Source organism: Frigoribacterium sp. MEB024 (assembly GCF_000878135.1).
GTDB lineage: Bacteria > Actinomycetota > Actinomycetes > Actinomycetales > Microbacteriaceae > Frigoribacterium.
In genome coordinates this window covers 1-55,706 of record NZ_JXQZ01000009.1, presented here as the reverse complement: position 1 = coordinate 55,706, position 55,706 = coordinate 1, and the positions used below count along the sequence as shown (strand labels likewise).

60 protein-coding genes (1 of these 60 running past the window's edge) are annotated in these 55,706 nt (G+C 70.3%); 52 read left to right on the top strand and 8 right to left on the bottom strand.

Features of this window, described 5'->3' with window-relative positions; all coding sequences use genetic code 11:
- The 25 genes from SZ60_RS02505 to map all read left to right on the top strand — a co-directional run.
- Positions 1-504, top strand: the 3' portion of a protein-coding gene (locus SZ60_RS02505) for a DNA topoisomerase IB (protein WP_043593371.1). Its footprint begins 489 nt before the window's first position; only the last 504 of its 993 coding nucleotides appear in the window; its start codon lies off the left edge, out of view; its stop codon occupies positions 502-504.
- A 101-nt stretch (positions 505-605) separates the two neighbouring features.
- Positions 606-1,445 carry a DarT ssDNA thymidine ADP-ribosyltransferase family protein gene (locus SZ60_RS02500; protein ID WP_052505103.1) on the top strand — a complete coding sequence of 280 codons (840 nt, stop codon included), beginning with the start codon at positions 606-608 and terminating at the stop codon, positions 1,443-1,445.
- Positions 1,446-1,842: 397 nt separating this feature from the next.
- On the top strand, positions 1,843-2,151 hold the full coding sequence (gene rpsJ / locus SZ60_RS02495) for a 30S ribosomal protein S10 (protein ID WP_043593369.1): 309 nt from the start codon (positions 1,843-1,845) through the stop codon (positions 2,149-2,151).
- Positions 2,152-2,170: 19 nt separating this feature from the next.
- Complete coding sequence (rplC, locus tag SZ60_RS02490; protein ID WP_167599061.1) at positions 2,171-2,821, top strand: 50S ribosomal protein L3; 651 nt, start codon at positions 2,171-2,173, stop codon at positions 2,819-2,821.
- A 3-nt stretch (positions 2,822-2,824) separates the two neighbouring features.
- Entirely contained in the window at positions 2,825-3,487 is a 663-nt protein-coding gene (gene rplD, locus SZ60_RS02485; RefSeq protein WP_043593365.1) for a 50S ribosomal protein L4, read from the top strand.
- Positions 3,484-3,783, top strand: coding sequence for a 50S ribosomal protein L23 (gene rplW / locus SZ60_RS02480; RefSeq protein WP_043593363.1), 300 nt, complete (start codon positions 3,484-3,486; stop codon positions 3,781-3,783). The genes rplD and rplW overlap by 4 nt, the downstream gene beginning before the upstream one ends.
- A gap of 18 nt (positions 3,784-3,801) precedes the next feature.
- A complete protein-coding gene (rplB, locus tag SZ60_RS02475; protein WP_043593362.1) occupies positions 3,802-4,641 on the top strand; it encodes a 50S ribosomal protein L2 in 840 nt (279 codons plus the stop codon).
- Between the two features lie 12 nt (positions 4,642-4,653).
- On the top strand, positions 4,654-4,935 hold the full coding sequence (gene rpsS, locus SZ60_RS02470; protein WP_043593360.1) for a 30S ribosomal protein S19: 282 nt from the start codon (positions 4,654-4,656) through the stop codon (positions 4,933-4,935).
- Between the two features lie 25 nt (positions 4,936-4,960).
- Positions 4,961-5,353: a 50S ribosomal protein L22 gene (rplV, locus tag SZ60_RS02465; protein WP_043593358.1), complete on the top strand. Its 393-nt coding sequence runs from the start codon at positions 4,961-4,963 to the stop codon at positions 5,351-5,353.
- Positions 5,353-6,132: a 30S ribosomal protein S3 gene (gene rpsC / locus SZ60_RS02460; RefSeq protein WP_043593357.1), complete on the top strand. Its 780-nt coding sequence runs from the start codon at positions 5,353-5,355 to the stop codon at positions 6,130-6,132. The genes rplV and rpsC overlap by 1 nt, the downstream gene beginning before the upstream one ends.
- A gap of 2 nt (positions 6,133-6,134) precedes the next feature.
- Complete coding sequence (rplP, locus tag SZ60_RS02455) at positions 6,135-6,554, top strand: 50S ribosomal protein L16 (protein WP_043593355.1); 420 nt, start codon at positions 6,135-6,137, stop codon at positions 6,552-6,554.
- Complete coding sequence (gene rpmC / locus SZ60_RS02450) at positions 6,554-6,877, top strand: 50S ribosomal protein L29 (protein ID WP_043593353.1); 324 nt, start codon at positions 6,554-6,556, stop codon at positions 6,875-6,877. Before rplP ends, rpmC begins: the two co-directional genes overlap by 1 nt.
- Complete coding sequence (gene rpsQ / locus SZ60_RS02445; protein WP_043593352.1) at positions 6,877-7,173, top strand: 30S ribosomal protein S17; 297 nt, start codon at positions 6,877-6,879, stop codon at positions 7,171-7,173. Before rpmC ends, rpsQ begins: the two co-directional genes overlap by 1 nt.
- Positions 7,174-7,207: 34 nt before the next feature.
- Positions 7,208-7,576: a 50S ribosomal protein L14 gene (rplN, locus tag SZ60_RS02440; RefSeq protein WP_043593350.1), complete on the top strand. Its 369-nt coding sequence runs from the start codon at positions 7,208-7,210 to the stop codon at positions 7,574-7,576.
- Between the two features lie 3 nt (positions 7,577-7,579).
- A complete protein-coding gene (gene rplX, locus SZ60_RS02435) occupies positions 7,580-7,939 on the top strand; it encodes a 50S ribosomal protein L24 (RefSeq protein WP_043593348.1) in 360 nt (119 codons plus the stop codon).
- Positions 7,939-8,526, top strand: a complete 588-nt coding sequence (gene rplE, locus SZ60_RS02430; RefSeq protein ID WP_043593346.1) for a 50S ribosomal protein L5 — start codon at positions 7,939-7,941, stop codon at positions 8,524-8,526. The genes rplX and rplE overlap by 1 nt, the downstream gene beginning before the upstream one ends.
- A 141-nt stretch (positions 8,527-8,667) precedes the next feature.
- Complete coding sequence (rpsH, locus tag SZ60_RS02425) at positions 8,668-9,066, top strand: 30S ribosomal protein S8 (protein WP_043593344.1); 399 nt, start codon at positions 8,668-8,670, stop codon at positions 9,064-9,066.
- Positions 9,067-9,072: 6 nt separating this feature from the next.
- The gene (gene rplF, locus SZ60_RS02420) at positions 9,073-9,609 is read left to right on the top strand and encodes a 50S ribosomal protein L6 (protein ID WP_043593343.1); all 537 of its coding nucleotides are present in this window, start codon (positions 9,073-9,075) and stop codon (positions 9,607-9,609) included.
- Positions 9,610-9,611: 2 nt separating this feature from the next.
- A complete protein-coding gene (gene rplR / locus SZ60_RS02415; protein ID WP_043593341.1) occupies positions 9,612-9,983 on the top strand; it encodes a 50S ribosomal protein L18 in 372 nt (123 codons plus the stop codon).
- Positions 9,980-10,720 (top strand): 30S ribosomal protein S5, encoded by a 741-nt coding sequence (gene rpsE, locus SZ60_RS02410; RefSeq protein WP_043593339.1) that lies wholly within the window; start codon positions 9,980-9,982, stop codon positions 10,718-10,720. The genes rplR and rpsE overlap by 4 nt, the downstream gene beginning before the upstream one ends.
- Positions 10,720-10,905: a 50S ribosomal protein L30 gene (rpmD, locus tag SZ60_RS02405; protein ID WP_043593338.1), complete on the top strand. Its 186-nt coding sequence runs from the start codon at positions 10,720-10,722 to the stop codon at positions 10,903-10,905. The genes rpsE and rpmD overlap by 1 nt, the downstream gene beginning before the upstream one ends.
- Complete coding sequence (rplO, locus tag SZ60_RS02400; RefSeq protein ID WP_082059801.1) at positions 10,905-11,540, top strand: 50S ribosomal protein L15; 636 nt, start codon at positions 10,905-10,907, stop codon at positions 11,538-11,540. Before rpmD ends, rplO begins: the two co-directional genes overlap by 1 nt.
- Before the next feature lie 72 nt (positions 11,541-11,612).
- Positions 11,613-12,935, top strand: a complete 1,323-nt coding sequence (gene secY / locus SZ60_RS02395) for a preprotein translocase subunit SecY (RefSeq protein ID WP_043593336.1) — start codon at positions 11,613-11,615, stop codon at positions 12,933-12,935.
- Positions 12,932-13,552, top strand: a complete 621-nt coding sequence (locus SZ60_RS02390; RefSeq protein ID WP_043593334.1) for an adenylate kinase — start codon at positions 12,932-12,934, stop codon at positions 13,550-13,552. The genes secY and SZ60_RS02390 overlap by 4 nt, the downstream gene beginning before the upstream one ends.
- Positions 13,553-13,556: 4 nt before the next feature.
- Positions 13,557-14,390, top strand: a complete 834-nt coding sequence (map, locus tag SZ60_RS02385; protein WP_043593332.1) for a type I methionyl aminopeptidase — start codon at positions 13,557-13,559, stop codon at positions 14,388-14,390.
- A gap of 50 nt (positions 14,391-14,440) precedes the next feature.
- Here the strand turns inward: map and SZ60_RS02380 are convergent, their stop codons facing one another.
- Complete coding sequence (locus SZ60_RS02380) at positions 14,441-15,637, bottom strand: LCP family protein (RefSeq protein WP_052505102.1); 1,197 nt, start codon at positions 15,635-15,637, stop codon at positions 14,441-14,443.
- Positions 15,638-15,936: 299 nt separating this feature from the next.
- Between SZ60_RS02380 and infA the strand changes: the two genes are divergently transcribed.
- The 13 genes from infA (at position 15,937) to glmM (ending at position 27,332) form a co-directional block, all read left to right on the top strand.
- Positions 15,937-16,158: a translation initiation factor IF-1 gene (infA, locus tag SZ60_RS02375; protein ID WP_043593329.1), complete on the top strand. Its 222-nt coding sequence runs from the start codon at positions 15,937-15,939 to the stop codon at positions 16,156-16,158.
- A gap of 68 nt (positions 16,159-16,226) precedes the next feature.
- The gene (gene rpmJ, locus SZ60_RS02370; protein ID WP_043593327.1) at positions 16,227-16,343 is read left to right on the top strand and encodes a 50S ribosomal protein L36; all 117 of its coding nucleotides are present in this window, start codon (positions 16,227-16,229) and stop codon (positions 16,341-16,343) included.
- Between the two features lie 190 nt (positions 16,344-16,533).
- Positions 16,534-16,908 (top strand): 30S ribosomal protein S13, encoded by a 375-nt coding sequence (rpsM, locus tag SZ60_RS02365; RefSeq protein ID WP_043593325.1) that lies wholly within the window; start codon positions 16,534-16,536, stop codon positions 16,906-16,908.
- Positions 16,909-16,953: 45 nt separating this feature from the next.
- The gene (gene rpsK, locus SZ60_RS02360; protein WP_043593323.1) at positions 16,954-17,352 is read left to right on the top strand and encodes a 30S ribosomal protein S11; all 399 of its coding nucleotides are present in this window, start codon (positions 16,954-16,956) and stop codon (positions 17,350-17,352) included.
- Between the two features lie 188 nt (positions 17,353-17,540).
- A complete protein-coding gene (locus tag SZ60_RS02355) occupies positions 17,541-18,536 on the top strand; it encodes a DNA-directed RNA polymerase subunit alpha (protein ID WP_043593322.1) in 996 nt (331 codons plus the stop codon).
- Positions 18,537-18,584: 48 nt separating this feature from the next.
- Entirely contained in the window at positions 18,585-19,151 is a 567-nt protein-coding gene (gene rplQ / locus SZ60_RS02350) for a 50S ribosomal protein L17 (protein ID WP_043593320.1), read from the top strand.
- Positions 19,152-19,409: 258 nt separating this feature from the next.
- Positions 19,410-22,130, top strand: a complete 2,721-nt coding sequence (locus SZ60_RS02345) for an ExeM/NucH family extracellular endonuclease (RefSeq protein ID WP_082059800.1) — start codon at positions 19,410-19,412, stop codon at positions 22,128-22,130.
- 120 nt (positions 22,131-22,250) lie between these two features.
- Positions 22,251-23,009 carry a PIG-L deacetylase family protein gene (locus SZ60_RS02340; RefSeq protein WP_043593318.1) on the top strand — a complete coding sequence of 253 codons (759 nt, stop codon included), beginning with the start codon at positions 22,251-22,253 and terminating at the stop codon, positions 23,007-23,009.
- Positions 23,002-23,844, top strand: a complete 843-nt coding sequence (locus tag SZ60_RS02335; RefSeq protein WP_052505100.1) for a formyltransferase family protein — start codon at positions 23,002-23,004, stop codon at positions 23,842-23,844. The genes SZ60_RS02340 and SZ60_RS02335 overlap by 8 nt, the downstream gene beginning before the upstream one ends.
- A 16-nt stretch (positions 23,845-23,860) precedes the next feature.
- A complete protein-coding gene (locus SZ60_RS02330; protein ID WP_043593316.1) occupies positions 23,861-24,769 on the top strand; it encodes a tRNA pseudouridine synthase A in 909 nt (302 codons plus the stop codon).
- A gap of 209 nt (positions 24,770-24,978) precedes the next feature.
- Positions 24,979-25,425, top strand: coding sequence for a 50S ribosomal protein L13 (gene rplM / locus SZ60_RS02325; RefSeq protein ID WP_043593314.1), 447 nt, complete (start codon positions 24,979-24,981; stop codon positions 25,423-25,425).
- Positions 25,426-25,457: 32 nt separating this feature from the next.
- Positions 25,458-25,943, top strand: coding sequence for a 30S ribosomal protein S9 (rpsI, locus tag SZ60_RS02320; RefSeq protein ID WP_082059799.1), 486 nt, complete (start codon positions 25,458-25,460; stop codon positions 25,941-25,943).
- A gap of 27 nt (positions 25,944-25,970) precedes the next feature.
- Complete coding sequence (gene glmM, locus SZ60_RS02315; protein WP_043593312.1) at positions 25,971-27,332, top strand: phosphoglucosamine mutase; 1,362 nt, start codon at positions 25,971-25,973, stop codon at positions 27,330-27,332.
- A gap of 96 nt (positions 27,333-27,428) precedes the next feature.
- Here glmM and coaA read toward each other — a convergent pair whose 3' ends face one another.
- Complete coding sequence (gene coaA / locus SZ60_RS02310; protein WP_043593310.1) at positions 27,429-28,385, bottom strand: type I pantothenate kinase; 957 nt, start codon at positions 28,383-28,385, stop codon at positions 27,429-27,431.
- 83 nt (positions 28,386-28,468) lie between these two features.
- On the opposite strand from coaA, the gene glmS reads away from it, so the two are divergent.
- From glmS to SZ60_RS16250, 10 genes are all read left to right on the top strand, one after another.
- The gene (glmS, locus tag SZ60_RS02305) at positions 28,469-30,322 is read left to right on the top strand and encodes a glutamine--fructose-6-phosphate transaminase (isomerizing) (RefSeq protein ID WP_043593308.1); all 1,854 of its coding nucleotides are present in this window, start codon (positions 28,469-28,471) and stop codon (positions 30,320-30,322) included.
- Positions 30,323-30,363: 41 nt separating this feature from the next.
- On the top strand, positions 30,364-30,786 hold the full coding sequence (locus tag SZ60_RS02300; protein WP_043593306.1) for a holo-ACP synthase: 423 nt from the start codon (positions 30,364-30,366) through the stop codon (positions 30,784-30,786).
- The gene (gene alr, locus SZ60_RS02295; protein WP_043593305.1) at positions 30,783-31,874 is read left to right on the top strand and encodes an alanine racemase; all 1,092 of its coding nucleotides are present in this window, start codon (positions 30,783-30,785) and stop codon (positions 31,872-31,874) included. The genes SZ60_RS02300 and alr (SZ60_RS02295) overlap by 4 nt, the downstream gene beginning before the upstream one ends.
- A complete protein-coding gene (alr, locus tag SZ60_RS02290) occupies positions 31,871-33,007 on the top strand; it encodes an alanine racemase (RefSeq protein WP_043593304.1) in 1,137 nt (378 codons plus the stop codon). The genes alr (SZ60_RS02295) and alr (SZ60_RS02290) overlap by 4 nt, the downstream gene beginning before the upstream one ends.
- Positions 33,004-33,537 (top strand): tRNA (adenosine(37)-N6)-threonylcarbamoyltransferase complex ATPase subunit type 1 TsaE, encoded by a 534-nt coding sequence (tsaE, locus tag SZ60_RS02285; protein WP_369700681.1) that lies wholly within the window; start codon positions 33,004-33,006, stop codon positions 33,535-33,537. The genes alr (SZ60_RS02290) and tsaE overlap by 4 nt, the downstream gene beginning before the upstream one ends.
- Positions 33,538-33,710: 173 nt before the next feature.
- Positions 33,711-35,096 carry a polysaccharide biosynthesis tyrosine autokinase gene (locus SZ60_RS02280; protein ID WP_197073481.1) on the top strand — a complete coding sequence of 462 codons (1,386 nt, stop codon included), beginning with the start codon at positions 33,711-33,713 and terminating at the stop codon, positions 35,094-35,096.
- Positions 35,093-36,208, top strand: coding sequence for a glycosyltransferase family 4 protein (locus tag SZ60_RS02275; protein WP_052505098.1), 1,116 nt, complete (start codon positions 35,093-35,095; stop codon positions 36,206-36,208). The genes SZ60_RS02280 and SZ60_RS02275 overlap by 4 nt, the downstream gene beginning before the upstream one ends.
- Before the next feature lie 47 nt (positions 36,209-36,255).
- The gene (locus SZ60_RS02270) at positions 36,256-37,758 is read left to right on the top strand and encodes a lipopolysaccharide biosynthesis protein (protein ID WP_197073480.1); all 1,503 of its coding nucleotides are present in this window, start codon (positions 36,256-36,258) and stop codon (positions 37,756-37,758) included.
- Positions 37,758-38,777, top strand: a complete 1,020-nt coding sequence (locus SZ60_RS02265; protein WP_043593303.1) for a glycosyltransferase family 4 protein — start codon at positions 37,758-37,760, stop codon at positions 38,775-38,777. The genes SZ60_RS02270 and SZ60_RS02265 overlap by 1 nt, the downstream gene beginning before the upstream one ends.
- A gap of 269 nt (positions 38,778-39,046) precedes the next feature.
- Positions 39,047-40,417 (top strand): low molecular weight phosphatase family protein, encoded by a 1,371-nt coding sequence (locus tag SZ60_RS16250; protein ID WP_197073479.1) that lies wholly within the window; start codon positions 39,047-39,049, stop codon positions 40,415-40,417.
- A 21-nt stretch (positions 40,418-40,438) separates the two neighbouring features.
- On the opposite strand, the gene SZ60_RS02255 is transcribed toward SZ60_RS16250, so the two are convergent.
- Entirely contained in the window at positions 40,439-41,671 is a 1,233-nt protein-coding gene (locus tag SZ60_RS02255; protein WP_043593302.1) for an ATP-binding protein, read from the bottom strand.
- A gap of 53 nt (positions 41,672-41,724) precedes the next feature.
- Complete coding sequence (locus tag SZ60_RS02250) at positions 41,725-42,657, bottom strand: glycosyltransferase family 2 protein (protein WP_156155453.1); 933 nt, start codon at positions 42,655-42,657, stop codon at positions 41,725-41,727.
- Positions 42,658-42,733: 76 nt separating this feature from the next.
- Here SZ60_RS02250 and SZ60_RS02245 point away from each other — a divergent pair, with 76 nt between their 5' ends.
- Complete coding sequence (locus SZ60_RS02245; RefSeq protein ID WP_231567032.1) at positions 42,734-43,735, top strand: glycosyltransferase family 2 protein; 1,002 nt, start codon at positions 42,734-42,736, stop codon at positions 43,733-43,735.
- Between the two features lie 2 nt (positions 43,736-43,737).
- Here SZ60_RS02245 and SZ60_RS02240 read toward each other — a convergent pair whose 3' ends face one another.
- The 4 genes from SZ60_RS02240 to SZ60_RS02225 form a co-directional block, all read right to left on the bottom strand.
- On the bottom strand, positions 43,738-44,802 hold the full coding sequence (locus SZ60_RS02240; protein ID WP_043593295.1) for a glycosyltransferase: 1,065 nt from the start codon (positions 44,800-44,802) through the stop codon (positions 43,738-43,740).
- The gene (locus tag SZ60_RS02235) at positions 44,799-49,514 is read right to left on the bottom strand and encodes a PKD domain-containing protein (RefSeq protein WP_043593293.1); all 4,716 of its coding nucleotides are present in this window, start codon (positions 49,512-49,514) and stop codon (positions 44,799-44,801) included. Before SZ60_RS02235 ends, SZ60_RS02240 begins: the two co-directional genes overlap by 4 nt.
- A gap of 114 nt (positions 49,515-49,628) precedes the next feature.
- Positions 49,629-50,291: a hypothetical protein gene (locus SZ60_RS02230; protein ID WP_043593291.1), complete on the bottom strand. Its 663-nt coding sequence runs from the start codon at positions 50,289-50,291 to the stop codon at positions 49,629-49,631.
- Positions 50,275-51,597, bottom strand: a complete 1,323-nt coding sequence (locus tag SZ60_RS02225) for a hypothetical protein (RefSeq protein ID WP_043593289.1) — start codon at positions 51,595-51,597, stop codon at positions 50,275-50,277. Before SZ60_RS02225 ends, SZ60_RS02230 begins: the two co-directional genes overlap by 17 nt.
- Positions 51,598-51,850: 253 nt before the next feature.
- Here SZ60_RS02225 and SZ60_RS02220 point away from each other — a divergent pair, with 253 nt between their 5' ends.
- From SZ60_RS02220 to rimI, 3 genes are all read left to right on the top strand, one after another.
- Complete coding sequence (locus SZ60_RS02220) at positions 51,851-54,337, top strand: right-handed parallel beta-helix repeat-containing protein (RefSeq protein WP_043593286.1); 2,487 nt, start codon at positions 51,851-51,853, stop codon at positions 54,335-54,337.
- Positions 54,338-54,425: 88 nt separating this feature from the next.
- Positions 54,426-55,100: a tRNA (adenosine(37)-N6)-threonylcarbamoyltransferase complex dimerization subunit type 1 TsaB gene (gene tsaB, locus SZ60_RS02215; protein ID WP_043593284.1), complete on the top strand. Its 675-nt coding sequence runs from the start codon at positions 54,426-54,428 to the stop codon at positions 55,098-55,100.
- The gene (gene rimI, locus SZ60_RS02210) at positions 55,097-55,636 is read left to right on the top strand and encodes a ribosomal protein S18-alanine N-acetyltransferase (RefSeq protein WP_043593283.1); all 540 of its coding nucleotides are present in this window, start codon (positions 55,097-55,099) and stop codon (positions 55,634-55,636) included. Before tsaB ends, rimI begins: the two co-directional genes overlap by 4 nt.
- Positions 55,637-55,706: the final 70 nt, after the last annotated feature.

The following is a 55,706-nucleotide window of genomic DNA, read 5'->3' as shown; positions in this document are numbered from 1 at the left end:
GGCGACACGGTGTCGCTGGCCTTCCCCGGCAAGAGCGGCCAGGACTGGGACTCCGAGATCCGCGACGTCGACCTCGCGGCCGTCGTCCGCAGCCTGAAACGGCGCGGCGGGCGGGCCCGGCTGCTCGCCTGGAAGGCCGACGGTGGGGGAGCGGGGGAGGCGCGCTCGGCATGGCACCCGCTGCGAGCGACCGAGATCAACGACTACGTCAAGGAGAGGGCCGGCGACGAGTTCACCGCGAAGGACTTCCGCACCCTTCACGGAACCGTCGCCGCCGCCGTCAGCCTGGCTCGCTCCGGGCCGCAGTCCTCGGCCTCCCGCCAGTCGAGGTGCCTCGCCCAGGCGATGCGGGACGCCGCCGCCGTGCTCGGCAACACCCCGGCCATCGCGAAGTCCTCGTACGTCGATCCCCGCCTGGTCGATGCGTACCGGCACGGGGAGACCATCGACCCTGCCCGCCTGCACGCCGCCGAATCGGAGGTCCGGGCGCTGCTGTTCCGCTGAGTCCCGGGCGACGTCGTCGACCACGGTCTGCGGACGGTCCCCGTCGTGACGTAACCTAGAGGGTCGCGTCCCGTTCGGGGCGCCCGAGAGGAACAACTGCAGTGACTGACGAGTGCATCCACGGATTCGAGCGAGAGTTGTGCGACATCTGTGCTCCCCGCAAGCGCGAGGGCGTCGCCGACGGCATGCCCTCGACCGCCGCACGGTCGGTCACCACCCGCCGCCGCCCCTCCAACCGCAAGCCCGAGTCGTTGCGCAGCACCCCCGCACTCGCCCGTGACTCGGCCGCCGTCGCCGTGGCCGCTCAGACGGCCGCCACCCCCGTCCCCGAGTTCTCGACCCAGCGCGCCTACCACTGGACGCACGTGTCCAACCTGCCCGGCATCCTCGAGGCCGGCGCGCTGCAGGCCGGCGCGACCCCCGTGCTCGACGTCAGCTCCGAGGCGACCCGGGCCCTCCGCGCGTCCGTCACGACCGCGTCGGGTCAGCCCGTCGCCGCGCACGTGCCGTTCTCGCTGTCGCCCCACGCGACCGCCTGGGACGCCGTCCGTACCGGAGCCGAGGGCTACGAGTGGTCCGATGCCGCACGTGAGGCCCGCGCCATCGACTTCGTCATGCTCGTCGTTCCCGTCGCGTCGCTCGGCGACGACTTCGTGGTGACCGAGGGCGATGCGGCCGTCGAGGGCGTCCGCGCGGCCGCGGGCCTCGACGACGCGTCGTCGATGGTCCGTCGTTTCAGCCTGAAGGACCCCGACCTGCTCGGGCCGGAGGTGCTCGTCCCCGGTTCGGTGCCCTTCTCCTCGGTGACGCTCGTGGGCGTCCCGAACGACAAGGTCCGTGACGCCGTGAAGGACACGCTCGCCGAGCTGGGCGCCGACGCACCGCGCGTCGCCGTCTACCCGCCGTGGTTCCGCCCGGCTCCGGTCGTCGACGCGGTCTGAGATCCGCGACACGCCCGGGTTGCAGCAAATGCAGGCGTGTGGCAAAATCGTCTAGTTCAACATTTCGAGCCTGGCCTCTGCGCCGGGTGTCGGATCACTGCCAGGCAGTGCACAGACGTGAGGCGTCTGGGCCGCGGGTAGCAGGACGCATCTCACAACGAAACCACCGCCGTGACCTTCGGTCGCGGTGCGCCGGGGCGAAGCCCCGGGTGCAGGTGGCGGTGGCGAAGATGGCCCTCCCCGGGTCCTTCCTCGCGGGCACCGGCCGGTTTCGGCAGATGGATTGACACAAGAACAGCGGTACGCGAGAGACACGTAGTGCCAACAGATGTTCGCCCAGCGAACAGCGTCAGGCGGCCCCCGAGGTGCGCGACGTCCGAACGAGAGAGAGTCACACATGGCGGGACAGAAGATCCGCATCCGACTTAAGTCGTACGACCACGAGGTCATCGACACTTCCGCGCGCAAGATCGTCGACACGGTCACCCGCGCGGGCGCTACGGTCGTCGGCCCCGTGCCGCTCCCGACCGAGAAGAACGTGGTCGTCGTGATCCGTTCGCCCCACAAGTACAAGGACTCGCGCGAGCACTTCGAGAAGCGCACGCACAAGCGCCTCATCGACATCGTCGACCCGACGCCGAAGGCCGTCGACTCGCTCATGCGTCTCGACCTGCCTGCCGACGTCAACATCGAGATCAAGCTGTAGGGGGGGGGCGACCATGACCATCAGCACCACCAAGAACGTCAAGGGCCTGCTCGGCAAGAAGCTCGGCATGACCCAGGTCTGGGACGAGAACAACAAGCTCGTCCCCGTCACCGTCGTCGAGATCGCCCCGAACGTCGTGACCCAGGTCCGCTCGCTCGAGAAGGACGGCTACACCGCCGTGCAGATCGCGGCCGGCCAGATCGACCCCCGCAAGTCGAACAAGCCCGCCACGGGTCACTTCGACGCCGCGGGCGTCACGCCCCGCCGCCACCTCACCGAGGTCCGCACCGCCGACGCCGCCGAGTACGCACTCGGCCAAGAGCTCACGGTCGACACCTTCGAAGCCGGCCAGAAGGTCGACGTCGTCGGAACGTCCAAGGGCAAGGGCTTCGCCGGTGTCATGAAGCGTCACAACTTCAAGGGCGTCAGCGCCTCGCACGGTGCGCACCGCAACCACCGCAAGCCCGGTTCGATCGGTGCCTCCTCGACCCCCAGCCGTGTCTTCAAGGGCATGCGCATGGCCGGTCGCATGGGTGGCGAGCGCGTCACCATCCTCAACCTCACGGTGCACGCCGTCGACGCCGAGAAGGGTCTGCTGCTCGTCAAGGGCGCCGTCCCCGGTGCTCGTGGCCGCATCGTTTTCGTCCGCACCGCCGTGAAGGGGAAGTAGCTCATGGCCACCACTACCGCATCGGCCGCTTCGGTCGACGTCGTCGACGCCAAGGGCCAGAAGACCAGCACGGTCGAGCTCCCCGTCGAGCTGTTCGACGTCGTCACGAACGTCCCGCTCATCCACCAGGTCGTCGTCGCCCAGCAGGCCGCCGCACGTCAGGGCACGCACAAGACCAAGCGTCGCGGCGAGGTCTCCGGCGCCGGCCGCAAGCCGTTCAAGCAGAAGGGCACCGGCCGCGCCCGTCAGGGTTCGATCCGTGCTCCTCAGATGACCGGCGGTGGCATCGTCCACGGTCCGCAGCCCCGCGACTACGCACAGCGCACCCCCAAGAAGATGATCGCCGCAGCCCTGCTCGGTGCGTTGTCCGACCGCGCTCGTGGCGCTCGCGTCCACGTCGTCGAGAGCTTCGTCGCCGACTCGATCTCGACCAAGGTCGCCCTCGAGCTGCTCGCGTCGATCGCCTCGAGCAAGCACGTCCTGATCGTCACCGACCGCGACGACACGCTTACCCTCAAGAGCGTCCGCAACGTGCCCACGGTCCACGTGATCACGTTCGACCAGCTGAACGCCTACGACGTCCTCGTCAGCGACGACATCGTCTTCACGAAGAGCGCCTTCGACGGCTTCGTCGCCTCGAAGACCAAGAAGGAGGCCACCGCATGAGCGGCTACGGAAAAGACCCCCGCGACGTCATCATCGCGCCCGTCGTCTCCGAGAAGAGCTACTCCCTGATCGACCAGGGCAAGTACACCTTCCTCGTGGACCCGCGTTCGAACAAGACCGAGATCAAGCTCGCCATCGAGAAGATCTTCGACGTCAAGGTCGACAGCATCAACACGCTCAACCGAACGGGCAAGACCCGTCGCACCCGCTTCGGCACCGGCAAGCGCAAGGACACCAAGCGCGCCATCGTCACGCTGAAGTCCGGTTCCATCGACATCTTCACGGCTGTCGGCTAGGGAGCAGAGGCATAAATCATGGCAATTCGTAACTACAAGCCCACGACCCCGGGTCGCCGCGGTTCGTCGGTCGCCGACTTCGCGGAGATCACGCGATCGACGCCCGAGAAGTCGCTGCTGCGCCCGCTCTCGAAGTCCGGTGGCCGTAACAACGCCGGCCGCATCACGACCCGTCACATCGGTGGTGGCCACAAGCGCCAGTACCGCGTGATCGACTTCCGTCGCAACGACAAGGACGGCGTCAACGCCAAGGTCGCTCACATCGAGTACGACCCCAACCGCACGGCTCGCATCGCGCTCCTGCACTTCGTGGACGGCACCAAGCGGTACATCATCGCGCCGAACAAGCTGAAGCAGGGCGACGTCGTCGAGTCGGGCCCCGCTGCCGACATCAAGCCCGGCAACAACCTGCCGCTCAAGAACATCCCCGTCGGTACCGTCATCCACGCCATCGAGCTCAAGCCCGGTGGAGGCGCGAAGATGGCCCGCTCGGCCGGCGCCTCGGTGCGTCTCGTCGCCAAGGACGGCCCCTACGCGCAGCTCCGTCTGCCGTCGGGCGAGGTCCGCAACGTCGACGCCCGCTGCCGCGCCACGATCGGCGAGGTCGGCAACGCCGAGCAGTCGAACATCAACTGGGGCAAGGCCGGCCGCATGCGCTGGAAAGGCGTCCGCCCGACCGTGCGTGGTGTCGCCATGAACCCCGTCGACCACCCTCACGGTGGTGGTGAGGGCAAGACCTCCGGTGGACGCCACCCGGTCAGCCCGTGGGGCCAGAAAGAGGGCCGCACGCGTCACCCCAACAAAGAGAGCGACAAGCTCATCGTCCGTCGTCGTAACGCTGGCAAGAAGCGTAAGTAGGAGTTGTAGAAGATGCCACGCAGTCTTAAGAAGGGCCCCTTCGTTGACGACCACCTGCTTCGCAAGGTCGTCTCGCAGAACGAGGCCAGCACCAAGAACGTCATCAAGACCTGGTCGCGCCGTTCGATGATCGTCCCCAACATGCTTGGGCACACCATCGCCGTGCACGACGGACGCAAGCACATCCCCGTGTTCGTGACCGAGAGCATGATCGGCCACAAGCTCGGTGAGTTCGCGCCCACCCGCACCTTCCGTGGTCACGTGAAGGACGACAAGAAGGGTCGTCGCCGCTAACGCGGCGACGTGAAGGAGGAGAGAAATGGTGGAGTCGATCGCACGCGTGCGTCACATCCGCGTCACCCCCATGAAGGCCCGCCGTGTCGTTAACCTGATCCGCGGCAAGCAGGCAGCCGAAGCTCTGGCGATCCTGAAGTTCGCGCCTCAGGGTGCCAGCGAGCCCGTCTACAAGCTCGTCGCGTCGGCCATGGCCAACGCTCGGGTCAAGGCGGATGCCTCGAACAGCTACCTCGACGAGCAGGACCTGTACATCAGTCGTGCATTCGTCGACCAGGGCGCCACCCTCAAGCGGTTCCAGCCGCGTGCACAGGGCCGCGCCTTCAAGATCCTGAAGCGCACCAGCCACATCACGATCGTCCTTTCGACGCCTGATGAGGTCGAGGCTGCCGACGCTACGAAGAAGGCGAGCAAGTAATGGGCCAGAAAGTCAACCCGTACGGCTTCCGTCTGGGCATCACCACCGACCACGTGTCGCGGTGGTTCACCGACAGCACCAAGCCGGGACAGCGTTACAGCGACTACGTCGCCGAGGACGTCAAGATCCGCACCCTGCTCAAGACCTCGCTCGACCGCGCCGGCGTGGCCAAGATCGAGATCGAGCGCACCCGTGACCGCGTCCGCGTCGACATCCACACCGCCCGTCCGGGCATCGTGATCGGTCGTCGTGGCGCCGAGGCCGAGCGCATCCGCGGCGACCTCGAGAAGCTCACGAGCAAGCAGATCCAGCTCAACATCCTCGAGGTCAAGAACCCCGAGGCCGAGGCTCAGCTCGTCGCCCAGGGCATCGCCGAGCAGCTCGCTGCTCGCGTGGCGTTCCGTCGTGCGATGCGCAAGGGGCTCCAGGGCGCTCAGCGTGCCGGTGCCAAGGGTGTCCGCATCCAGGTGTCGGGCCGTCTCGGCGGCGCCGAGATGAGCCGCTCGGAGTTCTACCGCGAGGGTCGCGTCCCCCTGCACACCCTCCGCGCCAACATCGACTACGGCTTCTACGAGGCCAAGACCACCTTCGGTCGCATCGGTGTCAAGGTCTGGATCTACAAGGGCGACATCACCAACAAGGAGCTCGCGCGCGAGCAGGCGAACCAGAAGTCGTCTCGCCCCGAGCGCCGCAACGACCGTGACGGCGCCCGCCGCGGCGGGGGCGACCGCGCTCCCCGCGAGCAGAAGGCACCCGCCACCACAGGAGCTGAGGCGTAACCATGCTTATCCCCCGTCGTGTCAAGCACCGCAAGCAGCACCACCCGGGCCGTAGTGGCCAGGCCACTGGTGGCACCAAGGTCAGCTTCGGTGAGTACGGCATCCAGGCCCTCACGCCCGCTTACGTGACCAACCGTCAGATCGAGTCCGCTCGTATCGCGATGACGCGTCACATCAAGCGTGGCGGAAAGGTGTGGATCAACATCTACCCCGACCGTCCCCTCACGAAGAAGCCCGCCGAGACCCGCATGGGTTCCGGTAAGGGCTCGCCCGAGTGGTGGGTCGCGAACGTCAAGCCGGGTCGCGTGCTCTTCGAGCTCAGCGGCGTGAGCGAGGAGATCGCCAAAGAGGCGCTCACTCGCGCAATCCACAAGCTGCCCCTCAAGGCACGCATCATCAAGCGCGAGGAGGGCGACGCATAATGGCGATCGGTTCCAAGGAGCTCCGTCCTGTCGAGCTCGACACATTCGAAGACGAGCGTCTCGTCGATGAGCTGAAGAAGGCGAAGGAAGAACTCTTCAACCTCCGCTTCCAGTCGGCCACCGGCCAGCTCGAGAGCCACGGCCGCCTGCGTGCCGTGAAGCGCGACATCGCTCGCATCTACACGGTCCTGCGTGAGCGCGAGCTCGGCATCCGTGCCACCCCCGCCCCCGTCGAGGCTGCCCCCAAGGCCGCCAAGAAGTCGACCAAGAAGGCTGACAAGCCGGCCGAGTCGGCTGACGAGACCGCCGAGGAGAGCAAGTAATGGCCACCGAGAACAAGACCGAGGTCGACTCGGCTGCCGTCGAGGTCCGCGGCTACCGCAAGACGCGTCGCGGCTACGTGACCAGCGACAAGATGGACAAGACCATCGTCGTCGAGGTCGAGGACCGCGTGAAGCACCCCCTGTACGGCAAGGTCATCCGCCGCACGTCCAAGGTCAAGGTCCACGACGAGGCCAACGCGGCCGGTGTCGGCGACCTCGTCGTGATCAGCGAGACCCGTCCGCTCAGCGCCTCCAAGCGCTGGCGCCTGGTCGAGATCCTCGAGAAGGCGAAGTAGGCCTCGCGGCCTGCTTGCGTAGAAGGAGACACAAGTGATTCAGCAAGAATCCCGCCTCAAGATCGCCGACAACACCGGGGCAAAAGAGATCCTCACCATCCGCGTCCTCGGTGGCTCCGGCCGTCGTTACGCCGGCCTGGGTGACGTCATCGTCGCCACGGTGAAGGACGCCATCCCCGGCGGCAACGTGAAGAAGGGTGACGTCGTCAAGGCCGTCATCGTTCGCACCAAGAAAGAGGTCCGTCGTCCGGACGGCTCTTACATCAAGTTCGACGAGAACGCCGCAGTGATCCTGAAGGCCGACGGAGACCCCCGCGGAACCCGCATCTTCGGACCGGTCGGTCGCGAACTCCGCGACAAGAAGTTCATGAAGATCATCTCGCTGGCGCCGGAGGTTATCTAAGTCATGGCAAACATCAAGAAGGGTGACCTCGTGCAGGTCATCACCGGTGCCTCGCAGGCCCGCGGCGGAGACCGCGGCAAGCAGGGCAAGGTCCTCGAGGTGCTCGTCGAGCGCAACCGCGTGGTCGTCGAAGGCGTCAACTTCGTGACCAAGCACGTGCGCGTCGGCCAGACCCAGCGTGGTTCCAAGACCGGTGGCATCGAGACGCACGAGGCTCCCATCCACGTGTCGAACGTCGCCGTCGTCGACCCCAAGACAAAGAAGCCCACCCGCGTCGGCTTCCGCGAAGAGACGGTCACCAAGGACGGCGTGTCCAAGACCGTTCGCGTCCGTTACGCCAAGAAGTCTGGTGAGAACCTCTGATGACCGACACCACCACGCAGGCCGCCACGGCCCTCCCGCGGCTGAAGGCCAAGTACCGCGCCGAGATCATCGAGCAGCTGAAGTCCGATTTCGGCTTCACGAACGTGCACCAGGTGCCCGGACTCGTGAAGATCGTCGTCAACACCGGTGTCGGTGAGGCCGCTCGCGACAGCAAGATCATCGACGGTGCCATCAAGGACCTGACGGCCATCACCGGCCAGAAGCCCCAGGTCACCAAGGCTCGCAAGTCCATCGCGCAGTTCAAGCTCCGCGAGGGCCAGCCCATCGGTGCGCACGTCACGCTTCGTGGCGACCGTGCCTGGGAGTTCCTCGACCGGCTGCTGTCGCTCGCGCTTCCTCGCATCCGCGACTTCCGTGGTCTGAGCGACCGCCAGTTCGACGGCAACGGCAACTACACCTTCGGTCTCAACGAGCAGAGCATGTTCCACGAGATCGATCAGGACCGCATCGACCGCGTCCGTGGCTTCGACATCACCGTCGTCACGACCGCCAAGAACGACGACGAGGGTCGCGCGCTGCTCAAGGCGCTCGGGTTCCCGTTCCGTTCGGCCGACTCGGCCAACTAAGATCGTCCGGTCGGCAACTCTTCCTCAGAGTTGCCGGCCGTTCCCCTGAGGTCGACGAGAACCGCTCGTAGACCAATCGATCGCCCAGGTCGGCATCCGGTGTACCGGATGTCGAAACCGGACGAGAAAGTGACAAACCGCATGACGATGACAGATCCGGTCGCAGACCTGCTGACCAGACTGCGCAACGCGAACTCGGCTTTCCACGAGACCGTGTCGCTCCCGAGCAGCAAGCTCAAGTCCCACATCGCCGAGATCCTCAAGCGTGAGGGTTTCATCGAGTCGTGGAAGGTCGAAGACGCCCGCGTGGGCCAGACCCTCACGATCGACCTCAAGTACGGCCCCGCCCGTGAGCGCTCCATCAAGGGCATCAAGCGCGTGTCGAAGCCCGGCCTCCGCGTCTACGCCAAGTCGACCGAGATCCCCCAGGTGCTCGGTGGCCTCGGTGTCGCCATCCTGTCGACTTCCTCCGGTCTGCTGACCGACCGTGAGGCCCAGAAGAAGGGCGTAGGCGGAGAAGTCCTCGCCTACGTGTGGTAACTCGTCATGTCTCGAATCGGAAGACTCCCCATCTCGATCCCTGCCGGGGTCGACGTGAAGATCGACGGCCAGGCCGTCAGCGTCAAGGGCCCCAAGGGTGAGCTGTCGCTCGTCGTCAAGAGCCCCATCGAAGCCAAGATCGAAGAAGGCACGGTCGTCGTGACCCGTCCGGACGACGAGCGCGAGTCGCGTTCGCTCCACGGCCTCACGCGCACCCTGATCGCCAACCAGATCATCGGCGTCACCGAGGGCTACACCAAGGGCCTCGAGGTCGTCGGAACCGGCTACCGCGTCCAGGCCAAGGGCTCGAACGTCGAGTTCGCCCTGGGCTACTCGCACCCCATCACCGTCGAGCCGCCCGCGGGCATCAGCTTCACGGTCGAGGGCAACAACAAGCTCACCGTCGTCGGGATCGACAAGCAGGCCGTCGGCGAGATGGCTGCCAACATCCGCAAGCTGCGCAAGCCCGAGCCCTACAAGGGCAAGGGTGTCCGCTACGCCGGCGAGGTCGTCCGCCGCAAGGCCGGAAAGTCAGGTAAGTAATCATGGGTCTCGGTACACGAGGAAAAAGCAAGTCGGCTGCCACCAAGCGCCGTCACACCCGCCTGCGCAAGAAGGTCGTGGGCACCGAAGAGCGCCCCCGTCTCGTCGTCACCCGTTCGGCCCGGCACGTCTTCGTGCAGGTCGTCGACGACAGCAAGGGCTTCACCGTCGCCAGCGCATCGACCCTCGAGGCCGACCTGCGCACGTTCGACGGTGACAAGACCGCGAAGTCCCGCAAGGTCGGCGAGCTCGTCGCCGAGCGTGCGAAGGCTGCGGGCATCGAGGCCGTCGTGTTCGATCGCGGCGGCAACAAGTACGCCGGACGCGTCGCGGCCATCGCCGAAGGCGCCCGAGAGGCTGGTTTGAACCTGTGAGCGACGCTACGAACACCACTCCCCCCGCAGAGACCGAAGCGACCAAGGCGCCGGCTGAGGCCGTCGTCGAGCGTCCCGTCGAGACCGCTGCCGGCTCGGAGTCGAACAACCGCGAGGGTGGTCGCACCGACCGCCGTGGCGGCCAGGGTCGCGGTGACCGCAACCAGGGTGGCCGCGGGCGCGGCGACCGTGACGACAAGAGCCAGTTCCTGGAGCGCGTCGTCACGATCAACCGCGTGTCGAAGGTCGTCAAGGGCGGTCGACGCTTCAGCTTCACCGCGCTCGTCGTCGTCGGTGACGGCAACGGCCTGGTCGGTGTCGGCTACGGCAAGGCCCGCGAGGTCCCCACGGCCATCAGCAAGGGCGTCGAAGAGGCCAAGAAGAACTTCTTCCGCGTCCCGCGCATCGGCAACACGATCCCGCACCCCGTGCAGGGTGAGGCCGCTGCCGGCGTCGTCATGCTGCGTCCGGCTTCGGCCGGTACCGGTGTCATCGCCGGTGGTCCCGTCCGCGCCGTGCTCGAGTGCGCCGGCGTGCACGACGTCCTGAGCAAGTCGCTCGGTTCGTCGAACACGATCAACATCGTCCACGCCACGGTCGAGGCGCTGCAGCAGCTCGAAGAGCCGCGCGCCGTCGCCGCCCGTCGTGGACTCGACATCGACGCTGTCATGCCGGCCTTCATGGTCCGTGCCGAGCAGGCAGCTCGTACCGCCGCAACCGAGAAGGCAGGTGCCTGATGGCCGCCAACCTCAAGGTGACCCAGATCAAGTCCGTAATCAGCGAGAAGCAGAACCAGCGTGACACGCTGCGGAGCCTGGGCCTCAAGCGCATCGGCCAGTCGGTCGTTCGCGAGGACACCAAGCAGAACCGCGGCTACGTCAACACGGTCGCCCACCTCGTGAAGGTCGAGGAGATTGACTAATGGCTGACGAGAAGAACGAGGCCGCCGCCAAGGCCGCCCCGAAGAAGGCCGCCGCCCCCAAGGCGACGACCACCAAGGCTGCAGCTCCCAAGGCCGCAGCCAAGAAGCCGGCAGCCGACAAGGCCGCTGCTTCGACGGGCTCGACCACCAAGGTCGCTCCCGCCTCGACGACGTCCTCCGACGACGTCGCGCGTCCCCAGGTGCTCAAGGTGCACCACCTTCGTCCGGCTCCCGGTGCCAAGAAGGCTAAGACGCGCGTCGGTCGTGGTGAGGGCTCGAAGGGTAAGACGGCCGGTCGTGGCACCAAGGGTCAGAAGGCCCGGTACCAGGTCAAGGTCGGCTTCGAGGGTGGCCAGATGCCGCTCCACATGCGTACTCCGAAGCTGCGCGGGTTCAAGAACCCGTTCCGCGTCGAGTACCAGGTGGTCAACCTCGAGAAGCTGAACGAGCTCTACCCGCAGGGTGGTGACGTCACCGTCGGTGACCTCGTCGCCAAGGGTGCCGTTCGGAAGAACGAGAAGGTCAAGGTCCTCGGACAGGGCGATCTGAGCGTCAAGCTCACCGTCGCGGTCGACAAGGTCTCCGGCTCTGCCGAAGACAAGATCGTCGCCGCCGGCGGGTCCGTCAGCAAGTAAAAATCACCTGAGGGGGTGGTCCGCCAGGGCCACCCCCATCAGTCGTCTATCCTTCATACCGGGAGGCCCCACGTGTTCAGAGCTGTCGCGCGCATCATGCGCACCCCCGACCTGCGTCGCAAGATCGGGTTCACGCTCGGCATCATCGCGCTCTTCCGGCTGGGTAGCTTCATCCCCGCACCGTTCGTCGACTACCAGAACGTCCAGGCGTGCCTCGCCGGCAACCAGGGCACGTCGGGTCTCTACGAGCTCGTCAACCTGTTCAGCGGTGGCGCCCTGCTGCAGCTGTCGGTCTTCGCGCTGGGCATCATGCCCTACATCACCTCGTCGATCATCGTGCAGTTGCTGCGCGTGGTCATCCCTCACTTCGACACCCTCTACAAAGAGGGCCAGTCCGGGCAGGCGAAGCTCACGCAGTACACGCGGTACCTCACCATCGCCCTGGGCGTCCTCCAGTCCACGACCCTCATCACCGTGGCCCGCTCCGGCGCCCTGTTCGGCTCGTCGGGCATCGCCGAGTGCAGCCAGCTGATCACGAACGACGCGTGGTACGCCGTCATGCTCATGGTCGTCACGATGACTGCCGGTACCGGCCTCATCATGTGGATGGGCGAGCTCATCACCGAGCGCGGCATCGGCAACGGCATGTCGCTGCTGATCTTCACCTCGATCGCTGCCCGATTCCCCACCGCCCTCTGGAGCATCGCGCAGTCGCGCAGCTTCGAGATCTTCTTGCTCGTCATCGCCGTCGGTCTGATCATCATGGCGCTCGTCGTCTTCGTCGAGCAGTCCCAGCGGCGCATCCCCGTCCAGTACGCCAAACGCATGGTCGGGCGGCGAACCTACGGCGGGAACAACACGTACATCCCGATCAAGGTCAACATGGCGGGCGTCGTCCCTGTCATCTTCGCGTCGTCGCTGCTCTACCTGCCGGCCCTGGTCGCGCAGTTCAACCAGCCCTCCGACGGCACGGCTCCGCCCGCGTGGGTCAGCTGGGTGCAGGCGAACCTGACCTCGGGTGACAACCCGCTCTACATGGTGCTGTACTTCGCGCTCATCGTCGGGTTCACGTACTTCTACGTCGCGATCACCTTCAACCCCGAAGAGGTCGCCGACAACATGAAGAAGTACGGCGGGTTCATCCCCGGCATCCGTGCCGGTCGCCCCACCGCCGAGTACCTCGACTACGTGCTGACGCGTGTGACGCTGCCTGGTGCCCTGTACCTCGGCATCATCGCGCTCATCCCGTTGATCGCCTTGGCCACGGTCGGTGCGAACCAGAACTTCCCCTTCGGCGGTGCCAGCATCCTGATCATCGTGGGCGTCGGTCTCGAGACGGTCAAGCAGATCGACTCGCAGCTCCAGCAGCGTCACTACGAGGGTCTGCTCCGATGAGTGCCGCTGAGACCCGACTCAGCCCGCGCCTCCTCATCGTCGGCCCTCCCGGGGCCGGCAAAGGCACCCAAGCGGTGGCCATCGCCGACTCACTGGGCATCCCGGCGATCTCGACCGGTGACATCTTCCGGGCCAACGTCAAGAACGAGACCGAGCTCGGCCTCAAGGTGAAGGCGATCCTCGACGCGGGCGACTACGTCCCGGACAGCCTCACCAACGAGCTCATCTCCGACCGGCTCTCCCAGGCCGACGCGGCCGAGGGGTTCCTCCTGGACGGCTACCCGCGCACCCTGCAGCAGGTCGAGTTCCTCGACGACCACCTCGCCGAGCAGGGTCAGTCCCTGACGACCGTGGTCCAGCTCGTCGCCGACCGTGACGAGATCGTCGAGCGCCTCCGCAAGCGTGCCCTCGATCAGGGCCGTTCCGACGACACCGAGGACGCCATTCGCCACCGCCAGGACGTCTACCTCCGCGAGACCGCGCCCCTGATCGAGACGTACCGAGAGCGTGGCCTGCTGGTCGAGGTCGACGGTCTGGGCAGCATCGACGAGGTCGCCGGGCGCATCGAATCGGCCCTCGCCGCCCGCGGCTTCACGTCCGTCGCTTCGGCCTCCTGACGTCGTGGCGTTCCGCCGCTCCGGCATCTACAAGACCGCCGACGAACTGCGACGTCTGGTCGGGCCGGGACTCCTGACGGCAGCATCGCTCGATGCCGTCCAGGCCGCCGTGCGATCCGGCGTGTCGACCATCGAGCTCGATGCCGTGGCCGAGGCCGCCATCCGCGACGGTGGGGGAGAACCCAACTTCATGTTGGTGCCCGGGTACCGCCACACGGTGTGCGCGTCGGTCGGCGACGAGGTCGTGCACGGCATCCCGGGCTCTCGCGTCCTGGCCCCGGGCGACCTCGTCTCGGTCGACAGCGGCGCGCAACTCGACGGGTGGAACGGCGACAGCGCACGCACGTTCGTCCTGGACGACGTCGACCGCCCCGACGTCGTGGCCGAGCGCCGCCGCCTGAACGAGGTCACCGAGCAATCCCTCTGGCACGGCATCGCCGCCCTGGCCTCGGCTTCGCACCTGAACGAGGTCGGTAGGGCCATCGAGGACTACATCGACGCGCAGGGCGACTACGGCATCATCGAGGACTACACCGGGCACGGCATCGGGCGGTCGATGCACGAAGACCCCCCGGTCTTCAACTACCGCGTCCGCGGACGTGGCCCCGCCGTCAGGCCCGGGTTGGTCATCGCCATCGAGCCCATGGTGACTACGGGCGGCATCGACACCGTCACCCACGACGACGGGTGGACCGTCAGCACGCGCGACGGCTCACTGGCCGCGCACTGGGAGCACTCGATCGCGGTCCACGAGGGCGGCATCTGGGTGCTCACGGCGCACGACGGCGGAGCCGCGGGGCTGGCACCGCTGGGAGTGACACCCGTCCCGATCGCCTGACCCGCGCCTCCTCGGCTCACGCCGGAGACGCCGAGGAGGCGCGGTGCGGCTCAGCGGGACGAGCCGACGCTGCAGGTGGCCTCGGCCGCCGACTGCCCCGTGATCGTCGACGGCAACGTGGTCGTCGGCGCGGTCGTCGTGGAGGGGTCGACCGGGCCCGTGGAGTCGGTAGCCGGATCGGACGGCGACGGCGCATCGCTCGGCACGGCGGGAGCCGTGGTCTCGGCGGGGGCGGTCCCGTCCGAGACGGAGCCACGCCCCGCGCTGTCGTCGCCGAGGGTGAACTTCTCGTCGGCGTTGAGAGCGGCGTTCAGGGCTGCGGCGTCGGTCGTGGACTCGATCACCCGGTTCGAGTCGCGCGGGTCGTCGACGACCGGGTACTGCACGAAGACGATCCCCGCGGGCTGGATGTCCTTCAGCGCGAGGGCCAGGCGCACGAGCGTGTCGGGGGAGTCGAGGGTGGACGACAACGTCATGTTGCTCAGGGCGGCCGAGGCGAGTTTGTAGAGCGTCGTCACGTCGCCGAGTGTGCCGCCCGAGATGATCTTGCGCATCATCGACGACAGGAAGACCTGTTGCGAGCTGATGCGCGCGATGTCACTACCGTCGCCGACGCCGTGTCGGGTCCGCAGGAAGGCGAGGGCCTCGGCACCCTGCAGGGTGTGGGTGCCCGCAGTCAGGTCGATGCCCGAGTCGGTGTCGCGGATCGTCCGCGTGACGCAGACGTCGACCCCACCGATGGCGTTCGACATCTCGATGACGCCGTCGAACGTGATCTTGCCGGCGTAGGGGATCGCCAGTCCGGTCATGCCCTCGACCGTCTTGACGGTGCACGAGAGCCCACCGCGTCCGAGGGTCGTGTTGAACTGCACGTGGTCCTCGGCCGGGTACACCTGGCCGTCGTCGCCGACGCATTCGGGTACGTCGATCATGAGGTCACGGGGAAAGCTCACGGCCGTCAGCTGGGTGTGGTCCGCCGAGAGGTGGGCCAGGATCGTCACGTCGTTGCGGATGCCGTCGACCTCGCCGGCGTCGACCTGGCTGCCGTCGTCGCGTTCGTCGCTGCCCACCAGCAGGATGTTGGCTCCGCCCTCGATGGCCGAGATGTCGACCCCGGCGACCTCGTCCTCGTTGCCCAGCGAGACGGTCTTCACCCCGGAGGTCGCGGTGCGGACCGCGATCGCCGCGACGGACACGCCGCTCACGAGCACGACGGCCATCGCCCCGGCGACGAGCGCCAGCAGCATGCGGACGGGTCCTCGGCGACGGAGTCGACCGTGGCGAGCGACGCCCCGAGGGGAAGAGGGGGGGGTCGAGCGGTCAGGCATGGTGCTCCCGGCAGTCGTGATGCATCCCCGGCGAGACCACGGCTGAGGCGGGCAGCGAAGGTCGACGGGTGCTCCGGCGTGTCGGGTTGACCAGCCGGGTTGCTGAACTATACCGGCATCACCTAGGATCGATCTTTGGTGTTCCATGTGCGTTTCTGCGCGCCTGGGCATCGCATCCCCGCACGACCAACACCCCTATTCTTAGCGACAGTGAGGCTATGGCCAAAAAAGACGGTGTCATCGAAATCGAAGGCGCAGTGATCGAAGCTCTGCCCAACGCGATGTTCCGCGTTGAGTTGACCAACGGACACAGGGTCCTCGCGCACATCTCCGGCAAGATGCGGCAGCACTACATCCGCATCCTGCCCGAAGACCGTGTGATCGTGGAGCTCAGCCCCTACGACCTGACCCGCGGCCGGATCGTCTACCGCTACAAGTAGGGCGTGCTGGAAAGGAACGGCCCCACGCACCCGTGGGGCACGAAGCCAGCGAGATCAAGGAATCAGCAATGAAGGTCAACCCCAGCGTCAAGCCCATCTGCGAGCACTGCAAGGTCATCCGCCGCAAGGGCAACGTCATGGTCATCTGCAAGAGCAACCCGCGCCACAAACAGCGCCAGGGCTGACTCGTCCGCCGCTCCGGCGGCGTGCCGATGCCGACCCGGCCGAGCCGGGTCACACAGCAACACCCTCCCAGCAGCACCAGAACTCGTCACGGACGCCCGACAGGGTGGACGGAGGCGGGGGACACCCCGGGTCGGAGGCCCGGGCACCGGTGCTGTGACAGACCTCCACCATCTCTGAAAAGAGGCCATCATGGCACGTCTAGCAGGCGTTGACATCCCGCGCGACAAGCGCGTCGAAGTCGCACTGACCTACATCTACGGAGTCGGCCGCACCAGCGCGCTCAAGACTCTCGCCGAGACCGAGATCGACGGCAACATCCGCGTCAAGGACCTCACGGACGACCAGCTCGTCCTGCTCCGCGACTACATCGAGGGCAACTACAAGGTCGAGGGCGACCTCCGCCGCGAGGTGGCCGCCGACATCCGCCGCAAGGTCGAGATCGGCAGCTACGAGGGCATCCGCCACCGCCGCGGCCTCCCCGTCCGCGGCCAGCGCACCAAGACGAACGCTCGTACCCGCAAGGGCCCGAAGCGCACCGTCGCCGGCAAGAAGAAGGCTCGATAGGCCTCGGCTCCCGCCGTACGCCCCTCAAGGTTGTAGGAGAAAAAATTGGCAGCACCGAAGACGGCCGCGCGTAAGCCCCGCCGCAAAGAGAAGAAGAACGTCGCCGTGGGTCAGGCCCACATCAAGAGCACGTTCAACAACACGATCGTCTCGATCACCGACCCCTCGGGCGCCGTCCTGAGCTGGGCCTCGTCCGGCGCCGTCGGCTTCAAGGGTTCGCGCAAGTCGACCCCCTTCGCCGCGCAGCTCGCCGCCGAGTCCGCCGCCCGTCAGGCGCAGGAGCACGGCGTCAAGAAGGTCGACGTCTTCGTCAAGGGCCCGGGTTCGGGTCGCGAGACGGCGATCCGTTCGCTCCAGGCCGCAGGCCTCGAGGTCGGTTCGATCAACGACGTCACCCCTCAGGCGCACAACGGCTGCCGCCCGCCGAAGCGTCGTCGCGTCTAACTGAGTTACCGCCCGCCACACCGGCACGGGTCCCTCTTCGGGGTCCGCCGGTGCGGCGGGCTCCCCCGCGTCAGCACCGCCTCCTGCGTGTTCGCCCGAGGTGCCACAACTCAACAGACCCGACGGGCCAGCCACCTGTCGTACCGCCAAGAGTCATATAGCGGACTCTTCGCCGAAAGGAATAAACAGTGCTCATTGCACAGCGCCCCACCCTCACCGAGGAGAACATCTCGGAGTTCCGCTCCCGCTTCGTGATCGAGCCCCTCGAGCCCGGCTTCGGTTACACCCTCGGCAACTCGCTGCGCCGCACGCTTCTCTCGTCGATCCCCGGCGCTGCTGTCACCAGCATCCGCATCGACGGCGTGCTGCACGAGTTCACGACCGTCCCCGGTGTGAAGGAAGACGTCACCGAGGTCATCCTCAACATCAAGCAGCTGGTCGTCGCCAGCGAGCACGACGAGCCCATCACGGCTTACCTGCGCAAGCAGGGTGCCGGTCAGGTCACGGCCGCCGACATCTCGGCTCCGGCCGGTGTCGAGATCCACAACCCCGAGCTCGTCATCGCCACGCTGAACGACAAGGCGAAGTTCGAACTCGAGCTCACGATCGAGCGTGGCCGCGGCTACGTGTCGGCCGTGCAGAACCGCAGCGAGTTCAGCGAAGCCGGTCAGATCCCGATCGACTCGATCTACTCGCCCGTGCTCAAGGTCACCTACCGCGTCGAGGCGACGCGTGCCGGTGAGCGCACCGACTTCGACCGTCTGGTCGTCGACGTCGAGTCGAAGCCGTCGATCTCGCCGCGCGACGCCATCGCGTCGGCCGGTCGCACGCTGACCGAGCTGTTCGGTCTGGCCCGCGAACTCAACACCGCCGCCGAGGGCATCGAGATCGGCCCCGCGCCGGTCGACGCCGTCCTGTCGAGCGAGCTGCAGACCCCGATCGAGGACCTCGACCTGTCGGTCCGCAGCTACAACTGCCTGAAGCGCGAGGGCATCAACACGGTGTCCGAGCTGGTCGCCCTCTCCGAGACCCAGTTGATGAACATCCGCAACTTCGGTCAGAAGTCGGTCGACGAGGTGAAGGACAAGCTCGTCGAGCTCGGCCTCTCGCTGAAGGACACGGTCCCCGGGTTCGACGGAGCCCACTTCTACAGCGGTTACGACGAAGAAGAGACCACCAACTAGGTCTCTCCGCCCGACGCCCTCCACTCTCGACTCACTTAGGAACAGACAATGCCCAAGCCCACCAAGGGACCCCGCCTCGGAGGCGGCCCGGCGCACGAGCGCCTCATGCTGGCCAACCTGGCCGCTTCGCTCTTCGAGCACAAGACGATCAAGACGACCGAGACGAAGGCCAAGCGCCTGCGTCCCGTCGCCGAGCGCCTCGTGACCTTCGCGAAGCGTGGCGACCTGCACTCGCGTCGTCGCGCCATGCAGACCCTGCGCAACAACAAAGAGGCCGCACACATCCTCTTCACCGAGATCGCTCCGCTGGTCGAGAACCGTGACGGCGGCTACACCCGCATCACGAAGCTCGGCTTCCGCAAGGGTGACAACGCGTCGATGGTGTCCATCGAGCTCGTCCTCGAGCCCGTGAGCCCCAAGGTCAAGAACTCGAAGACCACCGCCGCGGCGGCTCCGGTCGCCGAGCCCGTCGCCGAGGAGCCCACCGAGGCTCCCGTAGACGAGACCGAGACCGTCGAGGAGTCGGCTCCCGTCGAGACCGAGACCGAGACGGCTGCCGCCGACGAGGTCGAGGCCGACGCCGCTGCGAAGTCGGACGACGAAGCAGCCAAGTAGTCCCACCAGCACCACCCGGAGGGCCCGTCACCGTGAGGTGACGGGCCCTCCGTCGTGCAGGGAGCAGGAGGCGGTCCGCACAAGAGAGGACTGGCCCCCCGGGCGGGGGTCGTTTACCTTGGCGATTGTTCTGCGACACCTGTGGTGCACCTGTGCCGCCTACGGTGACCGGAGCCCGACCCGATCACGAAGGACGTCATGTCGCCACGCCCACGCCCACGCCCCCGGCCACTCAAGGCCCTCGCCCTCACGACGGGCATGGCCCTCGCACTCGGGCTCGCCCCTCTCGTGACCGCCGCGCCCGCCCTCGCCGCGCCCGACGGTTCGTCGGTGGTCATCAACGAGGCCTACCTCAAGGGAGGCAGCGCCAACGCTCCCTTCAACCGCAAGTTCGTCGAGCTGTACAACCCCACGGCGGCGTCGGTGTCGCTGGCCGGCTGGTCCCTGCAGTACCGCTCGGCGACGGGCGCCGGGGAGTTCTCCGCCGCTGAAATCGCCGGCACCATCGCGGCCGGTGGCTACTTCCTCGTGGCGATCCCGGGCAACGGCACCACGGGCGCCGACCTGCCCGCCCCCGACGCGAGTGCCTCGCTCAACCCGAGCGGCACGACGGGAACGGTCCTGCTGTCGAACGGCGCCGTTCCGTTGACGCTCGCACCCGGTTCGATCCCCGCCGGGACGCCGGGCGTGGTCGACCTGCTCGGCTACGGCGCCTCGAACACCTTCGAGACGACCGTCGCTCCCGTGACCGGAACGAACCCGACGCCCAACTCGTTGGCCCGCACCGCTGGTGCGGACACCGACGTCAACGCGGCCGACTTCTCGACGCAGACCACCGTCACCCCGCAGAACTCCGGCGGCACGGGCACCGATCCCGGCCCCGAGCCCGAGCCGCAGCCCGAACCGACCCCCGAGGCCGACGTGACGATCGCGCAGGTCCAGGGCCTGACCGGCACGAGTCCGTTCGTCGGTCGCACGGTGACCACGCGGGGCGTCGTCACGGCGACTTACCCCACGGGCGGCCTGGACGGTTACGTCATCCAGACCCCGGGGTCAGGAGGCGCGCTCGACCTGGCGACGCACCTCGCGTCGGACGCACTGTTCGTGTACTCCGCGAGCACCGCCTCCTCGGTCGCCGTCGGCGACTACGTCGAGGTGGACGGGGCGGTCACCGAGTTCTTCGGCCTGACGCAGATCACCGTCACCGGTGCGTCGTCGCTCAGGACGCTCGACGCCTCGAGCGTGGTGGCGCCGCGGGCGGCGACCGTCGGCCTGCCCGCCACGGACGCCCAGCGCGAGACGCTCGAGAGCATGCTCGTGCTGCCTCAGGGCGAGTTCACCGTCGCGGACACCTACACGACGAACCAGTACGGCGAGGTCAAGCTCGCCTCGGGTGACCGGCCGCTGATCCAGCCCACCGAGGTCGCCCGACCGGGCTCGCCCGGCTACGCGGCGGTGGTCGCCGACAACGCGGCCCGTGCCGTGACCCTCGACGACGGTGCCACGACGAACTTCTTCACGGCCGCCAACCAGTCGATCCCGGTGCCCTACCTCTCGAACGAGAACCCGGTGACGGTGGGCGCTTCCGTGGCTTTCACGAAGCCGGTCGTGTTCGACTTCCGCAACTCGGCCTGGAAGTACCAGCCGACTGCCCGTCTCACCGGAGACACCGCCTACGGCGACCTGCCGGTCACGTTCGAGGACATCCGCACCGACGCCCCGCGTGAGGTGGGAGGCGACCTGAAGCTCGCCAGCTTCAACGTGCTGAACTACTTCACGACGACGGGCGACCAGCTGCGCGGTTGCACGTTCTACACCGACCGCGCGGGTGCGCCGGTGACGGTGAACAGCGGCTGCGACGCTCGTGGTGCCGCGAACGCCGAGAACCTCGCCCGCCAGCAGGTGAAGATCGTCACCGCGATCAACGCCCTCGGCGCCGACGTCGTGTCGCTCGAGGAGATCGAGAACTCGGCCCGCTTCGGCGAGCCCCGCGACTCCGCGCTCGCGACCCTGGTCGGGGCGCTCAACGCCGCGGCCGGTGCCGAGGTGTGGGACTATGCCCGCTCACCGGAGGCGCTGCCCGCCAACGAGGACGTCATCCGTCTCGCCTTCATCTACAAGAAGTCCGTCGCCGAGCCCGTCGGAGGGTCGACGATCCTGACCGGATCGGCTGCCTTCAGCAATGCTCGGCAGCCGCTCGCCCAGGCCTTCCGTCCCGTCGGCGGTGACGCCGAGTCGACCTTCGTCGCCATCGCCAACCACTTCAAGTCGAAGGGCAGCGGCTCGGGCGCGGACGCCGACCAGGGTGACGGCCAGGGCGGTTCGAACGGCTCGCGCGTCAACCAGGCGAACGCCCTGGTCGCCTTCGCCGCCGAACGCGAGGCCGCTGCGGGAACCGACAAGGTGTTCCTGCTGGGCGACTTCAACGCCTACAGCCAGGAGGACCCGATCCAGGTGCTGCGGGCCGCGGGCTACGTCGACCTCGGCTCCACCGAGACCGACGAGTACAGCTACGTGTTCAGCGGCCTCAGCGGTTCGCTCGACCACGTGCTCGCCTCGCCCGCCGCGGCCGAGGCCGTCACGGGCGTGGACATCTGGAACATCAACTCGGGGGAGGGCATCGGCCTCGAGTACAGCCGCTTCAACTACAACGTGCGGCAGCTCTACCAGGCCGACCAGTTCCGTTCGAGCGACCACGACCCGGTCGTCGTCGGGGTGTCGCTGCTCGCCGCTCCCGTCGACCCCGTTCCGCCGGTGACCGACCCGGGCACGACGCCCGGTGAGGGCGCCGACCCCGCCGGCCCCGGTGCGACGGTCCCTGGTGCGACGGCCCCCGGCACGACCGTGCCGACGGCCGGCGGTCCCCTGGCCTACACGGGCACCGAGTCGGTGGCGGGCTGGATCGCGCTCGCTCTCGTGCTCATGGCCCTGGGCGGAGCGGTCCTCGGGGGTCGACACCGAGCCTCCCGCAGGGCGTAGTCGCCACGCGACGGTGACGGCGGCGGTCGTGGCACGGGAGACCGTGTCGCGGCCGCCGTCGTCCGCCATATACGTTCCCCTGGCGGGGCTGCGGAAAGCAGCATGTGATATTCTTGCTGAATGCTCATCTCTGAACCGGATCGTCCCGTGCTCGTGGTCGTCGCCCATCCCGACGACGAGACCCTGGGGGCGGGGGCGACGATCCATCGGCTGACACGAGCCGGCGTCCCCGTGACGACCGCGATCTTCGTCGGTGACGCATCCGAACGACACCGTCACCCTGGACAGGGCGATCTGCGTGCCGACACGCTGGCCGCCGCTGCCGTCCTCGGCAGCGAACCGCCGATCTTCGGGGGGTTCCCGAACATCGCGACGAACACGGTGCCGCACCTCGACATGGTCCGCTTCGTCGAGCAGGCGATCGAGAGCACGGGCGCGAGAACCGTGATCACGACCCACCCCGGAGACATCAACGTCGACCACCGGATGGTGTCGGAGGCCGCTCAGGCGGCCGCCCGACGCAACCAGCGCCGGCCCGAGAACGGTTGCGCCATCGACGTCGCCTTCATGGAGGTCCTGTCCTCCACCGAATGGGCCTATCCGGGTGCCGCGTCCGCGTTCGCACCGAACACGTGGGTCGAGGTCGGTCCCCGCGACGTCCGGGCCAAGCTCGACGCCCTCGAGTGCTACCGGGACGTCATGCGGCCCTTCCCGCACCCTCGCTCGTCCGAGACCCTGCGCGCCGCCCTGGCCGTCGCGGGGTCGGCGGCGGGGGTCCCCGCGGCCGAACGCTTCCAGTCGGTCTTCACGCTCGAGTCCTTGGGGCAGCGCGACCCTCGCGAGACCATCGAATTCGACCGGACGTCCTCCCGTGGCTGAGGCGGGACCGCGACCGCGCATCGGCTTCGTCACGTGCGTCCAGGTGGGGCGCAGCGTCCTCGAGGCCCTGCTCGAGATGGGCGCGACCGTCGACGTGCTCGTCACCCTGCCGAGCCACCGGGCCGCCACGAAGGCGGGGCGCGTCCAGGTCGACGACATCGCCCGCCGGCACGGCATCGACCTCGTCACCGTGCCGCACGTCGACGACGCGGCCGAGGCCTTGCGGGCCGCCGACCTCGACTGGCTCTTCGTCATCGGTTGGTCTCAGATCGCCGGTCCCGAGGTGCTGCGTGCCGCGCGTCACGGCGCCGTGGGCATGCACCCGACCCTGCTGCCCGTCGGGCGAGGCAACGCGGCCGTGCCCTGGGCGATCGTCAAGGGGCTGCCCGAGACGGGCGTGACGGCCTTCGTGCTCGAACCCGGCGTCGACACCGGGCCGGTGCTCGGCGCCGAGGCCATCGAGGTCGACGCGCGCGAGACGGCGACGACGCTCTACGCCAAGGTCGACGACGCCCACGTCCGACTGATCCGCGCGCTCTGGCCCGCGATGCGGGACGGCACGGTGGTCGCCCGCCCGCAGGACGAGTCGCGGGCGACGACCTGGGCGCGGCGGACGCCCGCCGACGGGCTCTTCGACCCCGCCCTCGACACCGTCGAGCACGTCGACCGCCTGGTCCGGGCGACCACGCGTCCCTATCCCGGCGCCTTCTATCTCGCTGCCGGGGGAGAACCGGTCACGGTGTGGCGGGGTGAACCCGGGCGTCGCCCCGACGGAGTCGTCCTGCGCTGCGCCGACGGCGACTACACGGTGCTCGAGGCCGAGTCCCGGCGGTGACCGCCGCTCTCGTAGCATGGGGGGCGTGACGATCGACGACCCGGCCCTCACGCGCCTCCGTCTCGGGGTCGCGTACGACGGCACCGGCTTCTCGGGCTGGAGCGAGCAGCCCGGCCGTCGCACGGTGCAGGGCGAGATCGAGGCCGCGCTGCAGACGCTCTTCCGCCGGCTGGGGGACGTGCCGACCGTGACCGTGGCGGGTCGCACCGACGCCGGCGTGCACGCCCGCGGGCAGGTGGTGCACCTCGACCTCACCGACGCCCAGATCGCCCAGCTGCAGAAGCCGCATCGCGGCATGCGCGACCAGTCCCCGCTCGACGCCCCGACCGTGCTGGCCAGGCGGTTGAACGGGCTCGCGGGCGCGTCCGACGAGATCGTGATCTCGGGTGCGCGAGTCGCGCCTCCTGGTTTCCACGCCCGCTTCGGGGCGCTCTGGCGGCGGTACGAGTACCGCATCGCCGACCGGGGTGCCGAGCGCGACCCGACGAGGCGCAGCCACACCCTCTGGTACGACCAACGCCTCGACCTCGAGCTGATGAACGCGACGGCGTCCGGCCTGCTCGGCCTGCACGACTGGGCCGCCTACTGCCGCCACCGCGACTACGCGACCACCATCCGCGAGCTGCAGGAGTTCTCGTGGCGGCGCGAGGCCGACGGCGTGCTCGTCGCCTCGGTGCAGGCCGACGCCTTCTGCCACAACCTCGTGCGCAACCTCGTGGGCGCCTGCGTGGCCGTCGGCGAGGGAGCGATGGAGGCGCATCGTGCGGTGGGCGTCCGGCGCGAGGCCCAGCGCAACGGCGAGTTCCGCGTCGTGCCCGCCCACGGGCTCACGATGGTCGAGGTCGGCTACCCGCCCGACGACGAGATGGCAGCCCGGGTGGCCCTGACGCAGGTGAAGCGGTCGCACGACCAGCTGGGGGAGTGACGCCCGCGCGTGAGGCGGGCGACGGGCGGCGGGCGGCGGTTGACCGTCCCGCTCGTGTCGGGTAACGTGAACCCTTGGTGTCTGCGCAACTGCGCGCTTTCGCCCGAAGTTGAGCCCTCCACCTGACTCGTTCTCATCGTCTCTGCGGTGACAACGGCAACGGAGCGGGATTCACGAACCTCTCACCTCGACCAGAAAGCAGCACTACTGTGACGCGCACTTTCTCCCCCAAGCCGGCTGACGTTCAGCCGAACTGGCTGATCATCGACGCCAACGACGTCGTGCTCGGCCGCCTCGCGAGCCACGTGGCAGCCCTGCTGCGCGGCAAGCACAAGCCGACCTTCGCCCCCCACATGGACATGGGCGACTTCGTCATCGTCATCAACGCCGACAAGGTGGCCCTCACCGGCTCCAAGCTGGCCGAGAAGCTCTACTACCGTCACTCGGGCTACCCGGGCGGCATCACGGCCACTACGTACTCCGAGATGGTCGAGAAGCACCCCACCCGTGCGGTCGAGAAGGCCATCCGTGGCATGCTGCCGAAGAACTCGCTGGGCCGTGCCCAGATCAAGAAGCTGAAGGTGTACGCGGGTGCCGAGCACCCCCACGCTGCTCAGCAGCCCACGGTTTACACCCTCGACCAGGTCGCCCAGTAGCGTCCGCCTTCAGACTTAAGGACCCCCACACAGTGGCTCAGATCGCAGATTCCATCGACCAGGCTCCCGAGAGCTTCACCACCGAGAGCTCGGCCCCCGAGGCCGCCGCGACGCCCCGCCCCGTGCTGAGCGTCGGCGGTTCCGCCGTCGGTCGTCGCAAAGAGGCCATCGCTCGTGCGCGCCTCACGCCCGGCTCCGGCACGATCGTCGTGAACGGTCGCACCCTCGAGGACTACTTCCCCAACAAGCTGCACCAGCAGCTGATCAACGACCCGTTCAAGGTCCTCGACCTGCTCGGCTCGTACGACGTGGCCGTCAAGGTCACCGGTGGCGGCCCCTCGGGCCAGGCCGGTGCCCTCCGTCTCGCCATCGCCCGTGCGCTGAACGAGATCGACCGCGAGAACAACCGCGCCACGTTGAAGAAGGCCGGCTTCCTCACCCGTGACGCCCGCGTCATCGAGCGCAAGAAGGCCGGTCTCAAGAAGGCCCGCAAGGCCTCGCAGTTCTCGAAGCGCTAACCAGCACCACACAAGGCAGGTCTCGCGATGTCGCGTTTGTTCGGTACCGACGGTGTCAGAGGCCTCGCCAACCGTGAGCTGACCGCCGCGCTCGCCCTGGGGCTCTCCCAGGCGAGCGCGGTGGTGCTCACGAAGGGGCATCACGCCGATGCCCGTCGCGCCGAGGGGCGACGACCCGTCGCCGTCGTCGCGCGCGACCCCCGCATCTCCGGTGAGTTCCTCACCGCGGCCGTCTGTGCCGGGCTCGCCAGCTCGGGTGTCGACGTGCTCGACGCCGGAGTCATCCCGACCCCCGCCGCGGCCTTCCTCGTCGACGACATCGGCGCCGACTTCGGCGTGATGATCAGCGCCTCGCACAACGCCGCGCCCGACAACGGCATCAAGTTCTTCGCCTTCGGCGGCACGAAGCTGCCCGACGAGGTCGAAGACCGCATCGAGGCCGCCATGGCCGATCCGCAGTTGATGCCGATCGGTGGCGACGTCGGCCGCATCCGTCGGTTCGCCGACGCCGAGGACCGCTACGTGCTGCACCTGCTCGGCGCCCTGCCGAACCGGCTCGACGGCATCCACGTCGTCCTCGACTGCGCCCACGGCGCCGCCTCGGCCGTCTCGCCCGAGGTGTTCACCGACGCCGGCGCGAGGGTCACCCTGATCGGGGCCGATCCCGACGGCGTCAACATCAACGACGGCGTGGGGTCGACCCATCTCGACAACCTCGCGAAGGCCGTCCTCGAGCACGGGGCCGACGTCGGCATCGCGCACGACGGCGACGCCGACCGCTGCCTGGCCGTCGACGCCACCGGGGCCGTGGTCGACGGCGACCAGATCATGGCCATCATCGCCCTGGCGCAGAAAGAACGTGGCGCCCTCGTCGACGACACGCTCGTCGCGACGGTGATGAGCAACCTCGGCCTCATCCGCGCCATGGCCGAGCACGGCATCACGGTCCGCCAGACCAAGGTCGGCGACCGCTACGTGCTCGAGGACATGAACGAGCACGGCTTCACCCTCGGCGGCGAGCAGTCCGGTCACATCGTCTTCGCCGACTACGCCACCACCGGCGACGGCATCCTCACCGGCCTCTCGCTCGTGGCCCGCATGGCCGCGACCGGCAAGAGCCTGGCCGAGCTCGCCTCGGTCATGACGGTCTTCCCGCAGATCATGATCAACGTGCGCGACGTCGACCGTTCGCGAGCCGCGTCCGACGAGGGCGTGGCCGAGGCCGTCCGCCGGTTCGAGGACGAACTCGGCGACACCGGCCGCGTGCTGCTCCGTCCCTCGGGCACCGAGCCCGTCGTGCGCGTGATGGTCGAGGCCGCCGACCAGGCGACCGCCGACCGCGTGGCCCACGCGCTGGCCGACGTCGTCCGCGAGCGACTCGCCCTCTGAGCCGCGCGGCGGACGGGGTGCGACGTCCCGGTGACGTGACCCGCGCCTCCTGCCCGGACACCGCCCCTGACCGGGACGCGCCGCCGTCGCGGTGGGTCAGATCTTGCGCAACAGGACCGAGCTGACCTTGTGGTCGGCGGCCTTCCGCAGGACGAGCGTCGCCCGTGACCGGGTCGGCAGCACGTTCTCGATCAGGTTCGGTTCGTTGACCGACTTCCAGATGCCCGAGGCGAACGAGCGGGCCTCGGGCTCGCTCATGTCGGCGAAGCGGTGGAAGAACGAGCGCTCCTGCGTGAAGGCGCTCTTCTGCAGGGCGAGGAACCGGTCGACGAACCAGTTCTCGATGTCGCCGGTGCGGGCGTCGACGTAGACCGTGAAGTCGAACAGGTCGCTCAGGGCGAGCCGACCGGCGACGGCGGGCTGCAGCACGTTCAGCCCCTCGACGATCAGGATGTCGGGCCGGCGCACGACGACCTCGGCGCTCGGCATGATGTCGTAGCTGGTGTGCGAGTAGAACGGGGCCCGCACCTCTTCGGCGCCGCTCTTGACCTGTGAGACGAAGCGCAGCAGGTGGCGGCGGTCGTACGACTCGGGAAACCCCTTGCGGCTCATGATGCCGCGGCGCTCGAGCTCGGCGTTCGGGTAGAGGAACCCGTCGGTGGTCACCAGCTCGACGCGGGGCGTGTCGTCCCAGCGGCTGAGCAACTCACGCAGGAGGCGCGCGACGGTGGACTTGCCGACGGCCACCGACCCGGCGACGCCGATCACGAACGGCGTGCGCTGGGCCCGTTCGCCGAGGAAGTCGCTCGTCGCCCGGTGCAGGTTGCGGGCACCGGCGGCGTAGAGGTTGAGGAGGCGGCTGAGCGGGACGTACACGTCCTGCACCTCGCGCATGTCGAGGCGGTCGCCGAGGCCGCGCAGCTGCACGATCTCGGTCTCGGTCAGCGGCAGTCGCGTCGTCGGGGCCAGGTCGGCCCACGCGTCGCGCCCGATCTCGACGAAGGGGCTCGCGTGCACGGCGGAGGGCGCGGTCGTCGGGTTGGCTTCGGCCATGCGCACGAGGCTACCGGTCCGGGGTCGGCGCGAGTCGGCACGGCCCGCCGGGCTCTCGGACGGGAACCTCTAGAATCGACCGCATGTGTGGAATCGTGGGATACGTCGGAACGGGCGACAAGAGCATCGAGGTGCTGCTGGGCGGCCTCAAACGTCTCGAGTACCGCGGGTACGACTCGGCGGGGGTCGCCGTGATCGACGCCGCGGGCGACCTCGGCACCCGCAAGAAGGCCGGCAAGCTGCAGATGCTCGTCGACGACCTCGAGGCGACGCCGCTGACCGACGGCACGACCGGCATCGGTCACACCCGCTGGGCGACCCACGGCGGCCCCACCGACGCGAACGCGCACCCCCACCTCGCCGACGACGGCAAGCTCGCACTCATCCACAACGGCATCATCGAGAACTTCTCCGAGCTCAAGGCCGAGCTGCTCGCCGAGGGCGTCGAGTTCCTCAGCGAGACCGACTCCGAGGTCGCCGCGCACCTGGTCGCCCGGGCCTACCGCGCCTCCGGCGACCTCACCGAGGCCCTTCGCGCGGTCGTCAACACCCTCGACGGCGCCTTCACACTGCTCGTCGTGCACGCCGACCAGCCGGGCGTCGTCGTCGGTGCACGCCGCAACTCGCCCCTGGTCATCGGCCTGGGCGACGGCGAGAACTTCCTCGGCAGCGACGTCGCGGCCTTCGTCGCGCACACCCGTCGGGCCATGTCGATCGGCCAGGACCAACTGGTGACGATCCGTCCCGACTCGGTCGAGGTCGTCGACTTCACCGGCGCGCCGGTCGAGACGACCGAGTTCGAGGTCGACTGGGACGCCTCGGCCGCCGAGAAGGGCGGCTGGTCCAGCTTCATGGCGAAAGAGATCAGCGAGGAGCCCGAGGCCGTCGCGAAGACGCTGCTCGGCCGCATCACCGCCGACGGCGCCGTGACCCTGTCCGAGCTCGACGGCGTGCGCGAGCGTCTGCTGACCGTCGACCGCGTCATCGTCATCGCCTGCGGCACCGCCGCCTACGCCGGCATCCTCGGCAAGTACGCCATCGAGCAGTGGGCCCGCGTGCCCGTCGAGGTCGAGCTGGCCCACGAGTTCCGGTACCGCGACCCGGTGCTCGACGAGAAGACCCTCGTGGTGTCGATCAGCCAGTCGGGCGAGACGATGGACACCCTGATGGCCGTCAAGTACGCCCGCGAGCAGGGCGCCCAGGTGCTCTCGATCTGCAACACCCAGGGCTCGACGATCCCGCGCGAGTCCGACGCCGTGCTCTACACGCACGCCGGCCCCGAGGTCGCGGTCGCGTCGACCAAGGCGTTCGTCGCCCAGGGCACCGCGCTCTTCCTGCTGGGCCTGCACCTCGCGACCCTGCGGGGCACGCTGAGCACCGAGGCCATCGCCGAGCAGGTCGCCGACCTGCACGAGATCCCCGGCAAGATCGAGCAGGTGCTCGAGTCGTCCGAGCGGATCAAGACCCTCGCCGGCTGGATGGCCGACACCCGATCGGTCCTGTTCCTCGGGCGTCACGTGGGCTACCCCATCGCCCTCGAGGGTGCGCTCAAGCTGAAAGAGCTGGCCTACATCCACGCCGAGGGCTTCGCCGCCGGCGAGCTCAAGCACGGCCCGATCGCGCTGATCGAGCCCGGTCAGATCGTCTTCGTCATCGTCCCGAGCCCGCGTGACCCGCGATCGCTGCACCCCAAGGTCGTCTCGAACATCCAAGAGATCCGTGCGCGCGGCGCCCGGGTCATCGCGATCGCCGAAGAGGGCGACGCCGCCGTGCTGCCCTTCGCCGACGAGGTGCTGCACATCCCGCTGGCGGCCCCGCTCTTCGAGCCCCTGTTGTCGGTCGTGCCGCTGCACATCTTCGGCATGGAGCTCGCCGCGGCCAAGGGCCTCGACGTCGACCAGCCTCGCAACCTGGCCAAGTCGGTCACCGTCGAGTAGCGGGTCGTGCAGCCGGGGCAGGGCGTCAGGCGGGTGAGGACGTGATCGTCGGGATCGGCGTCGACGTCGTCGACCTCGAACGCTTCGACCGCTCCATCGAGCGCACCCCGGCACTGGCGACGCGCCTGTTCCGCGCGGACGAGCTCGTCCTCCGTGACGGCAGTCCCCGCGGGCGTCACTCGCTGGCGGCCCGCTTCGCCGCCAAGGAGGCGCTGATCAAGTCCCTGGGCGGCTCCACCGGGGTGCGCTGGCACGACGTCGTGGTCGTCTCCGACGACCAAGGAGCCCCCTCGCTCGTGCTCAGCGGGGGAGCACGGTCGCTGGCGGACTCGCGAGGCGTCTCGCGCCTCCATCTGTCGCTCAGCCACGACGGCGGGGTGGCGGTCGCCTACGTGGTCGCCGAAGGCGCGGGCCACGTCCCCGCCGACCACGACGACGCACACCACGAAGGGGCAGACCGATGACCCACGACGTCACCGTCACCGTCGACACGGCCGCGCTGCGACACAACGTCGAGGTGCTGCGGGCGGCTGTCGCACCGGCGGCAGTCATGGCCGTGGTCAAGGCCAACGCCTACGGCCACGGTGCCGTCGAGTGCGCCCGGGCCTTCGTCGAGGCCGGCGTCGACTGGCTCGGCGTGGCCGACCTGACCGAGGCCGTGGCCCTGCGACGAGCCGGTGTCGAGGCGCCCGTGCTCGCCTGGCTGCACGCTCCCGGCGAGGACTTCGTCGAGGCCGCCGCGCTCGGCATCACCCCGGCGGTGTCGAGCGTCGACCAGCTCGAGGCGGCCGTGGCGGCCGGCGTCCGGGCGGTCCACCTGGCGATCGACACGGGTCTGAGCCGCAACGGGGCCGTCGAGTCCGAATGGCCCGAGCTGTTCGACCGTGCGGCCGGCCACGCCGCCGTCGTGCCGGTCGAGGGCCTCATGACCCACGTGTCGAACGCCTCGTCCGAGGAGGACGGCCTGCAGACGGCCCGCTTCGCCCGGGCCGCCGCCATGCTCGACGAGCGGGGCGTGCGGCCGCCCCTGCTGCACGTCGCCGCCTCGGCGGCGGCGCTCGACTACGTCGGCTCGAGGGCCACGATGGTGCGTTTCGGCCTCGCGAGCTACGGGCTCAGCCCCTACCCCGATCGCACGTCCGCCGAGCTCGGCCTGCGTCCGGCCATGACCGTCACGGCGCCGGTGACCACCGTCAAGCGCATCCCGGCGGGCGAGGGCGTGTCGTACGGCTACCTCTTCCGCCCCGAGCGCGACACGTCGATCGCGATCGTGCCGGCCGGGTACGCGGACGGAATCGACCGGGCCGCGAGCGAGCGCGCCTCCGTGACGATCGGCCAGCGCACGTACCGGGTCCGCGGGCGCATCGCCATGAACGCCCTCGTGATCGACGTGGGCGACGACCCCGTCGAGATCGGTGACGAGGTCGTGCTGTTCGGCGACCCGGCGCTGGGCCGGCAGTCCGCCGCCGACTGGGCCGACGCCATGGGCGGCATCACCTACGAGGTCGTCGCGTGCCTGGCCGCCGGCCTCACCCGGAGGTACACCGCATGAGCGCCGCGACGTCACTGCGCCGGGCCACGGTCGACCTGGCCGCGTACCGGGCGAACCTCGAGTCGTTGATCGCCCGTCTCGACCCGGTCGAGATCCTGGCCATCGTCAAGGCCGACGCCTACTCGCACGGGGCCGACGTGCTCGTGCCCGAGGCCGTGGCGGCGGGCATCCGCTGGTTCGGCACGGTCGAGCTCGAGCCGGCCCTGAGGATGCGACGTCTGGGCATCGGCGGCGACGCCTCGTTCTTCGCCTGGCAGCTCAGCCCGTCCGACGACCTCGAGGCGGCCGTCGACCTGCAGGTCGACCTGGGGGTGTCGACCCTCGACCAGATCGAGTCCGTGGCCGCGGTCGCGCGGGCACGCGGTGGCGTCGCCCTCCTCCACCTGACCATCGACACCGGGCTGCACCGCGAGGGCTGCCTGCCCTCGGACTGGCCGGCCTTCGTCGCCCGTGCCGTCGAGTTGCGCGACGAGGGCGTGGTCCGCCTGCGTGGCATCTTCTCGCACGTCAGCGAGACGAGCGAGGCCGACGACCAGGCCGCGGCCCGGGTGTTCGAGAAGGCCGTGGCCGACGCCGAGGCCTTCGGTGCCACCGTCGAGAAGCGGCACATGTCGTCGAGCTCGGCCGCCCTCGAGCACCCCGAGCGGCGGTTCGACATGGTGCGCATGGGGTCGAACGGCCTGGGCATCCCCGTGACCGAGGGCGTGACCGCCGCCGACCGCGGGCTGCGGCCGGTGCTCACGCTGAGCGCGTCCGTCGTCAAGGTCAAGCGCGTCGCCGCGGGCACCGGGGTCTCGTACGACTACACGTTCCGTGCTCCGTCGGACACGACGCTCGCCCTCGTGCCCCTGGGCTACGCCGACGGCGTCAGCCGCCGGGCGCAGGGCGCCGTGCACGTCGTCGTGAACGGCGCCCCCCGGCCGATCGTGGGTCGGGTCGCCATGGACCAGTTCCTGGTCGACATGGGCGACGACCCGGTCGCGGTCGGTGACGAGGTCGTGCTGTTCGGGCCGGGTGACCGGGGCGAGATGACCATCGGCGAGTGGGCCGACGCCACCGACACGATCCCCGAAGAGGTCGCCTGCCGCGTCGGCGCCCGGGTGCCGCGCGTCTACGTGGGCGGCCGCCCGTGACCACCCCGGGCGGTCCCGTCGAGCTCGCCGTCGCCGACGCGGACGCCATGGAGGCGCTGGGGCGTCGGGTGTCCGGCCTGCTGCGAGCGGGTGACCTGCTGGTCCTCACCGGACCGCTCGGTGCCGGCAAGACGACCTTCACGCGCGGCCTGGGCGAGGGGCTCGAGGTCCGCGGGCAGGTGGCGAGCCCGACGTTCGTGCTGGCGCGCACGCACCCGACCGCGTCGGGCACGCCCTTGGTGCACGTCGACGCGTACCGGCTGTCGGGCGAGGCCGAGCTCGACGACCTGGACCTCGATTTCGAGGGCTCGATCGTGGTCGTCGAGTGGGGCGCGGGACTGCTCGACGGGGTGTCCGACTCGTGGCTCGACGTCGTGATCGAGCGACCGACGGGTGCCGCATCGACGGGTGCCGAGGAGGTCACCCCGCCGGGCGATCCCGACGAGCCCGACCAAGCCGACGAGCCCCGCAGGGTGACGATCACCCCGCACGGCCGCCGCTGGGCGGGCGTCGAGCTGCCCGTCCGCTGACCCGGCCGCGCGCCGCGGACGGCTCGTCACCGATCTCCCCACCGGGCGGTCGGCGGGTGAGAGCGGGTGATCCGTCGTGTGCGACCGCCGGGGTGCCCCCGTCGGGGGGTCATGGGCCCCCGTTCGCTGCGGGTATGCTCGCCAGGTTCAACCACTTAACCCGGGAGTGTCAGTTGGATCCTCAGCACTACTGGCGCGCGCTCGTGAAGAGCTGGCCCGTCATCCTCGTCCTCGCGCTCCTCGGCGGTGCGGCCGGTTACGGCTACGCCCAGACGCGACCCGACAGCTTCCGTTCGACCAGCAGCGTCTTCGTCTCGGCCGCCGAGGGCTCCGACCCGAACGAGCTGCTCCAGGGGTCGTCGTACACGCAGAACCTGGTGCAGAGCTACACCCGCCTGGCCACGTCGACGGTCGTCCTCGAACCGGTCGTCGCCGACCTGGGGCTCGACCTCACCCCGGTCCAGCTGGCCCGGCAGGTCACGGCCGAGAACCCGTTGAACACCGTCATCATCGACGTCACCGTCGTCGACCCCGACCGGCAGCGGGCCGCGGACATCGCCAACGCCGTCACGCGCTCGCTCAGTTCCGAGGCCCGGTCGCTCTCACCCGAGAGTGCCGCCGGCCTGTCGACCCTGAGCGTCGCCCCCATCGCCGAGGCCACCCCGCCCAACCAGCCGGTCGGGCCGAACCGCCGGCTCATGACGCTCACGGGCCTGGCGATCGGTCTCGCCCTCGGCGTCGTCTTCGCGCTCGTCCGGTCGGTCGTCGACACGCGTCTCCGCAGCACGGCCGACGTCGACGAGCTGCGGGTCGCCCCCGTGCTGGGCACCGTCGGCCGCCGTCGACGTGGCAGCCTGGCATTCGCCGACGAGCCCCAGGGCGCGGCGGCCGACGACTTCCGACGCATCCGCGCGCAGCTCCAGTTCTCCGACGTGGACGCGGTCGCCCGCACGATCGCCGTCTCGTCGGTCAGCTCCGACGACCGCGAGAGCCGCGCGGCCGTCATCCTCGACCTGGCACTCGCCTACGCCGAACGCGGCCAGTCCGTCCTCGTGATCGACGCCGACCTCCGGGGCGGCGGACTCGCCGACCTCGCCGCCGTGTCGGACGAGACGGGCCTGACCGACGTCGTCGTGGGGCGCCTCGAGTTCGCCGACGCCGTCACGCCCTGGCGCGACCGGGTCGACGTCATCCCCACCGGTGAGGTGCCCCCGAACCCCAGCCCGCTGCTCAGCTCGAAGTCGATGGCCCTGTTCGTCGAGTCCGCGCGCGAGCGCTACGACGTGGTCCTCGTCGACACCCCCGGTGTGCTCAGTTCGTCCGACGCCCTCGAGCTCGGACGCCTGACCGACGGCGTCGTGCTCGTCGCCACGGTGGGCCACTCGTCCCGCGGCCAGTTGGTCCAGGCCGCCCGGGCCCTCACCGGCGTCCAGGTGCCCGTGCTCGGCGTCGTCCTCGACGGCGTCTCCGAGAGCGCACAGCGTGCCGGCGGCCCGTCGGCGCCGAAGGCCTCGATCTCCTCCCGCCCGGCCGGCGGTCGGGGCGTCGACGCCCCGTGACCGTCGCTCGGCCGTCCCGGGGAGCCGCGCCGCGCCTCCCGGCCGTCCGGTTGTACGAGTCGCTGCGCACGGCGCACCTCGAGCGGGCACATGAACTCGCGCCGGCCAGCATCGTCTACCGGGTGACGCGGTACGACTTCGACGCCTCGCTCGCCGAGGGCCTCGACCTCGTGCCGGCCGGCCCGGTGCGGGCGGCCTGGCTGATCGCGCGGTCGGACGTCGAGACCCTCGAGGTCAACGAGCCGCTCATGACGTCGAGCCTGCCGGCGACCGTGCTCGTGCTGACGGCCCTGGCGCTGCGGCGCCGGATCACCGGTCGCCCGACCGCCGTGGTGAGCTATCTGATCGGCAACGCCGACCCGTTCACGTCGGCGACCGCTCCGCGGCTGCGGACGCGACTGCGCCGACGCGGTGAACGCGTGCTGGCCCGGGCGGTCTGGCGGCGGCTCGACCGGGTGGTCTTCGGGACGGAGGCGGCGCGCGAGACGTACACGCGCCTCCTCGGTTCCCCGTCGCCCCGGGCCTCCGTGGCCTCGGTGCCCGCGCTGCCGACCCGTCACCAGGACGCCCGCGGTGGCGGGGTCCGTCCGCCCGCGGTCGCGTTCGTCGGTTCGTTCGTCGAACGCAAAGGGCTGCGCGTGCTGGCGGCGGCCTGGCCGCTCGTCGTCGCCGCCCGCCCGCAGGCGACGCTGACGCTGCTCGGCAAGGGCGCCCTCGAGCAGGAGGCGCGGGCACTGTCGGTCGCGGAGCCCTCGGTCGCCGTCGAGGTCGACCCGTCGCGCCCGCGCATCCACTCGGTGCTCGACGAGGCGCGCGTGCTCGTCCTCTGGTCGCAGCCGAGCCCGACCTGGCGCGAGCAGGTGGGGTTGCCGATCGTCGAGGGGCTGTCGCACGGTTGCACCGTCGTCACCACGACCGAGACCGGCCTCGCCGACTGGCTCGACGCCCACGGCCACGTGGTCGCGTCCGACCCGCGTTCGCCTCAGGTGCTGGCCGACGCGATCGTCGCGGCGCTCGACGCGAGCCGTGCCGCCGACGACGTGCTGGCCGACCTGCCCGACCGCGACGGACGGCTCGCCGCGGACGACCGACTGTTCGGGCGGGCCTCGTGAGCCGGTCGGCGACGGGCTCGGCCGGGAGTCCCCGCCGGGGCGGCGCGATGGCCGCCGTGGGCTCGACCGCGGCGATCAAGGTGGTCGTGATGGGCCTGTCGGGCGTGCTCGGCATCATCACGAGCCGCATGATCATCCAGAACTTCGGCACCGACGCCTACGCCCAGTACGGGCTGCTCTCGACCTTCCCGACCCTGCTGCCGTTCGCCGACCTCGGCATCGCGGCGATCGTGATCAACGCCGTGGCCGGGTCGTCGTCGGTCCGCACGGACGACTTCGTCAAGCGCTCGATCGTCACGGCCTTCCGTGTGCTGCTGGTGTCGGGCGGCATCATGGTCGCCGTCGCCCTGCTCATCACCCTCGCGGGCTGGTGGCCCGTCCTGCTCGGTGAGGGGCTGTTGCCCGACGGCGGCTCGCTCGCGGCCGGTCTCTGCCTGGCGGTGTTCGGCCTGGTGATCCCGCTGACGGTCGGGCAGCGCATCCTCGTGGGGCTGAAGAAGACCAGCACGCAGGTCGCCAGCCAGGCCGTCGTGGCGCCGTTCATGCTGCTCGCGATCGGCTCGGCCGTCATGTTCAGCGCACCGATCGGCAGCTACCTCGCGGTCGTCTCGTACGTGGCCAACAGCCTCGTGTCGGTGATCTGCCTGATCGTGGCGGCGCGCGCCCTGTCGCCGCAGATCGGACAGGCCGTCAAGCTCGTGCCGCGCGTCCGCAGCTACCGCGGCGTGCCCGCCCTGGGCCTCGCCTGGCCGATGCTCGTGCAGATGATCGCCCTGCCGGTCGCGATGCAGACCGGCCGCCTGCTGCTCAGCCACCTGGCCGGCCCGGACGAGCTCGCGCAGTACAACCTCGCCTCGCAGCTGTTCGGCATCGTCCTGCAGACCGTCGCCGCGGCGGGCATCGCCCTCTGGCCGGTCTACGCGGCGGCCCGCTCGGCCGGGCGCGTGGAGTCGCCGACCGTGCCGACGCTGTGGTTCCTGCTCGGCGGACTCGTGCTGGGCACGGGGCTCGCCGTGATCAGCCCGTTCCTGGCGCGGTTCGTGTCGGGCGGGGCCATCACGCTCGACGGCTGGATGCTCGTCGGCTTCGTGGTCTTCGTCGGCCTGCAGGCGGCCAAGTACCCGGTCGGCATGTACATGACCGACAAGACCGGACTGGTCTTCCAGGTGCTGCCGATCGTGCTGATGGTCCCCCTCAACCTGGGACTGTCGTGGTGGTTCATCGGGCAGGTCGGGGCCGCGGGACCCGTGCTCGGGTCGGCGATCTCGGTGGCGCTCTGTCAGCTCGTGCCGAACCTCTGGTACGTCTCGCGCGACCTGGGGCGGCGTCGGGCCGAGGCGGCGGCGGGCGGAGCGGGTGGCGACGGCGTCGTCGACGAGTCGGCGGACGGCGAGGGCGCCACGGCGGCCGCGGGCCTCGACGTCGACGAGCAGCGCGGTGACGAGACCGCGACCGACCAGGCGATCGCCGAGCGAGCGGTGGCCGAGCGGGCCGCCGAGGAGCGCGTGCACGACGGCCGCACCGGCGACGACGAGAAGGAGGCGCGGTGATGGAGGTCCTCTTCGCGACCGAACGCGACGTGACCGGCTGGGCCGCCGATCACGCGGCAGGCTTCCGGCCCGGCCTCTGGCCGTACGGCCTCGAGGCGCTGCGCGACGCGGACCCGGAGGCGCGCATCGCGTCGGTCGCGGAACCCGGCCGCCTGCAGGTGCTGCGCGACCGGGTGGCGCCGCGCCGCGCCTCCTCGTCCGGGGTCCCGTCCGACGACGTCGGCGTGACCTGGGACGAGAACGTCGCGCGGCGGATGCTGCTGACGCGGCCCCACGACCGCATGTACACGGGTGTGATCTGGGTGACCGACCGGGTCGAGCGCGGGCAGGACGTCGGACGCATGCGTGACGTGCTGCGACGGATGAGCGGCCTCTGGGTGATCAGCCGGGGGCAGGTCGAGCCGCTGCGACGGTTCGTCGGCGAGGACGGCCCGCCGGTCGGGTTCTTCACCTTCGGGGTCGACGAGGACTTCTTCGCGGCGCGTCCGTGGCCCACGCGACCGATGGTGCTGAGCATCGGAGGCGACCGCGACCGCGACCCGGCGACCCTGTTCGCGACGCTCGAGCGGGTCCACGCCGAGCGACCGGACGTCGAGCTGGTCGTGCAGACGACGAGCGACGCGGCACCGCCCGAGGGCGTCACCGTGGTGCCGCACGTCTCGCACCGCGAACTCGCCGAGCTGTACGCCCGTGCCTCGATCGTGGCCGTGGCGACGCGCGACAACCTGCACGCGTCAGGCATGACGGTCAGCCTCGAGGCGATGGCGACGGGGCGGCCCGTCGTGATGACGAACACCCCGGGCATCGAGGACTACGTGGAGCACGAGCGCACCGGGTTGCTCGCGCCGGTGGGGGACTCGTCGGCGCTCGCGGGACACGTGCTGCGGCTGCTCGGCGACGAGGTCGAGGCCCGCGCGTTCGGCGCGGCGGGGCGGGCCCTGGTCGAGGAACGGCTGACGACGCGGCACCTCGCGGCGTCGCTGGCGGAGTTCGTCGGGGCTGAGCCCGGCAGGGGCTGAGTCCGGCACCGGCTGGAGGCACCAGCCCGGGCCCGATCCGGGCGAGTTCGTCGAACACGGTCGGTCGAAGACGCCCGCCCTCGTCGAACACGCCCGCTCAGGCCGGGCCGTTCGCTGTGCGGTGACGTCACCGCGCCCCGGGAGGCGCGTGGCCCTCCGACGCGGGATGGCGCCCGGCGCGTCGCGGGCGGCAGGATCGACCTGCACCGAGGGCACGAGATCCTCGGCGGAGGGGGACCGATCGTGCCGACGTCGGACGGACGACCACGGTGACCGCGTCGCAACGACGAGCCCTGTGGGTGTTCCCGGTGTTCGTCTTGAGCGCGGTGTACGTCGTGGTCATGAGCACCAACGCGTGGGTCGACCCCGACCCCGAGCAGCGAGCCCGGCTGGCCGCCGGGTGGCCGATCGCCGGTGCCGTCTGGTTCAAGGTCGGACTCGGTTACGTCGGTGCCCTGGCGGCCCTCGTGCTCATCGTGTTCTTCGCCGTGCTGTTCGCCCGCGAGTGGCTCTTCGTCCGCCGTACGCGACGGCCGTCCGGGGCGGCCGCCGACGAGGGCGAACCCGTCTCGGGGGCCGCACTGCGCCGTCGCTCCCGCCGGGCGGCGGCCCGGATCGACCCGGCGCGGGTCCGCACCGTGCTCGTCGTCAGCCCCAGGGGCATCGGGCGCAGCGTCATGGCCGCCGCGTACCTGCGCGTCCTCGTCGACGACGAGTACTTCGTCGACGCCCGGGGCATCGATCCGCCGGACGAGCCGGTGCCGCCGGCGATGCAGCGCGACGTGTCCATCGTGATGGGCATGGACAAGGCCTGGGTGGAGCCCGGACAGTCGGCGAGACGCATCATGGCGGCCCCGGTCCGGGCGGCCGACCTGGTGGTTCGGATCGGATGCCCGGACGCGTTCCCCGTGCCCCGGTCGACCCCCGTGCTGGACTGGGACGTGCCCGATCCGATCGGTGCCGGTCTCGTCGACGTCTTCTCCATCAGGGACGACATCAGACGGCGGGTCGAGTCGCTCGCCGAGGCGCTGGCGCTCGAGCGTCGTTCGTTGGACCTGAGGGACCGCGACCTTCCCGGGCGACGTCACACGGTGGCGGAGGGTCGGGCCACGATCGCCTACCCGGAGGTCTCGGACGCAGGCGGCGGTGCTCTCGCCGACACCGCCGCCGGATGGTTCGCCGCGGCCGAGGCCCGCGTGCTGGTCGAGATCGTCGACGCCCCTTACACGGCGGCGGAGATCAACGACCGCGGTCCGTTCGCGCCCGACTTCACCGTTCCCTGGGTGGCATCGGCCGGAGCGGCCGAGTCGGCCCTGGCGGACGAACTGACCTGGCGTGGTGTCGGGGGGCCGCCGACCCTGGCCCGGGATGCCGTCGCCCGAGTCGTCGAGTGGCTCGTGGAGGCGGGCGTCCTCCGGCCGTTGTCCGACGAGCGACGGGTGGCGCTGCGCGAGTCCGGTCAGGCGCAGCGCGACCACGACGATCCGCTCGAGGAGTGGCCCCGGGGTCTGGCGGGCGAGTACCCCGCGATGGCGGAGCTGCGCCACGCCGAAGAGGACTTCGACACGTGGGAAGTCGTGCCCGCCGCGGCCCTGCGCGTCTACCCGGGCCTCGCCGCGGAGTGGGGGAGTCCCGCCTGACCAGTGCGCTGTCGTCCGGGCTCAGCCGGTCCGGGGCCAGTCCGTCGTCAGGTAGGCCTCGACGGCGCGGTTGCGGAACGCGTACGGCTTGCACCGGCTGACCACGCCGCGCACCGTGTCGAGCCGTTGCGAGGTGGGCCCGAGCTGGGCTCCCGAGGCCAGGCCCATCGTCTCGGCGATGGCGTTCAAGGTGCGCTCGGCGGGGGGCAGCGACGCCATCGCCCTCAAGAACTCGTGCTCACGCGGGGGAAGGCGGTTCAGGATGCGCTCGACGTGGGCCGACGCCTCGCTCTCGGCTCCGCGCCAGCCGGCCACGACGTCCTCCTCAGAGACGACGGGGGCCGTCGCGACGTTCCACGCCCGCTGGCCGGCGAGCTGGAACAGGAAGGGCTCTCCGCAGCTGAGGGCCGCGATCGCCCTCGCCGCTGCAGGGTCCATGCGGACGGTCTCGACGGCACCGTGGTCGCCAGCGGTCTCCCACCCCGCGATCACGAAGGGCTGGAGTGCCTCGAGGATGTCGCCCTCGTCGAGGGGACCGAGCGTGATGGTGCGGAACCGTCGGGCGAAGGTCGCCCCTTTCCGGGCACCCGCCATGTCCTCGAAGTCGGGCAGGCCCGTGAGGTAGACGGCGACGGGCAGGTAGCGGGACACCGTGCCTCCACCGGGCACGCTGACCTCGACCTCGTGCGACAGGGCGTCGCCGAGGGCGATGAGGAGCTGCGAGAGGGCGGCCTCGTCACCGATGTTCTGCACCTCGTCGACGTGGATCATCACGACGGCGTCCTGCTCGATCGCCGCCTGGCCGAGTTCGACGAGGAGCTCGAAGAGGGCGGTGAACGGCTCGGGGCCGTCGGCGCCGCGGGTCGTCACCGAGAAGCCGGTCACGGCCACCTGCTCGACCCTGGCGAGCAGGTCGAGGACGCCCCTCCGGGTCGAGGTGCGGAGCCCGGCGCGGTCGGCCAGTCGCAGGACGGCGGAGGCGATGATCTTGAGGGGATCGGCCCCGGTGGGCATGCGCAGCTGAGGCGTGACCCAGTCGCCGGCCTCGGCGGCGTCGCGGGCGATGCGTCGGACGAGGCTCGACTTGCCGGTGCCCGGTTCGCCGAGGATCGTCCGTCCGGTCTCGTACAGACCCGCACGTCGGCGGGGTCGCAGGACCTGGTGCCAGTCGCTCAACTGCTCGGTTCGGCCGGCCCAGACGTCGGGGACGACGTCGGAGCCCGCCTGGAACGGGTTGGTGAGGGGAGATCGCACGGTGATAAATTTATCAGAGCCTGGGTCGGCCGTCGATAAATTTATCAAACCCTCTATCGGGCTCGTCGTCGCCGCAGCTCGGTCGCCACGATCCGTCGCCCTTCGAGCACGGCCCGCAGCCCGACGAGCAGCGTGCCCGGTGATCGGACGAACTGCCGCCTCCCGCCCTGCAGCAGCACCTCCCACGCGATGCGCGGGGTCAGGCGTCGCCACCGGCGCAGGTCGTCGTCGCCGAGGTGCTTCGCGGCGAACAGCAGACGGTTGCGGATGTTGTACCGGTAGTACCCGGCCGACTTGGCCTGCCCCGACCGGTCGGCCCCGCCGGCGGTCTGCGTGCCGCCCTCGGCGTGGACGACGGTGACGTCGTCGAGCAGCCGCAGCGCGCCTCCTGCGCTCACGACGCGGCGGGACAGGTCGACGTCCTCCCAATAGAGGAAGTAGTCGTCGTCGAAGCCGCCGCAGCGTTGCCACAGCTCGTCGCTCAGCACGAGGCAGGCACCGCTCAGCCACTCCTCGACGCGGGCGCCGGGCAACCGTCGCCGTCTCGACCGGATGCGTCCGTCGTCGAGGTACAGATCGCTGCCGGCCGACCAGACGCTGCCGTCGGGGCGCAGCACGGTCGGCGCGCTCATCGTCATCGGGTCGGACGAGGAGGCGCGGTGCAGGGCGGCGAGGGCCCCCGCGTCCGCGACGGCGTCCGGGTTGAGCAGCACGTGGTGGCGCGCCCCGGCCTCGCGCGCCCGGGCGACGCCGAGGTTCACCCCGGTGCCGAAGCCCTCGTTGCCGGCGGGCGCGACGAGCTGCCAGCCCTCGGCCGCAGCGAGCTCGCTCACGCGGGCGCGCTCGGCCGCTCCCGACCAGTTGTCGACGACGACCACGACGAGGCCGTCGGTCGCCCGTGACACGGGTGCGAGGTTCCGGCGCAGCAGGTCGGTCGAACCGTAGTTGACGACGACCACCGAGAGGCCTGCGAGCGACTCACCCACGGTTCGTCCCCCGTCCACCCGCAGGAGGCGCGGTGAGCGACCCGGTGCCCGTCACCGACCTGACATGCTGGGGCCCGTGACGACCGACCCGACCGCCCCGCGCCTCCTGACCATCGCCGTGCTGACCTTCCGCCGACCGCGCGATCTCGACGCGGTGCTGCCGCTGCTCGTCGAGCAGGCCCGCAGCGTCCACGGGCTCGGCGTCGAGGCGCGCGTGCTCGTCGTCGACAACGACGCGAGCGGGTCGGGGCGCGAGCGCGTCGAGGCGGCGGCGCTCGCGGCGGCCGACCCCCGTGACGGCGCAGGACCCGTGACGGTGGACTACGTCGTCGAGGCCACGCCGGGCATCGCGTCGGCCCGCAACAGGGCGCTCGCCGAGAGCGGCGACGGCGACCTGCTGGTCTTCATCGACGACGACGAGCGGCCGTCCGACGGGTGGCTGGGCGCCCTGGTCTCCCTGCAGGCCGAGACGGGTGCCGCGGCCGTCGTCGGCCCGGTGCGCAGCGAGTACGAGGTCGAGCCCGAGCCCTTCATCGTCGAGGGACGCTTCTTCGTGCGCCGTCGACTCGCGACCGGCACGCACGTCGACGTCGCCGCGACCAACAACCTGTTGCTCGACCTCGCCGAGGTGCGCCGCCAGGGGCTGGCCTTCGACGTGGCGCTCGGCCAGCTCGGAGGCGAGGACACGCTGTTCACCCGCAGTCTGGTCGCGGGCGGCGGCACGATCTTGTGGTGCGCCGAGGCGGTCGTCACGGACGTCGTCCCCGCGCACCGCGTCACGCGGCGCTGGGTCGTGCAGCGCGCCTACAGCAGCGGCAACGGCTGGAGCCTCACCTCGGTGATGCTGTCCGCGCGAGGGGCGTCGCGACTGTCCACGCGCCTCCGGCTGTCGGCGAAGGGCGGCGTGCGCGTCGCCGGCGGGCTGGGCCGGTACGCGGTCGGCACGGTGACCCGCCCCCTCGGGCGCCGGTCGTTGGGGCAACGCGCTCGTGGCATCCGCACGATGGCCCGGGGTGCCGGCATGGTGGCGGGCGCGTGGGGCGCGGGGTACCGGGAGTACGGCCGCGTCGACGGCTGACCTCACGGACGGGCCCGGCGTCGGCCGACGAGGCGTCGACCACGGGTGGCGGCGATCGCCCGACGGTACGCCGCGACGTGCGCCTCGCCGGCACGGTCCCAGTCGCGAGCCGACAGGTCGGGGCGGGCGTCGTCGTCGAGTCGTGAAGCCGCGTCAAGCGCGTGCTCGACGTCCTCGGCCCCCAGGTCGTCGGCGTACTGCCGGACCCAGTCGGCGCCGACCTCGTCGGCCAGACGGGCGTTGACCTCGTTGGCGGGCACGAGCACCGGCCGGCCGAGCGACAGCGCCGTCAGCACGCCGCCCGAGTTGTGCATCTCGCGGTAGGGCAGCACGACGAGCTCGGCCCGGCGCACCACGTCGATGAGGGCTTCGTCGTCGAGGAACCGCAGGTCGAGGCTGACCCGGGGGTCGTCGGCCGCGAGCCGCTCGAGGCCGTGGGCGAGCTCGGGGGTCGAGGGCTTGCCGGCGGCGTGCAGTCGACGGTCGTCCCCGCGGACGTCGCGGAAGGCCCGGAGGAGGCCGTCGACCCCTTTGTAGCGGCGGATGAAGCCGAAGTACGACACCCGGCCTGCCTCGCGCGACGGCCACGGCCAGCGGGCGAACCAGTCGACGTAGTGGCCGTGGGGGATGAGCGCGCCGAGGGCGTCGGCGTGCTCGGGCGTCTCGTCGTTCAGCCGCACCCAGAGCGCGGTGCGTCGCTCGATCCAGCGCAACAGGACGCGCTCGCGCCGGGAGATGCCGCTCGGCAGCTCGAGGTTGTGCTCGGTGCGGACGATCGGGGTTCGCGTCAGTCGCAGCTTCGTCACCAGGGCGACGGTCAACGCCTGACGCACGAGCGCCTTGAGCGGGCTCTGCCCCGAGACGAGGATCTCGGGCCAGTGCACGTGGAAGACGTCGTAGCGGCCCAGGAGGACGCCCTTCCAGTCGAAGGTGCGCACCTCGACCCCGGGCACCGCGCCGACGGCGTCCCGGAGCATCACGAGGTAGGGGTTCGTCGTCGGTCGCGGTCGCGGGAACGACTGCTGGACGACGAGCCTGCTCGCGTGCTCCGGGGCGGCGTCGGTCACGGCTTGAAGATGCTCAGGTCGTCGAACGAGACCGTCTGCGGGGCGTTGGTCGCGGAGCCCGAGGCGTAGGCGGCGAGGGCCACCGAGCCGGGGGCCTGCAGGCCGGCGAACGTGTCGGTCGTCGAGACGGTCCACGCGGTGGGCTCGGTCGTGCCGTCGAGCCAGGCCTTCGCCCGGATCGTCGTCGTGCCGGAGCCGCTGACCTCGAGGCGTACGTTGACCTTGGCGCCCGGCGTGACCGTGCCCGGCACCAGCGTCTCGTTCACCAGGGTGACGTTCGTCGACGTGCCCTTGTAGGCGTTGAGCGCGACGACGACGCGTCCGTCCGAGCGGTAGCGCAGGGTCGCGCGGTACTCGGAGTTCGTCGCCACCTTGCGGCCCGTGACGTAGACGTACGTGCCGCCTCCGGTCGCCGCCTTGTCGAGGCTGACGCTGGTGCGCAGGTCGCTGTCGGTCGTGTTGACGCCGGTGAGGGCCATCGAGGTGCTCCAGCCCGCGGCACCCAGGTACTGGGTGCCGACGCCGTTGACGACCGAGTACTGCGAGGCCTGGCCGGTGCGCGTCCAGGCGCCGCCGACGTCGGCCGATCCCCAACCGTTCGTCGCCGAGCGGCCGAAGCCGTCCTGCGCGATCGCGGTGACGACGGGAGGCGCGGTGACCGTCACCGTGGAGGTGCGGGTCCCCGTGGCGCCCTTGTCGTCGGTCACGACGAGGGTCACCGTGTAGGTGCCGCCGGTGGCGTAGTCGTGCTTCGCCGTGCTGCCGGTCGCCGTGCCGCCGTCGCCGAAGTCCCAGGCGTAGGCGGCGACGGTGCCGTCGGAGTCGCTCGAGGCGCGTCCGTCGGTGGAGACCGAGAGCTTGTCGGTCGCCGTCGTGAACGCCGCCGTCGGGGTCGCGTTCGGGATGGGAGCGACCGTGACGGTGCCCGTCGAGGTGCCGGTGGCGCCCTTGTCGTCGGTGACCGTGAGGGTCACGGTGTACGTGCCGGCCGCCGCGTACGAGTGCGAGGCGGTCTTCCCGGTGGCCGAGCCGCCGTCACCGAACGACCAGGCGTAGCCGGTCACGGTGCCGTCGGGATCGGTGGAGGCCGACGCGTCGGTCGACACCGCCAGACCCGTCGCGGCGCTCGTGAACGACGCCGTGGGGGCGACGTTCGCCGGCGGGGCCGGGGCGACGGTGACCGTCCCGGTCGAGGTGCCGGTGGCGCCTTCGCCGTCGGTGACCGTGAGGGTCACGGTGTAGGTGCCGGCCGCGGCGTAGGTGTGGCCGGTGGTCGATCCGGTGGCTGCGATCGTGCCGTCACCGAAGTCCCAGCGGTACGACGCGATGGCGCCGTCGGCGTCGGACGAGGCCGTCCCGTCGACCGCGACGGCGAGGTGGTCCACGGTCGAGGTGAAGGAGGCGGTGGGCGTCGCGTTGACGCGGGGCGGCGTCACCGTGACGGTCGCGGTCGAGGTGCCGACGGCACCCCGGTCGTCGGTCACGGTCAACGTGACCGTGTACGTGCCGCCCGCGGCGTAGGTGTGCGTGGGTGCGACCTCCGACGCCACGGCGCTGCCGTCGCCGAAGTCCCAGGCGTACGAGGCGACCGAGCCGTCGCTGTCGGCCGAGGCGCCGCCGTCGAAGGCGACTCCGAGGCCGGTGGTCGCCGACGAGAAGGCGGCCACGGGAGCCGCGTTCGGCTTGTTCGTGCCGAGTGCGTAGTGCTGGGCGATCGTCGTGGCGTCGAGGGGGCGCGCGTAGACCGCCGCCTCGTCGAGGCTGCCGGCCCAGTAACCCGAGCCCGAGTTCCACGAGCTGTCGCCGCCGAGGCGCCAGTACCCGCGGTAGCCGTCCGAGGCGGTGGTCGGGTTCGACCCGACCTGGGCGCCGTCCACGTAGAGCTTCATCCCGTCGGAGCCCTGCGTGGCGACCACGTGGTGCCACCGGCCGTCGTTGTAGCTCGCGGTGCTGCTCGCGAGGTTCATCTGACCGGTCCAGTTGCCGAACTGCAGTCGCCCGTCCTGCTCCATGTAGACGTGGCGGTCGTAGTTGCCGCTGTAGCCGGTCTGCTGGCTGCCGAAGCCGATCAGCTTGCCGCCCGAGGTCGTCGTCGTGTTGAACCAGGTCTCGAGCGTGTAGTTGTTGGGCGAGTCGTACGAGGTGGTGGTGGCCACGCCGGCGTCCTGCCCGTTGAAGGTCGCCGACTGTCCGGTGCCGCCGACGGCCGAGGGGCCGCCGGTCGTCAGGCCGCCGGTGGAGACGCCGTTCGTGCCGATGGGGGAGGAATCCGTCGCGACGGCGGTCGAGTCACCGTCGAGACGGAAGTACGCCTCGGGGTCGTCCTGGAACACGCGGGCGCCGTAGGCGTCGGCGGGCGAGGTCGGAAGCTTGCTCGTGCGTCCCGAGGCGACCCACTGGCCGTCGACCTGCTGGGGGCTCAGGGCCTTCGGGTACACGGACACGTCGTCGATGTCGCCCTGGAAGTACGGAGCACCGTCCCAGTTGTTGTCGCCACCGATGCGCCAGTAGCCCGTGTAGTCCTGGGCGCTGGTCGTCCCGGCATCCGTCGCGATCTTCTTGCCGTCGACGTAGAACGACTGACCGGCCGAGCTCAACGTGCCGACCACCTGGTGCCACTGGCCGTCGTTCAGGGCGGTCGGGCTCGTGATGATGCGGCTGGCGTTCGGGTACACGCCGAACGAGACACGGCCCCGGGGGTCCATGTAGAGGTGGCGGTCGTACGAGTTCGAGGCGCCCGTGTTCGAGTTCCCGAAGCCGACGATCTTGCCTCCGGTCGTCGACGTGGTGCGGAACCATGCCTCGACGGAGAAGGTCTGCGGTCCGGTGATCGCCGAGGTGGTCGACGAGAGCCCGGTGTCGGTGCCCGAGAAGGTGCTCGAGCCGTCCGAGTCGGTCGACGCCTGGCCGGTGGCCCCGCGCGTCACGCCGGCCTGGGCCTGCTGGTCGTCGAAGGCGATCGAGTCGTAGACGGTCGAGCCGCTCTTCTCGCCCAGGCGCCAGAAGGACGTGGCCCCGTCGCCGGCCACTCGCTGCTGGTAGGGCGAGGGGGCGGTGGTCGAGACGGTCACCGACACGGTGTCACCGAGGACGGTGTTGCCGAGCGGGTCGGTGGCGCGCACCCGGTACTCGTGCGTGCTGCCCGGCGTGAGCCCCTTGTCGACGAAGCCGATGGAGGGTCGCTTCCAGAAGGTCGAGGGCGTGGTCGTCGAGTAGACCGGCGTCGTGAGGTTGCCGTCGCGGTAGACCTGGTAGGCCAGGTTGGCGTTGTCGCGGTCCCAGTTGGACTGCCACGCGACCCGGACGCTGCCGGACTCGAGCGAGACGAGGGTGGGCTTGAACAGGGCACCCGAGTACACCGGGCCCTCCTTGTTCGGAGCGATGCTCGACACGGCGAAGCGGGTCAGGCCGTACTGGGCCTTGCCGTTGACCGTCGGGAACTCCCCGCCGTAGACCACGTACTTGTCGTTGGCGGCGACGCTCCACGGCCCCTGGTTCTGGCCGGTGTAGCTGCCGGTGCCGAAGTCGGGGAACCAGTTGAGGATGCTCGGGGCCGGGTTGCCCGCGAAGTTGTAGTAGCCCATGGGGTCGTTGGTGACCGTCTGGGTCGCCGAGTCGCTGAAGGCCATCGCCCGCTGGAAGGTCCACGGGTTGGTCTGCGGCTGGCCGCCGATGTTGCCGCAGTAGTGCGGGTGTCCTGCGATGTAGACGGCCGTGCTGTTCGCGGCGACCGAGTAGGTGTCGCCGTGGCAGTCCTCGACCCAGACGAGGTCGCCGGCCCAGGTCGACTTGAAGGCACCCTCGAGACGGCCGCCGCCACCGAAGGTGTAGCCCGAGCCGTAGACGCCGTTCGCCGTGGCGCTCAAGCTGTAGATCGCGGCCTGGCCGCCGCCGTTGCGGATGACGTCGTTGGCCTGGAACGGCAGGTTCGCCGCGGAGTTCGGGTCGACCATGGCGAGACCGTAGCCGGGCTGCGACGAACCGTTGACCGAGTTGAACGACCCGCCGAGCACGATCTTCGACCCGTCCGGGCTCGCGACGAGGGCCAGCACGTCACCGCCGGCGATCTGGGGTGCCCACGGCAGGTTGGTGCCGTTGGCCGCCGTCACGGCGGCGGCCTTGGTGCGCGTGTCCTTGCCGATGCTCGAGAAGACGCCGGCGACGTAGACGTTCGGGCCGACGGCGGCGATGGCGTTGACCGTCGCGTTGGTGCCGGGGTTCCAGCTGGTCACGAGGGCGCCCGTGGTCGGGTCGAGAGCGGCGAGGCGGTACTTGTTGACGCCGTTGACCTTGGTGAAGGCGCCACCGATGTAGAGGCGCTTGCCGTCGGGGGAGGCGGCGAGGGCCTTGACCTGGCCGTCGATGACCGGGGCGAAGGTCGTCGAGAGGGCTCCCGTGGTGATGTCGTACGCCAGCAGGTAGCTGCGGGGGACCTCGTTGACGCCGGGCGCCGAGCCGGCCGGGCGCGCCTTGGTGAACTTGCCGGCCGCGTAGACCGTGTTGCCCACGATGACCTGAGAGAAGACCGAGCCGTCGATCTGCGGCGTGGGCAACGCGTCGGCCGTGACGGTCGCCGGGGTCGACGGCGCCGTCGGGTCGGCGGGTGCGGAGTCGGCCTGGGCGGGCTGGACTCCGATCAGGACGGACAGGAGCACGGCGGACGCAGCGACGATCGCGGGTAGGCGAAGGCGCGACGAGACGGTTCTTCCCATGGGGGAGCCTCATTCGGGTCGGGTAGGCGTCATCGGCATTCGGGTACCGATGGCTTGACGACTATAAGGTCCCCCCAAGGGGGGACACTGGCCCCCGTTGTGGGTACAGGAGTACTACGAGGTCGATCCCTCGAAGACGACGACCGGCACGTCGACGGCGTAGTCGAAGGTCAGCCGGAGGTCGTCCTGCGCGTCGGCGGGCACGGAGAACACGTAGACGCCCGTGGCGGTGGTGCCGGCCGCGACCGACGCCGGGAACGAAGAAGTCCCGGTCGAGAACGTGTTGGCCGGCGTCCGGCCGGTGCCGTAGGCCAGGTTGACGACGACGGTCGACAGATCGACGGGGGCGGCCGAGCCGTTGTACACCTCGAGCTCCGCTCGGACCGCGGGGCCCGACACCTCGCCGGGCAAGACGGCCTCGCCGTCGACTCCGTCGAGGCTTTTCACCCGGACCGTCACCCCGTCGACGACGGTGGGCGACTCGTCGAGGCCGACGGGTGGTGACTCGGGTGTGTCGGGGCCCGCGGCCGGCGGCGTGGTCGACGTCGGCGCGTCCGTGGACGAAGGGTCCGCCGGGGAACCCGGCGCATCACCGGTCGGCTGCGAGGTCGAGGCCGTGTCGTCCGTGGAGGGTCCGCCGTCACCGCGGCCGGTGAGCACGAGGGCGACCACCACGGCGACCACGACGACGACGCCGACCGCCACGGTGACGATCAGACGGCGTCGGCGGGGGGTGGCGGGGGTCGACCCGGTGGTCGGTTCACCTTCTGGCGACATGGGGCACTCCTGGTTCGGGGCGGGGGAGGAACGCGAGGGCGAGGGCGAGCACGAGCGTCGGGAACGACGTGTAGAACGGCGCGAAGAAGACGTTCCAGACGCTCTGCGATGCGGCGTAGAGCAGCAGTCCGCTGGCCGTCCCGTCGGCGAGGCGACGGACCACGCCGACCGCGAGCACGACGATCGCGGTGGCGACGAGCAGCAGGCCGACGATGCCGGACTGGGCCCAGAGGTCTCCGAACACCGAGTGCAGTTCGACGTGGCCGCCGAACATGAAGCGTTCGACGTAGCCGTTGTTCGGCTGGTAGCCGATGGCGTTCATGCCCTCTTTCGCGACCTGCACGTCTTCGGGGGTCGGCACGGAACCGGTGCCGAAGCCCCACGGGTGGTGCTCCATGAGGCCGACGGTGGCCGCGAGTTCGGGTCGTCCGCCGAGGATCAACGACCCCGACTGCCGCAATTGTTCGAGGCTGCGGGCCTGCGTCGTCACACCGAGGTAGCCGTCGAGGATGAGGGCCTGTCCCAGCTGGTAGACCGCCACCCCGAGCCCGCCCAGTCCGAGGACGACGGCGACCGCCGACGGTCTCCGGTGCGGGCGGACGATCGCGATCTGCGCGAAGACCAGCAGTGCGGCCAGCAGCAGCAGCCCGAAGGCCGAGCGTGAGTCGTTCAGTGCTGCGACCACGATGAGCACCGTGAGGGCGCCGAGTTCCCATCGGCGGCCGAACCGGGCGGCGAGGGCGAGCAGGATCACGGTCACGGGCAGCGCGAAGCCGAACTTCCAGGGGTTCGTGGCGAACAGTGTGGTGTCGGGGGTGAATCCGAGCGCCAGCCCGATGCCGAACCAGAGGGCGGCGCGAGGAGACGTGAGGACGTCGCGACCCCAGACGAACAGGCCGACGCTGAAGACGGTGCCCACGAGGAACACCGTCCCGGGGATGACCGCGGTCGGGTCGGTCTCGTGGTCGGCGGCGTTGGCGACGCCCAGCCACAGTCCGGCGGCCGTGGCCAGCAGGCCCAGCCCGACGAAGAGCGTTCCCCCGTGCTGACGACGCAGGTGGGCCCACCAGACCGGCAACATGACGAGCGCGACCACGAAGCCGACCTGGAGGCTCTGCGGCAGGGTGAAGCGCATGCCCAGCAGCACGAGGCAGGCGGCCGCGAGTCCGCGTACCCACGCCCGCGCCTCGAGCGGGGCGTCCCGTCCGCTCGGAGCGCCGAGGGTCGGCGGGCGCCACGAGGAGGCGCGCGCGACCCCTCGACGCAGGGTCGCCGAGGCCCTCGGGCCGGCTTCGAGGGGCGTCATGCGTGAACTCTAGGCGACGGCGGTGGGTGGCCGGACACCCCTGACGGGTGGCACCCGGAGGGATGCCACCCGCACGGAGGGCACCCCCAAGGGGGCTGACGGGCCCTTGCCAACCGCGCATAGATGTATGAGGATTCGTTCTTGTCTTCGCCGAGGTCCCGACTCGACTCGCCGTAGCCCCGATCGCGCAAGCCCCCGTCCTGGGGGCATGTGCTGAATCCATCAGGACTCCACCCCGACGAAAGGAGCGCCGATGCTCGACGCCTCCGCGCCTCAGCTCGACTCACCGAACCGCACCCGGACGGTCCTCGGCGCCATGACCATGGCGGTGGCCTGCGTCGCCGCCGTCCTCGTTCCCGCGACCAGCGCCTCCGCGGCTGCCACGACCGTCGCGTCCGACGCCTCGGGTCGCACGACGGCGGGCGGCTGGGGTGCCGCCGACAAGGGAGGCACCTGGACGACCTGGTCGGGGCCCACCAAGGCCACCTTCGCCGTGGGTGGCGGGGTCTCGTCCATCACCGGGCTTGTGCCGGGAGGGTCGGCGACCGCCGCGCTCGCAGGGGTCTCGGTGCAGGACGTCGAGGTGCGCGAGACCATTCGCCTGCCGCAGACCACCGGGGGTTTCTACCAGGGGTGGGAGCTGCGCCGTCAGAGCGACGGTTCGGCCTACCGTGGGCGTCTCGAGCAGGGCTCTTCGGGGACGGTCGCCCTCGCCATCACGAAGGTCGGCAAGTCCGGCGAGAAGGATCTCGGCCGGGTCGCCCTCCCGTCGGGCGTGACGAAGGGCTCGGCCGTCTCGGTCGCCTTCCGCGCCGTCGGCACGGGGTCGGTGAGCCTGCAGGGCAAGGGCTGGGCCGCCGGCACGACCGAGCCCGGCTGGCAGCTGTCGTCGTCGGACACCGCCGCCGATCGCATCGCCAAGCCCGGCGCCGTCGGGCTCTGGCAGTACTCGAGCTCGTCGAACAAGACGGTGACCACCACGACCTTCGACGACCTCTCTGTCGTCCAGTCGCCCCAGGACGCCGTGCCGGTCCCGGTGCCCGTCCCCACACCGACCCCGACGCCGGCCCCCGCACCGACGCCGGCCCCCGCGCCGGCACCCACCCCCACCCCCGACCCGACCCCGACGCGCGGTTCGGTGCCCGTCGGTTCGGCGTCGTACGCCGTTCCCTCCGGCGCCCTCTTCGTGGCGCCGGGCGGCAACGACTCGGCGGCCGGCAGCCAGGCCGCCCCGTTCCGCACCCTCGGTGCCGCCGTCGCGAAGGCCAAGGCCGGCGGGACCGTCGTCCTGCGGGCCGGCAGCTACAACGAGAGCGTCGTCGTGCCGTTCAACAAGCCGCTGACGATCCAGGCCTACCCGAAGGAGGCCGTCTGGCTCGACGGGTCCGTGCCCGTCTCGTCCTGGCAGCGCTCGGGTTCGGGGTGGAGCACCCCGTGGACGTCGTTCCCGTCGTCCGCACTGCTCGGCATCGCCGACAACCCGCGCTTCCTGTCGCCGTCGTTCCCCCTCGCCGGGCGTCCCGACCAGGTCTTCCTCGACGGCGTGCAGCTGACGCAGGTCACGCCCGACAAGCTGGCCCCCGGCACCTTCGCTCCGGACCCCGCCGGTGGACGGGTGCTGATCGGCAGCGACCCCTCGGGGCACGAGCTGCGCATCAGCAACAAGCAGCAGGCCATCTGGGTGCAGGCGCCGGACACGACGCTGCAGGGCTTCGGCGTGCGCCGCTACGCGACCCTCGACTCCGACCGGGGCACGATCCGCCTCGGCAACACCGGCGCCACCGCGCAGGACCTCGTCGTCGTCGAGAACGCCATGATCGGCGTGAACCTCGAGAACAACGGCGGCACCCTGCGCCGGCTGACGGTCGAGCACAACGGCATGCTGGGCATCGGCGCCAACGCGTCCTACGACATGTCGCTGTCCGATTCGGTGGTCCGCGAGAACAACTGGCAGCGATTCAAGGAGACCCCCGTCTCGGGCGGAGTGAAGATCACGCGGTCGCGCGGCGTGACCGTCTCCAACAACGACGTCAGCCGCAACTACAGCTCGGGCCTGTGGCTCGACGAGTCCGTGTACGACTCGAAGGTCGTGGGCAACACGGTCGTCGACAACGAGTGGACGGGCATCCAGCTCGAGCTCTCGAGCAAGGCCGTCGTCGCGGGCAACACCGTCACCGGCGGCAAGACGGGCATCCAGATCATCGGCACCGACGACGTGCGGGTCTACAACAACTCCGTCGGCGGCTTCAGCCAGTTCGGCGTCAAGGTGCTGCAGGACGAGCGTCGTCAGGCCACGGCGGCCACCGGTCAGGACCGTCGTCGGCCCATCCCGGACCCGACCATGAGCTGGGTCACGGGCAAGATCACCATCGCGAACAACGCCTTCGGCAGCGGCGGGTACTACCAGGTCTACGTCCTCGACTCGAAGACCAACCGCTCGGCCGACTCGATGGGCGTCACGGTGACCGGCAACGCGTTCAACCAGCGCCGCACGACGTCCCAGGCCACCCTGGTCGGCTGGGGGGCCGGTGACAACAAGACGGTGACCCGGTTCGACACCGTGTCGGCGCTCTCGGTCAAGAACTCGTCGTGGCGCAACGTCGAGACGTCGTCCGTGCTCGACCTCGGCGGCATGACGAGCCTGCTGACCTCGTCGCTCGGCATCGTGTCGGCCCTGCCGTCCGACATCGCCGCGCTCCTCGGCCAGCCCGGGACGGCGCGTCGCATCGGCGCCTTCTGACCGACCCGACGGAGCCCGGCCCCGGCCGGGCTCCGTCACCCGTCAGGAGGCGCGGGTCGGCTTCCCGACACCGCCTACGATTGACCCCGTGATCCTGGCCATCGACACCTCAGCCGGCTCGTCCGTCGCCGTCGTCGACCGTGACGGCGGCGTGCTCGCCGAGCACGCGGTCGCCGACACCCGGCGTCACGCCGAGGTGATCGGCCGCCTGATCGACGACGCCCTGCGCGAGGCCGGCGTGACCCCGTCCGAGCTCTCCGCCGTGGTCGCCGGTCGCGGCCCCGGCCCCTTCACGGGCCTGCGGGTCGGCATCGCCGCCGCCCGCGCCTTCGCCTTCGGCGCCGGCGTCCCGTGCCTGTCGGTCGGCAGCCACGACGCCGTCGCGTTCGAGCGGCTCTCGGCGGCGGCCGGCCGCTCAGTCGGCGCCGCCGGCGGGCCCGTCGACTCGCCGCTCGTCGTCGTCACCGACGCCCGCCGTCGCGAGGTGGCGTACAGCGCGTGGTCGGGGCTCGACGACGACGGCCTGCCCGTGATCGTGGCCGGCCCCGCCCTCGTGAGGCCGGCCGACCTCGACGAGGCGACCGGCGCCTCCTCGTCCTGGCCGCGCACCGACCCCGACGCGACGACGGTCTCGGCGGCCGCCCTGGGCATGCTGGCCGAGCGTCTCTTCGAGCACGGTCGCGCGTTCGCCGACGCCGAGCCGTTGTACCTGCGCGAGCCCGACGTCACCCCGTCGGCCGGTCCCAAGCCGGTCACGCGATGAGCGTCCTGTTGCGCACGGCCACCCTCGACGACCTCGACGGCATCATGGCCATCGAGACGTCGACCTTCGTCAACGACGCCTGGTCGCGGGCGAGCATGACGCACGAGCTCACCGCCCCCGGTGGTCGGTACCTCGTCGCGACGGCCGAGGGGGACGACACCACCGTCATCGGTTACGCGGGCATGCTGGCGCCGAGAGGGGCTCCCGAGGCCGACGTCCAGACCATCGCCGTGCTCGCGGAGCACCAGGGGCAGGGGCTCGGTCGGGCGATGCTGACCCAGCTGCTCACCGAGGCCCGTCAGGGCGGCGTGCGCGAGGTGTTCCTCGAGGTGCGGGCCGACAACCCCGGGGCACAGCACCTCTACGAGACGCTCGGCTTCGAGCGGATCGCCGTCCGCCCGCGGTACTACATGCCCGACGGGGTCGACGCGGTCGTGATGCGACTGCGCGTCCCGCCGGCCACCACCGAGACCACCCCGGGCCCCGTCGAGCCGTTCGGCGACGCGCCCCTCGACGAACAGGACGTCCGCCCGTGACCGTCACCCGCGCCTCCTCGTCCGCCGCTGCCGAGCCCGCCGCCGCCGAGCCGGCCGCCGCCGGGCCGGC

Bases quoted from the DNA above. Each gene is read 5' to 3' on its own strand.
- rpsJ (WP_043593369.1), top strand. From the start codon at position 1,843: ATGGCGGGACAGAAGATCCGCATCCGACTTAAGTCGTACGACCACGAG.
- rplD (WP_043593365.1), top strand. From the start codon at position 2,825: ATGGCCACCACTACCGCATCGGCCGCTTCGGTCGACGTCGTCGACGCC.
- rplW (WP_043593363.1), top strand. From the start codon at position 3,484: ATGAGCGGCTACGGAAAAGACCCCCGCGACGTCATCATCGCGCCCGTC.
- rplB (WP_043593362.1), top strand. From the start codon at position 3,802: ATGGCAATTCGTAACTACAAGCCCACGACCCCGGGTCGCCGCGGTTCG.
- rpsS (WP_043593360.1), top strand. From the start codon at position 4,654: ATGCCACGCAGTCTTAAGAAGGGCCCCTTCGTTGACGACCACCTGCTT.
- rplV (WP_043593358.1), top strand. From the start codon at position 4,961: ATGGTGGAGTCGATCGCACGCGTGCGTCACATCCGCGTCACCCCCATG.
- rpsC (WP_043593357.1), top strand. From the start codon at position 5,353: ATGGGCCAGAAAGTCAACCCGTACGGCTTCCGTCTGGGCATCACCACC.
- rplP (WP_043593355.1), top strand. From the start codon at position 6,135: ATGCTTATCCCCCGTCGTGTCAAGCACCGCAAGCAGCACCACCCGGGC.
- rpmC (WP_043593353.1), top strand. From the start codon at position 6,554: ATGGCGATCGGTTCCAAGGAGCTCCGTCCTGTCGAGCTCGACACATTC.
- rpsQ (WP_043593352.1), top strand. From the start codon at position 6,877: ATGGCCACCGAGAACAAGACCGAGGTCGACTCGGCTGCCGTCGAGGTC.
- rplX (WP_043593348.1), top strand. From the start codon at position 7,580: ATGGCAAACATCAAGAAGGGTGACCTCGTGCAGGTCATCACCGGTGCC.
- rplE (WP_043593346.1), top strand. From the start codon at position 7,939: ATGACCGACACCACCACGCAGGCCGCCACGGCCCTCCCGCGGCTGAAG.
- rpsH (WP_043593344.1), top strand. From the start codon at position 8,668: ATGACGATGACAGATCCGGTCGCAGACCTGCTGACCAGACTGCGCAAC.
- rplF (WP_043593343.1), top strand. From the start codon at position 9,073: ATGTCTCGAATCGGAAGACTCCCCATCTCGATCCCTGCCGGGGTCGAC.
- rplR (WP_043593341.1), top strand. From the start codon at position 9,612: ATGGGTCTCGGTACACGAGGAAAAAGCAAGTCGGCTGCCACCAAGCGC.
- rpmD (WP_043593338.1), top strand. From the start codon at position 10,720: ATGGCCGCCAACCTCAAGGTGACCCAGATCAAGTCCGTAATCAGCGAG.
- rplO (WP_082059801.1), top strand. From the start codon at position 10,905: ATGGCTGACGAGAAGAACGAGGCCGCCGCCAAGGCCGCCCCGAAGAAG.
- SZ60_RS02390 (WP_043593334.1), top strand. From the start codon at position 12,932: ATGAGTGCCGCTGAGACCCGACTCAGCCCGCGCCTCCTCATCGTCGGC.
- SZ60_RS02380 (WP_052505102.1), bottom strand. From the start codon at position 15,637: ATGCTGCTGGCGCTCGTCGCCGGGGCGATGGCCGTCGTGCTCGTGAGC.
- infA (WP_043593329.1), top strand. From the start codon at position 15,937: ATGGCCAAAAAAGACGGTGTCATCGAAATCGAAGGCGCAGTGATCGAA.
- rpmJ (WP_043593327.1), top strand. From the start codon at position 16,227: ATGAAGGTCAACCCCAGCGTCAAGCCCATCTGCGAGCACTGCAAGGTC.
- rpsM (WP_043593325.1), top strand. From the start codon at position 16,534: ATGGCACGTCTAGCAGGCGTTGACATCCCGCGCGACAAGCGCGTCGAA.
- rplQ (WP_043593320.1), top strand. From the start codon at position 18,585: ATGCCCAAGCCCACCAAGGGACCCCGCCTCGGAGGCGGCCCGGCGCAC.
- SZ60_RS02345 (WP_082059800.1), top strand. From the start codon at position 19,410: ATGGCCCTCGCACTCGGGCTCGCCCCTCTCGTGACCGCCGCGCCCGCC.
- SZ60_RS02340 (WP_043593318.1), top strand. From the start codon at position 22,251: ATGCTCATCTCTGAACCGGATCGTCCCGTGCTCGTGGTCGTCGCCCAT.
- SZ60_RS02330 (WP_043593316.1), top strand. From the start codon at position 23,861: ATGGGGGGCGTGACGATCGACGACCCGGCCCTCACGCGCCTCCGTCTC.
- glmM (WP_043593312.1), top strand. From the start codon at position 25,971: ATGTCGCGTTTGTTCGGTACCGACGGTGTCAGAGGCCTCGCCAACCGT.
- coaA (WP_043593310.1), bottom strand. From the start codon at position 28,385: ATGGCCGAAGCCAACCCGACGACCGCGCCCTCCGCCGTGCACGCGAGC.
- glmS (WP_043593308.1), top strand. From the start codon at position 28,469: ATGTGTGGAATCGTGGGATACGTCGGAACGGGCGACAAGAGCATCGAG.
- alr (WP_043593305.1), top strand. From the start codon at position 30,783: ATGACCCACGACGTCACCGTCACCGTCGACACGGCCGCGCTGCGACAC.
- alr (WP_043593304.1), top strand. From the start codon at position 31,871: ATGAGCGCCGCGACGTCACTGCGCCGGGCCACGGTCGACCTGGCCGCG.
- SZ60_RS02270 (WP_197073480.1), top strand. From the start codon at position 36,256: ATGGCCGCCGTGGGCTCGACCGCGGCGATCAAGGTGGTCGTGATGGGC.
- SZ60_RS02265 (WP_043593303.1), top strand. From the start codon at position 37,758: ATGGAGGTCCTCTTCGCGACCGAACGCGACGTGACCGGCTGGGCCGCC.
- SZ60_RS02235 (WP_043593293.1), bottom strand. From the start codon at position 49,514: ATGGGAAGAACCGTCTCGTCGCGCCTTCGCCTACCCGCGATCGTCGCT.
- SZ60_RS02230 (WP_043593291.1), bottom strand. From the start codon at position 50,291: ATGTCGCCAGAAGGTGAACCGACCACCGGGTCGACCCCCGCCACCCCC.
- SZ60_RS02225 (WP_043593289.1), bottom strand. From the start codon at position 51,597: ATGACGCCCCTCGAAGCCGGCCCGAGGGCCTCGGCGACCCTGCGTCGA.
- SZ60_RS02220 (WP_043593286.1), top strand. From the start codon at position 51,851: ATGCTCGACGCCTCCGCGCCTCAGCTCGACTCACCGAACCGCACCCGG.
- rimI (WP_043593283.1), top strand. From the start codon at position 55,097: ATGAGCGTCCTGTTGCGCACGGCCACCCTCGACGACCTCGACGGCATC.